Consider the following 57,671-nt stretch of genomic DNA (forward strand, 5'->3'; position numbering starts at 1 on the left):
TTTCGCGTACTTGCCTTAGCACTCCATCAAACTCACTTAAATTTCCAGCTTGTAGTTCTGCAACTAAATCCCATGCACCATTGGTGGTGTGTAATTTTATAAGCTCGGGTATTCCGCGCATTGTTTTAATTACTTGTGAGGTAGATTTACCAACGACTTCTATCATCATAATTGCGCGCACAGCTTCTGTTTCTATGTGTTCGTGAACGCGTACAGTAAACCCTAATATTGCGCCTGAGCTAACTAATCTGTCTAACCTATTTTGAACTGTCCCGCGTGATACATTTAAAGAACCGGCTAAAGCTGAAACCGAAGCGCGGCCGTCTTTTCGTAATTCAGCTATTAAAGCGTTATCAAGGGAATCGTAAATATAAGGAGTCATAAATCAAACCTTTTAGAGCATGGCCTACTAAAATACACAATTTGTATATACCTGCATAGCAAAGTGATAAAAATTAATAAAATTTGTATAACTAATTGCCATATTAAATAGCATGCGGCCTCGCTAAACTTGTTTTAAATTAACTAATACATTTATTTAAGAGGTTTCAACATGAGTCATTTTATAGCACAGCCAAAACAAGGCGTTCCGTTTGTTAGCGTTCAGGCAATGGCTAAGCTTATAAATAGCTTAGGTATCGAAAACGTTTTGTTAGAGCTAACACATAAATTAGAAACCGACTTTGCCCGTTGGAAAGAGTTTGATAAATCACCTCGCTATGCAGCACACTCACCAGAGGGTGTAATAGAGCTAATGCCTGTGAGTGATGGCCAGATGTTCAGCTGTAAATATGTAAACGGTCACCCAAAAAACACCTTTCGAGAACTTCAAACAGTCGCTGCATTTGGTATTTTAGCCGATGTAGATAGTGGTTATCCGGTAATGATCAGCGAAATGTGCCTACTAACAGCGCTACGTACAGCGGCTACATCGGCGCTGGTGGCTAAGTATTTAGCACCAAAAAACTCAACAACACTTACATTAATTGGTAATGGGGCACAGTCTGAGTTTCAGGCACTGGCATTTAAAGCTGTATTGGGCATAACACATATTCGTTTATACGATATAGATGCAAACGCGTCTAAAAAAGCATTTACTAATTTAAATGCTTACGGGTTAAACGTAACTATTTGTAATAGCGCACAGGAAGCTGTGCAAGGTGCGCACGTTATTACAACCTGCACTGCCGATAAAACCAATGCTACAATTTTAACAAACGACATGATCCCACAAGGTGTGCACATTAATGCCATAGGTGGCGATTGCCCAGGTAAAACAGAGTTAGATGCTAAATTACTCGAGCGCGCTAATGTATTTGTAGAGTACGAGCCACAAACTCGAATAGAGGGCGAAATACAACAAATGAGTGAAAGCTTTGTTGTAACTGAGTTTCATAAAGTCGTTAATAAGCAATCGCTTGGCCGTACTAGCCAAGACGAATTAACTATTTTTGATGGTGTAGGCTTTGCGAGCGAAGACTTTACAGCGCTTGTATTTATACGCGATCAACTTATTAAAAGCGGTGAATTTACATTGCTCGATTTAATTACACAGCAAGCCGATCCGCGGAACTTGTTTTCGGTACTTAATACAGAGCAAACATCAGCACAAGAGCACGTAGCATGAGCCACGTAAATCAAGCTCCGAGTGCGGTTGTTATGGTACGTCCGCATCACTTTACGTCTAACCCACAAACAATGCTCGACAATGCATTTCAAAGTGAATGCTTAGCACCAAATCAAAGTGAACAAGCATATAGCGAAGTCACAAATGTAGTAAAATTATTAAAAAATGAAGGGGTAAAAGTTCACCTTTTTGAAGATGAGCAAACACAGACTCCCGACTCTGTGTTTCCAAATAATTGGTTTTCTACTCATCAAAGTGGGGAATTAATAATCTACCCAATGTTTGTAGAAAACAGAAGGTTAGAATATCGAAAAGATATTATTGATTTTTTAACGGATCACTATAAAGTGACGGTTGTGACTGATTATGCGTATTTAGCGAAAGAAAATTCATTCCTAGAAGGCACGGGCTCACTGGTTCTCGATCATCAATATAAACTGGCTTATGCAGCAAAATCTAAAAGAACAACTCAATCGGTTGTTAATACAGTTTGTAATTTGCTCGCATTAAAACCCGTTATATTTAATGCATATGATGAAAAAGGTACAGCGGTATATCACACTAATGTATTAATGTGCGTTGCAACTGAGTTTGTAATGGTTGGCTTAAACATGGTGCCAAGTGAGGAGCGTAAAGCGCTAGTTACTCATTTTTTACAAAGCCACCACGAAGTAATTGATTTATCACTCGATCAAATTAATAACTTTTGTGGCAATGCTATTGAGCTACAAGGTAAAAATGGTCGTATTTTAGCCTTATCGCAAACTGCGTTTAATGCACTTACACCGGCACAAATAACAGTTATACAAAAAACGGCTAAGCTTGTGCCATTACCAATACCTACTATTGAGTCGGCTGGTGGCTCAGTTAGGTGCATGATTGCAGGAGTTCATTTGCAAAATAAATAATGTATAGTTTTAAGGCAGCTTAGCTGCCTTATTTGCATTAAATTTTTAGTCGATGTCGTAAGCAAATGCCGTTATACCCAAAAAAGGGTATTAATATAAAAAATATAAGAAGGAATTAGCAATGTTCGATACCGTCGTCAAAAGCGTAAACAACCTTTTGTGGGGAGAAGGCCAGGTACTTATTTATATACTCTTGTTTACGGGGGTATGGTTTTCAGTACGACTAAAAGCAATTCAAATACTTAAATTTAAACATATGTTTAGCCTTTTAAAAGGCAGTAGCAAATGTAAAAAAGACGACATTTCATCATTTCAAGCGTTGTGTACAGGACTTTGTGCACGGGTAGGTACCGGTAATTTAGCCGGTGTGGCGGTTGCAATTTCACTTGGCGGCAGCGGCGCTATATTTTGGATGTGGGTAATAGCCATATTGGGTATGGCTACAGGCTTTGCCGAAAGTGTACTTGGGCAAGTATATAAAGTGCGCGATAGTGGCGGCGAGTTTAGAGGGGGCCCTGCGTATTATATTCAACAAGGTTTGGGTAGCCGGGCGTTTGCAATTGTGTTTGCTGCGTGTTTGTTTTTAGGTTACGGCTTTACGTTTAGCGCAATGCAAACGAACACAATTACCGACGCACTTAATTACGCGTTTGAAGTTCCTACATTTTATTCAGGCCTGGTTATTACCGTGCTAGCCGGCTCAATTATACTCGGTGGCTTTAAAGCAATTGCCCGGTTTGCAGAGCGTGTTGTGCCAATAATGGGCATTGTGTTTGTACTTGCTGCGGTAATTATTACGATTATAAATTTCACGCAAGTACCCGCCATGCTTAAAGATATATTTTTATCAGCGTTTGGTTTACAAGAAGCAGGCGCCGGTGCAATGGGCGCTGCCATTAAAAACGGTATTCAACGTGGTTTATATTCTAATGAGGCCGGTGCAGGTAGTGTGCCGCATGCTTCAGCAAGTGCCAGCCCAATACCTAATCACCCTGTAACGCAAGGTTACATACAAATGCTAGGCGTATTTTTCGATACAATAGTACTGTGTAGCTGTACCGCGGTGATCATTTTATTAGCCGATATAGACATAAGCGGTGAAATGGAAGGCATTCGTTTAACACAAAGCGCGATGACCGCTCATTTAGCACAAGGTGGTGTTTACTTTGTAGCAGCCGCTATAACCTTATTTGCTTTTACATCGGTAGTGGCAAACTACGCCTATGCAGAGAGCAACTTGCACTTATTTAAGCTCGACAACAAAGTAGGGCGCGGCATTTACACTTTGCTTTATTTATCAATGATGTTGTGGGGCGCATCGGCCACATTAAAAGAAGTCTGGGATTTAGCCGATATTGCCTTAGGGTTAATGACAGTGGTTAACGTTATCGCTATTATACTGTTAACGCCGACTATTTTGTCTGTTACGAGCGATTACCACGCACAAAGAGACAAAGGTTTAGAGCCCGAATTTAAAGTAAAAGATGTAAAAGTACAGGGTAAATGCGAAGACGGCATTTGGGACTAATTCAGCACACTTAACTATAAAAAGCGGTTTTATGGCAACATAAAGTCGCTTTTTGATTTGCATAAATATTCACTTTCAGTATTGTAAGAAAACTATAGCAACCAAAATAAAGGCACAATTTTTTAGATGATCGAGATTCACGCAGGGAAAACAGCGGCTAAAATTATTAACGAACAGGGCTTTAAACCTGAACTTTTTACCTCTTTTTTAGGTGCAAGTGGCGGTCCTAAATGGTTTACATTATTTGGCTTAGATAAATATATTTTTGGTGAATTTTTTAAAAGCCGTACCCAACCACTTAATTTAATTGGCTCATCTGCTGGCGCTTTTCGCTCTGCGTGTTTTGCACAAAACGATCCTGTTGCTGCGATTGAGCGCTTAGCAAAATCGTATTCGCAAACGCGATATTCAAGTAATAAACCTACACCAAGTGAAATCACAATAAAAGCGCGCGCATTACTTGAAGATGTTTTTGGCGATAACGGCGTAACCGAAATTATAAATAACCCAATATTTAAAGCGCACTTTATAGTAGCAAAATCGAATGGCTTTATTGCCAGCGAAAATAAACTTATACAACTTATGGGCTTGTCAAAAAGTTATATGTTAAACCGCGTTAACCGAAAATTATTAGGCTCACAGTATGAGCGCTTTATATTTTGCCCAGCAACAAGTGACTTATCAATTACCGACACCTACAATTTTAAAACGCAAAGCATAGCGCTTACTCAAAATAATTTAAAAGACGCGTTACTTGCATCGGGTTCAATACCACTTGTTATGCAAGGCATAAAAAATATTGAAGGCTCGCCGCAAGGAATATATCGCGATGGCGGAATAATTGATTACCACTTTGATTTAAAAATTAATAACCCAGGCTTAATTTTATATCCGCATTTTAATAGTGAGCCAAAAGCAGGGTGGTTCGATAAAAATTTAAAACGTAAAGTATCACCACTTAATTACGATAACGTGGTGATGATCACCCCATCAAAAGAATTTGTAGCAAGCTTACCGTACGGAAAAATCCCAGACAGAAACGACTTTACCGATCTTGATGCAGATACACGTATTAAATATTGGAATACTGTTTTTAGTGAGACGGAAAAGTTAGCCGAAGCGTTTGAAGAGATATTAATTCAAGCGAAGAAAATGACAATAATGGTATAAGAATAATATTATAGGGAAGTTAAAATATGAATTTATATTCGAAACGACAAAAGCAATTTAGAGAAGAAATAAACGACGTTTATAGTTACGAAAATATACCAAATAAATTGTTAGTTCAAATTATTCATATTTGGAATCGAGTCTTAGGTAATCAAAATAATTATGAACAATATGGATCCCAAGTTCCTGGATGCTATAAATATATTTATGATATCTTATGTGAAGAATATGGAGTATTTGATTTATTTCCTAATATACAGCGAAGCAGTGGAATTCATTATTATCATGAATTATGTAAATATTTACTGGCATTAGATGATGAAGAAAAAATAATAGATATCATTGAATTAACTTTTACACTTATAGACACGATAACAAGAGAAAATACTTACTTAGGAAAAACTGATCCAAGTAAAGAAGCTGATGAAGCTATAGTACTTTTAAATTCAAGATTTAAGGAAAATGGAATTGGCTTCCAGTTTATTGATGGGCATATAATAAAAGTAGATTCTGAATTTTTACATACAAATACAATAAAGCCAGTTTTAAAGTTATTGAATGATAAAAACTACGGCGGTGCTCAAGATGAATTTTTAAAAGCATATGAACACTATAGACATAATGAAAATAAAGAAGCTCTAAACAACTGTTTAAAATCTTTAGAGAGTACAATGAAAACAATATGTGATAAACATAGTTGGGACTATGGGAAATCGCCGAATGCTAGTCACTTGATTAATATATGCTTCAAAAATAATTTAATACCTGAGTTTTGGCAGCAACAATTTACCTCATTAAGAAGTACACTAGAAAGTGGTGTACCAACAGGTAGGAACAAATTAAGTGGGCATGGTCAAGGAGAAGAAATAATAAAAGTTCCAGAATATATAGTTTCGTACATGCTAAATCTGACTGGAGCTGCCATTATACTCTTAATAAACTCAGAAAAAGAACTAGCTAATAGATAAATATGGTTTCATCAAACAAAATGAGTGACAACCCATAAATTACGTTATGTTAAATTACATGGGTTTTAATAAAGCGAGCGTGATTATACAAACCAGCCCGCTTTTAGGAGAGTAATTTGGTGGTTAATTAAGCTCTGAATCAACCCAAAACTTAGTACCTTTTAATACAGCTTGTAGTGCAAGGCCATTTTCGGTTACAGAATATACAGTCACTTGATCTGCAATCGCTTCGGCAACCAGTGCACCGCCTTTATCTTCGTATTTAGCTGCTGCATCAGCGTTTCCGCCAAAAGCCCAACCATGTTCAATAAATCTATTTAATGCAGCTTGGTTATGAAAAACCATTACAACGTTAAAATCTTTTACACCTAAACCAAGCCCTAAACCGGCTTCACCCATATTCATGTAAGTCGATTTACCTGTAAGGTTATTTTTAACTACGCCGTAACCGCCACCAAAACTGGCTAAAACAACATTTACGTTCGCGTTATCAAAAACAGCGTAACCAGCCGAATTAGCAATTTGTTTTTTAACATCAGGTTTTTCAGCGTATAATTTATCTAATGTATTTGTTTTCATACTTTGTACAAGTGAACGTTTTTCGCTTGGTGATGCGCTACCTGTAGTAGCACACCCAGTTAACGCAACAGTTAAAGCAAGTATGCTTAGTATAATTAGTTTTTTCATAATGTTTTCCTTAATAAGATATAGCAACCAACAACCATAGAATAATCACGGTATTAAAATAATTAGAGCTTTACTATATCCAATACTAGACAGTATCGGACTTTAACGTTATTCTGTAAGTCTATTATTTAATTGAATATTTATACATTATGCTTGTTGCTTTGGTTGATACGTTAAAACAATTAAGATATCAAATTGCCCATCTAGATGACGGTACTCTCAATTCAGAATACCCAGAACTTGCATCCTTTATACAGGAAATTGGCTTGACTGTAACTGAATCAAAAGCTGATCTGACATTCTTGTATCAGTTTTTATATGTTTATGGCCGAAAGTCAGAAGCCACTTATAGTCGTTTTCGAAATGAGCTTGAACGCTTTTATTTATGGTCGTGGTTAATAGCAGAAAAATCAGTATTTGATTTAAAACGTGAAGATATTGAAGCTTACGTTGATTTTATGGTTGAACCCGATAAAGCATGGGCTGCAACTTCAGTGCAATGGCGTTATAAAGATGAACAAGGAATTCGTCGATTAAACCAAAATTGGCGCCCTTTTATGCTTAAAGAATCCATTGCTAGTCAGCAAACTTTATCGTCTATGTTTACTGCTCTAAATGTATTTTATAAGTTTGCCTTACTAGAAGAAAAAACATTCGCAAACTTTGTCCCTGTTGTTAAAAAAAATAGTCCGTACTTAGTTGTTCAATCACAAATTCAAATTCCAGACACATTAAGCGATATTCAATGGGAATACGTTTTTGGTGTAACGCGTGATTTATGCGAACATAACCCTGATTTAGAGCGAAACTTATTTACGCTTGCCTGCTTAAAAGGTCTTTATTTACGAATTTCAGAATTATCTGAGCGCCCACAATGGTCGCCGGTGATGTCTCATTTTTGGCAAGATAATGATGGCTTTTGGTTTTTACGTATAATGGGTAAAGGTAATAAATTACGAGATGTAACCTTAAGCGATGATTTTGTTGAATATTTAAAACGTTATAGACTATACAGAGGTTTACCTGCCCTTCCCCGTGTTGATGAATCAGATCCTTTGGTTCATAAAATTCGCGGGCAAGGTGGTATGACCGTAAGGCAAATTAGGCGTTTAGTTCAACAAAGTTTTGATTATGCACAGCAATCATTACTCGATGATGGTTTTAAAGATGATGCTGAACAACTTGGCGCTGCAACTGCGCATTGGCTTCGCCATACTGGTGCAACTCATGATGCGCAAACCAGACCGCTCAAACATTTATCAGAAGATTTAGGTCATTCTAAAATTGCGACTACCGATCAAATTTATATTCAAACAAATATTAAAGAGCGAGCAAAGTCAGGACTTAAAAGGAAAATTTAATGGAGTATTTAGTAATAGCATTCATAGGCGGATTATTTTTAATTTATTCTTTAACACTTCGCCAGTTAGAAAAAACAGAAGTAACAGGCCCAATGTTTTTTGTTGTTGGCGGAATATGTTTAGCTTCAATGCTACCCAACGAAGGGGATAAAATAAAAGAAGGCGTTGATCTTTTATTACCATTTATAGAGCTTACGCTAAGTATTTTTTTATTTTCTGATGCAGCTAAATCAAAGTTGAGTGTATTAAGGCATAGTTTTCAGTATCCTAGTTTACTGTTGTTTGTTGCCCTACCCTTAACTTTGTTACTTGGTATTGCTGTTGCTTTATTTTTCTTTGCTGAGCTTTCACTTATTCAAGCAGCGTTGCTCGCTATTATTTTAACACCTACCGATGCAGCTTTAAGTAAAGGGTTACTAGCAAGTACACAAGTGCCTGAAAAAATACGCGAAGGAATAAATACTGAAAGTGGTTTGAACGATGGACTATGCGTACCTATATTTTTAATATTTATATTACTCGCTAAAAATCCTGATTCAGCTATTACTGCAACACAAACATTAAGTGTGTTTGGCCGAGAGCTTGGCTTGGCTTTATTAATAGCCATTACGAGCATTGTTGTTTTTATACCGAGTTTAAACTTTGCAATGAAACGTCATTACTTTGCACAAAATACCAGTCCATTTTTATTACTCGGTTTTGCCATGGCTGTGTTTTCTGTCACTCAGTATTTTCATGGCAGTGGATTTATTGCGGTGTTTATTGCAGGTTTATTATTTGATAAATTTTCGACTGAAGAAGTAAGAACAGAATTAATTGAAGACTCAGAACACATCGCAGATTTCACATCGCTAATGATTTGGTGCTTGTTTGGGTTTGTTTGTGCTTACTTAGTTATTCCGAAATTAAATACCGAAATTATAATTTACGCTTTGTTAAGTACAACATTAATTAGAATAATTCCAGTTATGTTGTCTCTGCAGTTTACGGCATTGAATATTAAAGAGCGTTTTACATTTGCGTGGTTTGGACCAAGAGGTTTAGCATCGATTGTTTTTACATTGATGGTGATTGATACGCAAATAGAAAACAAATATCAAATAGCGACAATAGCAATGACGACTATTCTGTTTAGTGTATTTATACATGGTATTAGCACTAAACCTATTGCTGATAGTTTTGCTAAAAAGTAGTTTTTAAAACAGTTATTTAAATTAGATAATTAAAATAATAGATTTAAAAAAGGCATAACGATTACTTTCATTATTGATGAAGTTAATTGTTACGCCTTTTTTGCTTAAGAACTAATTTAATAAATCTATTTAAGTACTCTTATTTTATAAAGTTATTTAAGAACCTGTGCTAGTAATTCAATTGGGTGTTTTGGTTTAAATTGTTCAAAACGTTTAACTTGGCTACGACAAGAAAATCCCGTAGATAAAAGTTGCTCAGGTTTATTTTTATCTACAATTGGTTTCCAGCTCATTTCGTAAAGCGCACGTGAGTTATCTTGATTTTGTGCTTCATGGCCATAAGTTCCCGCCATTCCACAACAACCTGTATTTGTTGTTTTTAATGTTAAACCAATATCACTGAAAATTGTTTGCCAAACATTTGCCGCTTTTGGCAGTGCAGTTGTTTCAGTACAGTGACTCAGTAATGTAAATTCGGTATCTGTATTTTGCTTTGCGCGTAGTGATTTAAACGATTGTGTTTCTAACCACTCATATGCAAGTTGCACATTAAATTCACCACGGTTATTTTCTAAAATTGTATTATATTCATCGCGGTAACACATAACGAGTGACGCATCTAAACCGACTAACGGTGCATTAATATCATTTAATTTATTTAAAAACTCAGCTGCATTTTTAGCTGTAACTTTAAATTCATGCAAAAAGCCTTTTACGTGTTGCGGTTTACCATTTGGTTTAAAAGGTAATAGCATTGGTTTTTTGCCAAGTTGGGTTATTAAAGTAATAAAACTTTCTACTAGTTCGGCTTCGTAAAAGCTCGTAAATGGGTCTTGTACTATTAATACATATTCACTTTGTTGCTCTGCATTTAATTTATTTAATAAATCAAAATCAAATTTTTGTGTTTTAGTAATACGCTTTGAAAGTGCAGGAATACTTAACTGTGGTGTATCAACATAGCCAACTGTTTTTTTAATAACATTGCTTACTAATGATGTCTTAACAATTGGGTTTATAACTTTTGCAAACTTTGCCATTAATGGCGCGCTGCTTTCTATGTTACCAACAAGGTAATCTTTTAGCGGACGCGCATAATAACTATGATAATAATTTAAAAAGCGCGAACGAAAAGTAGGAACATCTACTTTAATAGGGCAAGCAGTTGTACATGCTTTACATGCTAAACATTCATCCATTGACGCTTTTACTTCGTGAGAAAAGTCGTAAATACCTTTTCGTTTTTCGCGGCTGTGAACGAAACGTTCCCACCAGGTGATTACTTCACCTTTGTTAAGCTGCTTTTCTACTTCGAGTAAATCTACATTTTTTGACTCTTGTAAACGAAGCCATTCGCGCATTAAACTTGCGCGTCCTTTTGGTGAATTACGACGATCGCCAGTTACTTTATACGATGGACACATAGGTGAATTTTCATCGTAATTAAAGCATATGCCATTACCATTACAGGTCATTGCATTGTTAAAACTGGTTTTAACTTCTATTGATATTTGCTTATCGAAGTGCGATCTCTTTTGTCCATCAACACTAACTAGTGAGTCTTCACTATCGATAGGGGTACATATTTTACCAGGGTTGATGCGGTTGTTAGGATCGAAAGCTGTTTTTATTTTACGAAGTTGCGTATATAAATGCTCACCAAAAAACTCAGGACTATATTCACTTCGGTAACCTTTACCGTGTTCGCCCCACATTAAACCGCCGTACTTAGCGGTTAGTTTTACTACCTGATCTGAAATAGTTCTAAGTAGTTTTTCTTGTTCTGGGTCGCACATATCAAGTGCTGGGCGTACGTGTAAAACGCCTGCATCAACATGGCCAAACATACCATATTGTAAATTATGGCTGTCGAGTAATGCTCTAAATTCGACAATATAATCTGCTAAATTTTCAGGGGGTACAGCGGTATCTTCTGCAAAGGCGAGCGGTTTTTGGCTACCTTTTACATTTCCTAATAAACCCACTGACTTTTTACGCATTGCGTAAATTTTTAGTATATCGCTTTTATCACTGGTTAACTGATAACCAATAACGCCATTAGTTTGATTTGCTACGCATTCATCTAGAAGCTTACAAAGTGTGTCTACTTTGTCTTTTATATCATCGTTTGATACTGCATTAAACTCGACCATGTTAAGGCCTTGCATATCTTTATTTGGTACGTCGGTTATTAAGTCCGATACTAAATTCCAAATGATGTCTTCACGCGCTAAGTTTAAAACTTTGCTATCTACGGTTTCTACCGATGTTGCGCGTGCATCAACTAAAAACGGTGAATGACGAAGTGCTGAGTCAAAACTATCATACTTAATATTAATAAGCGTTTTGAATTCGGCAATAGGCGTTAGGTTTAATTTAGCTTCAGTTACTATACCCAATGAGCCTTCTGAACCTGTTATTAGTCGGCTCATGTCAAAAGTAAGTAAGTCATCACTTAGCACATGCTCTAGGTCGTAGCCGGTTAAAAACCTATTTAACCGTGGAAACTTAGCTAAAATAGCTGCGCGTTCATTAACTGAAATATCTAAAACTGTTTTATATAAACTACCAATTAGAGAGTCTTGCTCGGCTATAATTTTTGCTTTGTCGATGTCTATTGGTGAAGTACACATAGGTGTACCATCGACTAAATAAGTTGTAAGCCCTAAAACATGATCGCTTGTTTTTCCGTAAACTAACGAACCTTGCCCAGAGGCGTCAGTACTTATCATGCCACCAATAGTTGCCCTGTTACTGGTAGATAAATCGGGCGAGAAGAAAAAACCATAAGGTTTTAAAAAGTCATTAAGTTGATCTTTTATTACGCCGGTTTGAACGCGTACCCAGCCTTCTTCTACATTTATTTCGAGGATTTCGCGCATATAGCGAGACAAATCTACAACAATACCTGGTGTTAACGATTGACCATTAGTACCTGTTCCGCCACCACGAGGGCCAAAAGTTAATGATAAAAATGGGTCGCGAGATGCAGTTTGCAGTGCGAGTTGAATATCTTTTTCATTTTTTGGAAAAATAACACCTTGGGGTATTTCCTGATATACACTGTTATCGGTTGAAGCAGTAATACGCGTTGCATAACTTGCATCGGTATCTCCACTAAAACCTTGGCTTGCAATGGTATTTAGGTAATTTGCGACAAGTTCTGTCGCGGCATCTTGCTGTGTAATTGTTGCTATCATGACGGCGATATTTTAGGGCATTTGACTAATTATATCATGGTGATGGCGAATAGAAATTGAAGATTTTACAGTTTGTAACACTCTTTTAGTCGATTTTAATGCAGCTTAAATTATACTCAAGTTAACGAGTAATGAGGTGTGTTATATGAAAAAATTACTATTACAGATCAGTGGCGTGCTATTTATTTTGCTAGGGCTATTTTTTGCGGTTGTACCAGGACCTTCACTTATATTTTTTATGGCGGGTTTATTGTGTTTTTCGTTTTACTACCCTAAAGCGCGACATTACTTATCACTTTGTCAAAAGGCGTTAACTAAATCATGCGCTTATTTAGATAAAAAATTAGCCCGTTAACTTACTTTTAATTGGATATAAAAAAATACCAGCAATACATTGCTGGCATTTTTTATAGCTTACCTATTTATTACTTTGCTAATTTTTTAGCTAGGTATAACCATGTTTCTATTACTGTGTCTGGATTGAGTGAAACAGAGTCAATGCCCTGCTCTACTAACCATGCTGCAAAGTCTTCGTGATCTGAAGGACCTTGACCACAAATACCTACGTACTTGCCTTTTTCTTTAGCTGTTTTAATTGCCATAGAAAGTAGTTTTTTAATTGCTGGGTTACGCTCATCAAATAAATGTGCGATTAAACCTGAATCACGATCAAGACCAAGCGTTAACTGTGTTAAATCGTTAGAGCCGATAGAAAAACCATCAAACATTTCTAAAAATTCATCAGCAAGTAATGCATTTGAAGGCAGCTCACACATCATGATTACTTTAAGACCATTTTCACCCCGTTTAAGGCCATGCTCTTCTAGTAATTCAATTACGCGTTTACCTTCTTCAAGGGTACGTACGAATGGGATCATGATTTCAATGTTTGCCATATCCATGTCGTTTCTTACGCGTTTTATAGCTTCACATTCTAATGCAAAACAATCGCGGAAGTCTTCAGAGATATAACGTGCGGCGCCACGAAAACCAATCATTGGGTTTTCTTCTTCTGGCTCGTATTGCTGGCCGCCAACTAGGTTTGCGTATTCGTTTGATTTAAAATCAGACATACGCACAATTACACGCTCCGGTGCAAAAGCACAACCAAGCGTTGAAATACCTTCAACCAGTTTTGTTATGTAAAACTCTACCGGTGATTCGTAACCGGCAATCATGTCAGTAATTTCTGCTTTTAATGCATCGGTTTGCGCATCAAAATTTAATAACGCTTTAGGGTGAACGCCAATCATACGGTTGATAATAAATTCAACTCGCGCAAGGCCAACACCTGCATGCGGTAAGCGTGCAAAGTCAAAGGCGCGATCGGGGTTACCCACGTTCATCATTACCTTCATTGGTAGTTCTGGCATTTTATCAACGCGTGACGTTAGTATTTCAAAATCTAAAATACCTTCGTAAATAAAGCCGGTATCGCCTTCGGCGCACGATACTGTTACTTCTTGTCCCGCTTTAATTAAATCAGTTGCATTACCACAACCAACAACTGCTGGAATACCAAGTTCGCGTGCAATTATTGCCGCGTGACACGTACGGCCACCACGATTTGTAACAATCGCTGCTGCACGTTTCATGATTGGTTCCCAATCAGGGTCGGTCATATCGGTTACTAAAATGTCGCCTACTTGTACCTGGTCCATTTCTTTAATTGAATCAAGAACACGTACAACACCGCTACCAATTTTGTGACCAATTGCACGGCCTTCAACAAGTACATTACTTGTGCCATTTAATTGAAAACGTTCCATTACGTTTGAGTCTTCGTTTGAGCGGACAGTTTCTGGACGTGCTTGAACTATATATAGTTTGCCGTCGTTTCCGTCTTTTGCCCATTCGATGTCCATGGGACGACCGTAATGTTTTTCAATGATTACAGCTTGTTTGGCAAGATCTTGCACTTCTTCATCTGTAATCGAAAATTTATTAGAAAGCTCAGGGTCAACATCAACGATGTCTACTTGCTTACCATGTGCTTTATCTTCTGAGTAAATCATTTGTATGGCTTTAGAACCAATATTACGACGTACTACTGAAGGTTTGTTTTTAAGGAGTGTTGGTTTATGAACATAAAATTCATCAGGGTTAACCGCGCCCTGTACAACCATTTCACCTAAGCCGTAGCTTGATGTAATAAATACAACGTCTTCAAAACCAGACTCTGTATCAATACTAAACATTACGCCAGATGCTGATTTATCTGAACGTACCATGCGCTGTATACCTGCTGATAACGCTACACCACGGTGATCGTAACCTTGGTGAACACGATATGAGATTGCGCGGTCATTAAATAATGAAGCAAATACGTGTTTAATAGCGACCATGACTGAATCGATACCGACAACGTTAAGGAAAGTTTCTTGTTGGCCTGCGAATGATGCATCTGGCATATCTTCAGCGGTAGCTGATGAACGTACTGCAAATGAAACATCTGCTGCAGTATCGCCATGGAGTTGGCTATATGCGTCGCGAATGGCTTGATCTAGGTTTGGTTGGAATGGTGTGTCGATTATCCATTGGCGGATATCGGCACCGACTTTAGCGAGTGTATTTACATCATCAACATCAAGTGTATCTAGGATGTCATGAATTTTGGCGGTGAGTCCTGATTGATCTAGAAACTCATTAAAAGCATCTGCGGTAGTTGCAAAACCACCCGGTACTTGTACACCAGCGTTTGCGAGGTTTGAAATCATTTCGCCAAGTGACGCGTTTTTACCGCCAACTCGAGGAACATCTTGCATACCAAGCTCTTGATACCAGAGAACGTATTCTTGCACGGATCTTTCTCCAAAAAAAACAAATTGTAGGTCTAACTGTGAGAGTTAAGAAAGAAAACCTTTTATAAAGGTCGTCATCATTCTACACTGGCAACAGTCCTCACGTAAACCGTGGGAAACCCATTTTAGGGATTTAAACGCAATAAAAAGGTTAATTATGAGAACTGCTTTTTATATATCAGATGGAACAGCAATTACTTCAGAGGTATTTGGGCATGCGACTTTGTCGTTGTTTCCTATCGATTTTAATCATAAAACAATTCCATTTGTAGAAACTGAAGAAAAAGCGCACGAAATTAAAGCTTTAATTAATGCAACCGCTGCAAAAACAGGTGAAAAGCCTTTCGTGTTTTTTACTTTTGTAAATCACAATTTAAGTGAAATTATAAAATCGGCTGATGCAGTTACGTATGATTTTTTAACTACGTATAGCGAAAAAATAGAAAAAGAGCTCAATGTAGCCCCTGTTCCAAAAATGCATCGTACGCATTCTATCCACGAAAAAAGTTATGATTTTAGAATTGATGCGGTTAACTATGCTCTTATGAATGATGATGGTGGAAATATTAAAAACTTTTCCGAAGCAGACATCATTTTAATTGGCGTTAGCAGAAGTGGTAAAACACCGACAAGCTTATACTTAGCACTGCAGTACGGCATTAAAGCGGCTAACTACCCTATTACAGAAGAAGATTTAGATAATGAAGGTTTGCCTAAATGTTTAGTCCCTTATAAACATAAGTTATTTGGACTGACGATTGACCCTGAGAGGCTTGCGGCTATAAGGCATCGACGTATGGCTAACTCTAAGTATGCTTCAATTAAACAGTGCCGTATTGAGGTGCGCGAAGTAGAAATGTTGTATAAGCGTCACAAAATAGCTTACTTTAATTCTACGCATCATTCTGTTGAAGAGATTTCTGCAAAAATACTGATAGAAACAGACTTGGAGCGACGTAAGTACTGACTTACTCATCAAATTTGAAATAAAAAAACCGCAACTAAGCGGTTTTTTTTGTATCAATAAATATTATTTACGTGCGTCTTTTAGTAAATCAGCTACTAAAAAGCCTAACTCTAATACTTGGTCGGCGTTAAGGCGTGGATCACACTGTGTTTTGTAACGCTGTGCTAAGTCATCGTCAGATAAACCGTAAGCACCGCCTGTACATTCTGTTACGTGCTGACCTGTCATTTCTAGGTGAACACCACCTGCGTATGAACCTTCAGCTTTGTGTACAGCGAAGAATTGACTGATCTCGCGCATGATATTATCGAAGTTACGCGTTTTGTAACCTGAAGTCGCTTTTTCAGTATTACCGTGCATTGGATCAGAACTCCAAATTACTTTACGGCCTTCTTGTTGAACTCTTCGTACTAGTGCTGGGAGTTTTTCTGGCAGTACGTCTGCACCCATACGTGTAATTAGCGTTAAACGACCAGGAATGTTATCTGGGTTTAATGCGTCAATTAAACGAATTAGGTCGTCTGGGTCCATACCTGGGCCAACTTTAACACCAATTGGGTTTTTAATGCCTTTAAAGAACTCAATATGTGCGTGGTCTAGTTGGCGTGTACGTTCACCAATCCAAACAAAGTGAGCAGAACAATCGTACCAATCACCCGATAAATGGTCGCGACGTGTTAGTGCCTCTTCGTAACCAAGTAGTAAAGCTTCGTGAGAAGTGTATAAATCGGTTTCTTTTAAGCTTGGCGCAATTGTAGAGTTAATTCCGCACACTTCCATAAACTCTAGTGCGTCTTGAATTTTATCTGCAAGTTGTTGGTATTTTTCTTTAAGTGGATTTGCAGCAACAAAGCCCATGTTCCAGCGGTTAACCTGATGAAGATCGGCTAGGCCACCTTGTGCAAATGCACGTAATAAGTTTAACGTAGCAGCACTATGATGGTATGCAGTCATTAAACGTTGTGGGTCTGGAATGCGCGCTTCTTCTGTAAACTCAATATTATTAATGATGTCGCCACGGTAAGATGGTAAAGACACGCCATTAATTGTTTCTAAGTCTGCTGAACGAGGTTTAGCGTATTGACCAGCCATACGCGCTATTTTAACTACAGGGCATTTACCGCCATAAGTTAATACAACAGCCATTTGTAAAATTGTTTTGAATGTATCGCGAATATTAGCGGCATTAAAATCGCTAAACGACTCGGCACAGTCACCACCTTGAAGTAAAAATGCACGACCTTCGCACACGTCTTCAAGTTGTTTGAATAGGCTTCGTGTTTCTTCTGCAAAAACTAGAGGCGGAGCCGTTTTTAATTGGCCTTCAACTGATTTAAGTATTTCTTGATCTGGGTACTGTGGCTGCTGCAGTATTGGCAGCTCTCTCCAGCTATTTGGGTTCCACGATGACATAATTTTTCCTCATTCCTACATTACCTGATAAGAAGAAATTAACGTATGCAGACCCCTATGTTCAAGGACTAAATTCACTATTTTCCAATTATTTAGTTATGAGTTAAGTATAAAAGTAATTTTACTTAACTCAGGTGGTTATATAACAATCACTTTAGTTTTATTTCAAATAAACTAAAGTGATTAAAAACATACAATTAGAGTTAATTAGTTTCAATTTTAACACATTGAGAATAAATAAAGCACAAGGGTATATTATATGTATTTTACTTAAGAACACATCATACTTAAATTGCATCAAATGTAATCTTAACTTTACGCGCTAAATTAATTATTAACTAACAGGGACTATGTGCAGGCCTAAATATATGATATGGGATTTTGTGTTGCTCATTTATATGTACTTTAAGCCTAGTAGAATAGCGCTGTTGATTATTCTGATGCCAGAATATACTTACAACTGACCCAAGGTAATCTGCTGATTTACCACTCACCTTCCCACCCTGCCACCCTGCCGCCAACGTTATGTAGCCAGTTGTGATAACTAAAAACTTAACTGCCAGTGATGCCTTAAATGGCTCTCATGCAACAAAAATCATGTATGACATTCTACGCTTTTGGATGATAAACCCATAGTTAAAACACGTTATAATATTAATCACTAATTAGAGAAACAACCAAAACCAACCTATTATTTAGAACTTAACCGCACCATTTTCATTTTACATCCCTCATTTATTACACTACATGGGCAATTAAGCTCTAAGCGGACTAACTCTTTAAGCAATAAACCAGTATTAAATTACAGGAATAAGTAGAACCATTCACTCCAGAAAGAACACATCATACACTATATGCTTTTAATGGTATCTGAACACCGAGTATTATTTTATTAAATATTTACTCAATGCAAAGTGCATGCAATAATATGGAGTTAGTAAGATGTGTTCTTTGAGGTGTGCCGTGGTTACTAAAGTGCAAATTAGGAGTCAGTTTGATTTAATGAACGAATTAACTTTAAGGTTAATTGAGGAATTAAACGAATGTGAGTTTTCCAGAGCAGAGTACTATCAGTTACCTGATGTAAGTAATTTAGATGAAAATAAGGTTCCTGAGTCCATACTTGTCTCTAAAATAACTGGAGCGCCGGCTCAAAAGGCAATTTTAAACTCCTTTTCTGACATTTATAAAAAATCGGGCTTAAGCAGTCGCGTGTTAAAAAGGCACCCTGGTTTACTTGTTATTAAAAATGCAGATAAACAAGCTTTAAATAATCGTATAGCACAAGTTAACAAAGCTAAAGCTAGTTTCAAAGAGTGTATATTGGCAATTGATAATAACGATGCCCGATTTGAGGCTGTTCATAATGCAATACCAAATTTAATAACACTTGCTGCTTATCGTAAGATTCACAGTGAGAGTGAATCACCATTTTCTGTTAGGTTCACTTGGATGCACAAGCACGCAACTAAAACGTTGACTAAAAAAATGGCCCTCGAAATGCTCGACAAATCGGCCAGTTATCGAAATCCAAGAATGATAGATCAGCAAAAATGGCAATCACTTGTAGCTCAAGAACAATTACGGGTTGCTAGTTTAGGTGAAAAGGAAAAATTAAGAATTCGTCGCCCTACTCGTGTAAGCCCTCAAGTTAATGTGAGATACACAGCACAAAACCGCTATCATGTGAGCGCCGCATTACCATTTATTCTGATTAATCCAGAACCAGACGTTAAACTAGGTATCTTACCTGATTATAAAAAACCCGAAGCTCATCCTCGAAAACGTGAGTATGATTTTTTAGTTGATAGGCTATATTTAGAACAAGTTGACCGATAGCTATTATGTTAAAAAGGCCACAATATGTGGCCTTTTTAGTAAATATGTACAGTATTTAAAATAACGTTTATTATTTTTCTACTATCTCTTCTATTTTATCTTCATCAATTAACACTGCATTTTCAACAATACGTTTACCGCCTTGAATCTCAATGCGCTTGTTGTGTTTGTTCAATGTAAGTATTTCATCGCAAAACTGATCAGAGGGGTGCATTTCGTATGTGTAATCAATAATGTTACCAGTTTTGTCATCTTTGACGTTTGTAATGCTGTATTCTGATATAGCACCTTTTTCAATCAAATCTTTCATTGTGGTGGTCATATCACGACGAAGCGCTTTTAATTTATTTTCCGTAATATCATCAGTTGAATAAATAGATCCATATTTTTCCATAATAGAAAGTAATCTAAAATGATACGTTTTACCTGGAGCTGCATAACGCCAAAGGTGATACAAACGAAGCATCATCCAACGCGATAATCCCCGTTTTAGTTCTTGTGCACTATTAAAGTAATACCCTTTGTATTCAAGATTATCAATCATGTTATGAACAAACGCATTTAAGCAGGCCACACACTTTACATTGCCACCTTGACCTTTTTTACCACTAAAGTGAAGTGACGATAAAAAGTTCATATTTGACTCGTAAAACGAATCATCTATATCGGAGTTTTTAGTATCGGTTGCTGAATATTTAAATGAAAGTTTAGAACCTTGCAATGCTTCAAGTGACTCTTTAATTGCAGGATATGGCATTGACTGCCCTACCGCTTTGAGCTCTTGCGCTAATTCGTTCATAGAAAAAACAACCGCGTATTGAATACCGGACTTAAAATTAATTTTAACTATTTTGCCTTTAGAAGCTAAACGAATAAGTGCTCGTTCTACTTTTTCTTCTCTGTCCGATGGCCAAACAAGATACTCGATATCTTCGCCATCTTTACGAGTACTGACAACAGCAGGGGTAATTTTTATCTCACCATCGTATAAAATACCATCTACTTTCTCTGATATTTTACGCGTAATGATTGTTTTTTTAGGCGCTTCTTCAAGTGGCAATTTTTTATAGCCAGAGCGAACAAAACGGCCCCACAAATCATAATGATTAAACGTGTTTGAATATGCACGTAAACCATGAGCTGCATTTTCAATAGAAATTCGCACGTCTTTGTTGTCTGTAAATAGTGCTAAACTTTCGTTATCAATTGCACTTTCCACCCCGTGGATTTGGCCCCTGAGTGTATCGGGCAAATTATCTACCGAGATGTTGACCTTTCGGCTCATTGTTCTTATTTCCATTTTTATTGCGACATCTAATAACAACACATTAAACAACAAAAGTTAAATGTTTAAGTTAGTATAAAAGTGATCTGACTTTAAATAAAACGTTTAGATCACTATTATACTAAGTAATGTACATAACTTACGAGTTCAGATCATATTTTTACTAACTAGGTCATCTCAAATCGGTTTTTTACTAACTCAGATGTTATTTTGTCCATCACAATGGCTTTATTTCAAAATTTAGCACGACAAATTCATACTAAAATTAATATCCCTGTGGATAAAGGCTTATCGAGTTAGCATAGATCTGATCTGTACCAAGTACAGATCAGATCTATACTAATTAAACGAACCTATTGACGCTAAGGTTAGTGCATAACTTTATAATTTACTTAGTAAAAAATTGATCTCAAGGGCTCTTTTTGTTCATAACCTTATGCGTAACCTGTGTATAACTTGATTTAAAAAATAAGGCTTAGTAAAAAGGTGATCTGCAGGTAGATAAAGATCTGATCTTAACCAAGTATAACGCTGATCTGCTTTTTTTTATATTGTTTATATTAATCATAATGTTATGTGTTAATTTAAGGTCCTTAACCTTTATTACCTTATATATTTAACCACCTTTAAACTTCTTTATTTATACTAAGCAATATTAAAAGTGTAAAAGTATTTTTAAATGTCTTCTTTTTAAAATGCATGTCGTCTTAAATAGTTGTTTACAGCAATTTGAATGGACATTATACTAACTGCCTAACTTTGAGGAAGAAAGTATGTCTATCAATAATAACGCGCTAAGTACCTATCGGCTTTTAAAAGCAACTGCAGAAGTAGCTGAAAAATCTTTAGAAGGTCGTATTCAGCACTATCGTGCTCATCTTAAATCAGAAGAAAAAGAATTAAGAACTTATACGCAAAAAGCAGCTGCCGATTTATTAGGTTGTAATAATCGTACTTTAAAAAGACGTCATGACAACGGTGACTTTGATGATTTAAACATAAAACGCGGCGCCAATGGTCATTATGCTTACACATTAGTAAACATTTTTGCTATGGCTGATATTATGGATATTAAACCAGATCATCGTACTGGTGATGACAAACTGCAAGTTATTGTCATTAATTCTCTCAAAGGTGGCTGTGGCAAAACAACTAGCATGGTTAATATTGCAGCAGCGCTGGCAACTACAAATATTAAGCGCTATCGCATTGGAATAATTGATTTAGATCCTCAAGGCTCTTCTTCAAGCTTTTTTCCTTCAAGCGAACATGACCCAATTACTGTTGGTGATTTAATGCGTGATTGTATAGATTTAGATGAGGGCGAAACATGGCCTGAATTTGTTTCAAACTCATTTTTACCAACGCATATCCCAAATATTCGTGTACTACCATCAGGTATGGACGATTTTTATTTTGAGCACGAAACTGCAACATTACTCAAAGACACCTCAAATTATGAGCAAACTCGTCATTACCATAAGTTACTTGAAAAAGTAATTAACCCTGTTAAAGACGAGTTTGATATTATATTAATAGATACAGCTCCAACTCTTAACTTTATGTTTTATAATGCATTAATGGCTTCTACTGCGATGCTTATCCCTGTTCATCCAGAAGCTGTAGACTTTGATGCTAATAATAAATATTTAAAACGACTAGGCGAGATTTACCATACCGTTGCGGCACTTGGCCATGAGGGATGGGATTTTATGCAGTTTTTAGTGACCAACTATGTAAAAGGTAATCACTCACAGCGCGATATTGTTAAAGATGTTCGTAGTGCATTCGGTCGCCAAGTTATGAGTTACCCAATCAACCACAGCTCGGCGATTACTGCTAGCTCTTCGTCTTTCAATACTATTTTTGATCAAAAAGCGTCAGACAGCTTAGCAAGCCGTGAATCACTAATGCGCGCTCAAGAAAATATTAAAGATGTGGTCGATGAGCTAGAAATGCTTATTCGTTCAAATTGGCAGTCAACTCAATCAACACTCAATACCCCTAAGTAAGGATGTTAAATAAAAATGGCTAAAAAACGTAAAAATGACACCCGCTTAGATCCTTTTGCAACAGCTGTAGGAAGTAGTAGCCTTGACGCATTACTTGAACAAGCAAATGCTGGTGATGTAATTCGCATGCCAGCACCGAGCGATCCTGAGCGCCAAATTACTCTTATTTGCAAAGTGATCGCACACGCTGACATTGAATCTACAACAGGTGTGTACGGTAAAAACCGCCGTGTACAAGCACTTCTTAACGAAAAGTCAGTATCGGATATTTTACCTGCCATTGCAGAGGATGGCCGTAATCAGCACCCTGCGTTACTTTGGGATCAGGGTGATAAAAGCTTAGTCTTAGCGGGTTCTCGCCGTCGTATGGCCTGTATTTTAGGTAACGCTGATTATTTAGTACTTAGTTCAAGTGACTTTACTGAGCAAGACGCTAAAATTTTAGCTGTATCTTCAGATCAATATATCGCTCCAAGTCTATGGGAGCTAGGACAAGCTTACCAGCAAACTAAAAATGAGCTTATTGAACAAGGTAAAAAAGGATCTTACAGAGAGATTGCTGCAATTGAAGGTGTATCACACACCGCCATTGCAGATGCTGTTAAAGCGTATGAACAAATACCTGCTGAAGTTATTGCACTCTACCCTACTGCGAATCACGTGGGTCGCGAAGTGGCTAAAAAGCTCATGAGCGCAAAGGAGAGAGACCAAGAGGCGTTTAATCATCTTGTTAGTGACCTAGCTAGTGATGAAGAGCTAAACGCCATTATAAGTGACGACAAGCGTGCAATGGCAATCACTAAATGCCTAACTGCTGAGCCTCAAGCTGCTGTTAAGCGTGAAGCTGTACTTGAAAATAAGTTTGTATCGGTACAACGCAATTTAAAAAGTGGTGATGTGTCTATCAAAATCGACAATAAAGTGATGACAGACAAACGCTTAGAACAATTAACTAAGCTATTAAGTGTCTTTAATTAGTTAGTTAAATAATGATCTGTCAGACATATATACTTAGTTAAATACTGATCTGACAGATTGTTTTGTTAGTAAAAATCTGATCTTTACTAGCCTAATCCTACCTTAAATAATCATATTTCCTCTTCAAGATCACTTTTTTACTAACTAATCGCCCCTTTTTAGCTATTTGCTCTTGGTTTATTATTATTGTTAGTAAAATTGTGATCTATAACGTGTGGTTTAATCTTTATATTTGTATGTAGTGCCTAATATTTTGCGAAATTTTATACTCATTTTTACCTATAAACCGATTTTTTACTAAGCTATCAGCTCCAACCAGTTTATATCTTGTTAATAGTGCTTTAGCTCAGAGCACATAAGGCATATACTGGCAGAATTATTTTTAAAATTTAATGCTTAGAGTGACATGTCTGCTAACTTATCAAAAAATGATTTAATGGCTATTTTTGAAGAAATTAAAAATGAGCAGGCTACCCAGTTTCCTCTTTCTGAACGCTTTATTAAAAAACTTTTTCGCGAAAATGTCTTAGATAAAGGCAAAGAGTACTACAAGAAAGGTCAAATCACCTGGCTAGAGCATACCCCTAATTTTTCTGTTGTAGACTCTACCGTGCAAGTGGATAACGGATCATCATTTAACCAACGTATTGAGATCAGTAAAGTACCAACTGGTTATTCTGTTGATACACACTGTACGTGTAATGCAAAAACCAAATGCCGACATTTAGCTGCTATTTTGTTTAAGCTTAAAATAGAGCACTCTGGTGAATACGGTGAAGATTACTTCATTAATGATTGGTTTAGTGAATTAAGCGCTCTTAAAAGTGGTGATCAACATACACCGTCGCAAGTATTATTATTTGTATTAGATATTGAAAATAACAAAGTATTTTTAACACCTAAAATAGCTAATTTTGAGACTAAAAAGAATTACACGTTAGGCCGAAACCTCACAGAGCAACAGTTAAATAGTTTCGTAACGCCAAATGATTTACTCGAAAGTGATTTTAGATTATTTAGTTGGATACGTTCACAAAATGCAGTAGGAAGTATTGAGCTAAAAGGCCAATGGGGCTTTAGTGCCCTACAACAATTGATAGCTACTGAGCGCTTGTTTTTTCAGCGCTCTCGCGTGCCAATTAAAGCGCAATCTGGCCAAGCATTGAGTTTTAGATGGGAGCAAGATAAAGATCTATCACAATTAGTTATTAAGCTTGAGCAAACCCAAAACTGGGCTTTATTAAAAACAACACCGCCTACTTATCTCGATTTAGATCATTTAAAAGCGGGTCGTCTTCGTACCCCATTGAGTGCAGACGAAATAGCGCATTTACAAACTATGCCTGCTTTGCATGACGCTAATTTTGACAGAATATATAAACAGCTTGCCGATAACTTTGGTGCAGGTGTTATACCGCACCCTACTAACTTGCAGCCAACGTTACCTAAGCTATCTAGTAATGCTGTTTTAAAAGTAACAATGGGCGAGCAAGGTTTATCACTTTCGCTGTTATTTAAGTATAAAAATAAAAACTATTTAGCTGGTTCTGCCCCAGCAAGTACTATAAATAGCGCATTTGAAAACACCGTAACTAACGAGCTAATCAATCTAGGGTTTGAATTTTGTAAAGGGGGTTTACAAAGTGAGCTTGTATTTACAAAGCAATCTCCTATCCATTTGCATTGGCTAATATACGAAGTATTCCCTGGCTTTAAGCAGCGTGGTTGGCAAGTCAGTGTAAGTAAAGTAACAAGCCCTAATCCACAATGTGAAGTGAGTTTACATGTACACCGTGCAGCAGGGCATCAAATGCACTGCAAAGTATTGTTGTGTGACGCAAAAGCAGCGCTGTTGTTTACTAATGCTGATTCGCTTTATCAGTCATTGAATCGCCAAAGTGAACTGTTTTATTACTACCCGCTTGGCCGTCAATTTGGGGTTATTAATAAGTCTGCCATTAACTTATTAAACGAATTTAAAGAACGTTTTGAATTTGTAAAAACACGTGACGAATTTAATATTCCGCTTTCGTATTTACCTGAACTAGTAAAGCACACAGCTATTAACGTAGAGCTTCACGACGATTCACTTGAGCTATATTTACAAGAGTTAAATAATACCGATAAGGCAATGCCTAAGGTTTCATTACATGGCTTAAATGACTCAGTAACACTTCGAGAGTACCAACAGCAAGGCGTTGATTGGCTTAGCTTTTTAAAACGTCATCAATTAGGTGGTATTTTAGCTGACGACATGGGGTTGGGTAAAACACTCCAAGTTATTGCATTTTTAGCGAGTACATTTAATCGCCCACAAGCAGGCCCTACACTTATAGTGTGCCCAACTAGCTTGGTGAGTAATTGGAAAAACGAAATTACTAAGTTTGCTAAAAGTTTAAAAGTAACCACTATTTTTGGATCAAACCGTAACGATCCTTTACAACACTTAGCACAAGCGCAATGCATTCTTACTACATACCCGCTTTTAAAGCGTGATATTGCATATTATTCGCCATTATATTTTGAAAATATTATCCTCGATGAAGCACAATACATTAAAAACGATACCGCACAGGTCTCACGATTAGTTAAACGCTTAAATGCCGACTTTAAACTTTGTTTAAGTGGTACTCCAATCGAGAATAATTTACTTGAGCTTAAATCGTTACTCGATTTTGCTATGCCATCGTTACTTGGGTCTCAAGCCCACTTTAAGCAGCACTTTCAAACACCTATTGAGCGTGAAGCTGATATGCAGAGGGCTGAGCAGTTAAAAGCGTTAATTATGCCCTTTATAATGCGCCGCACTAAAGCACAAGTAGCGCAAGAGTTACCTGAAAAAACAGAGCTTACAAAAGAGTTTGAGTTTGAGCCTAAGCAAAAAGAAATGTACCAAGGCATTACACGTTCATTAGAAGAGAAGCTAATAGACTTATTTGCCGAACAAGGCGCACAAAAAAGTAAGCTTGCATTTTTAGAGGCGCTTTTAAAGTTAAGGCAAATTTGTTGCCACCCTAAATTAATAGATCCAGATACTCAAGCAGGCTCCGCTAAGCTTGAATGGTTAACAACACACTTACCGCTTATGCTAAGTCTGGGTCGTAAGATTATTATATTTAGTCAGTTTACATCGGCACTCGATTTAATAGCCCAACGCCTTGAAGAAATAAACATTAACTTTAGTATGCTTACAGGGCAAACGCGTCAACGAGATAAAGTAATCGACGAGTTTACCAGTGGTAAAACATCCGTGTTTTTAATTAGCTTAAAAGCCGGTGGAACAGGCCTTAACTTAACACAAGCAGATACCGTTATTCATTTTGATCCATGGTGGAATCCCGCAGTAGAAAAGCAAGCGACTGATAGAGCCTACCGCATTGGTCAAACTAATCCTGTATTTGTTTATAAGCTCATAATGAGTAACTCAATAGAGCAAAAAGTATTTAGAATGCAGCAAGACAAGCAAGCCCTTGTTGATGCATTATTTACTGATAAATCAATGAGCTTTACAAAGTTTGATGAGCAGCAAATGTTGTCATTAATTAAAAACTAAAAAAGATCTAAAAAGTTTTGATCTTTTTATGAACTTAATTAAAAAGCGGACGTCTATTATTATGCTTGTTGATTAATTGCAGTTAACACAAGCATCATGTTGATTTCCCATTTAGTTACTAATTTTAGTAATGATTGAGCCAGCCCATTTTGAGTTGGCTTTTTTTATGTCTAAAATTTAGCGTGCAGCACTTATTTTAAAAGTTTTTATTTTTTTATGAACTTAATTCAAAAAGACGCGTCTACTATTATGCTTGTTGATTAATTGCAGTTAATACAAGTTTTCATGTTGATTCCCTATTTAGTTACTAATTTTAGTAATGATTGAGCCAGCCCATTTTGAGTTGGCTTTTTTTATGTCTAAAATCTAGCGTTCAGCACTTATTTTAAAAGTTTTTTATTTTTTTTGAACTTAATTAAAAAAGACGCGTCTACTATTATGCTTGTTGATTAATTGCAGTTAATACAAGTTTTCATGTTGATTCCCCCTATTTAGTTACTAATTTTAGTAATGATTGAGCCAGTTCATTTTGAACTGGCTTTTTTTATGCCCATAATTTGATTTGTTTAAATCAACCCGAATAAAAATAATTGATCTTCCGCAAATTAATTTGACTTAATTATTTTGTTATCCGGTCTACTCTAATGCCTGTTGTTATATAGCCTCACCTAATAATATTAGTTATTTTGGTGATTATGTATTTAAGTTGCAGCTTGCTCGGGCACATATTGATTATCCCTTTGATTACTTAACTTAGTAATATTTGACCAGCTTATTTTAAGCTGGCTTTTTTATGTCTGTAATTTCTTAACTCCCCTACTTCTGTTGTTGGTTATTGGTTATGATGGCATGTCTCTAAATTTTATAAGTTTATTTTATGCTCACTCAAGTACTCACTAATATTGATTGGCTAAGCGCTGGTGCTGGTGTTGCTTTAGGCGTCCTATTTTACGGCGCTGTATCAACACGGCTTCGCAAAAAGCTACATCTACAAATAAGCGAACAGCAGCAACAGCTTTCCCTGTTACAAAACCAATTTGATAATAAAGAGCTGCAATACAGCGCCTTGCTAGAAGATCATGAACTGCTAGAACATACTCACCAAGAGCAGCGCGATGAAGCGCAGCATTTTAAAACGCGTTTTAGCGAACAAGAAAAACAAAGCATTCAATACAATCATTTTTGGCGTAAAGCCGAAGGCGAGCTGGCAGCGCTTCGTGAACAATATAATCAGCGCGATGTTGAATATAATAATATGCGCACTACCCTTGAGCAAAAACAGCAAAACTTTAGCGAGCAACTCGCGCAAATTGAGCAAAGTAAAAATACGCTCAAAAAAGAGTTTGAAAACCTAGCCAATAAAATTCTAGAAGAAAAATCACAAAGCTTTAAAACCTTAAATCAAGAAAGCATTGAGCAATTATTAAAACCAGTTCAAGGCGAGCTAAAAGGCTTTAGAGAAAAAATGGAATCAATGCACGTTGAAGACATAAAGCAACGGACTGCACTTAAAACCGAGCTACTGCATTTGCAAGCTAAAAGCCAAGCTATAACAGATCAAGCCGACAAGCTCAGTAACGCCCTACAAGGGCAAAAGAAAACCCAAGGTAATTGGGGCGAGCTTATGCTCGAAAACGTATTAGATAGTGCTGGCTTACGTGCAGGCGTTGATTATAAGCGCGAAGTGTCGTTTAACACTGAAGATGGCCGCTTACGCCCTGATGTAGTTGTGTACTTACCACAGGGTCGCCACTTAGTTATTGATGCTAAAACTTCATTAAATGCCTATACACGCTACGTGAACGCTGAAAATGATCTAGATGCTAATCAAGCAATTAAAGAGCATGTAAACGCCGTTACAGCGCGTATTAATGAACTTGCGAGTAAATCGTACGACCGCTTACCAGGTATTAACTCGCCAGAAGTGGTGGTTATGTTTGTACCAATAGAATCAGCTTTTGTAGAAGCACTCAAATATCAAAGCGATATTTACCAACAAGCAATCGAAAAAAATATACTGGTAGCTACACCCACGACTTTGCTTACTAGTTTAAATATTGTTAAACAGTTATGGCGTTTTGAAGAGCAAACTAAATACTCAAAAGAGCTGGCAAGTCGAGCGGAGCGTTTTTATAACAAGCTCAATGGTTTTTTATTGAGTATGGAAGGTGTAGGTAAGCAGCTTGATAAAGCGAAAGAAAGTTATGATAAAGCATTCTCGCAGCTATACCGTGGTAAAGGTAATTTAATTAAACAAGCATCAGAGTTTAAAGAGCTTGGTGTATCGGTACAAAAAGAGTTACCTAGTGAGAGCGTAGAACGTGCTCAATTAGAATTAGATTAACCCTGATTTATTTTTATTTAGTTTATGTAAGTTAAACCTTAAGGATATTTATGAATAATAAGATTGTAGGAATTGTTTTAATCGTTATAGGTATCGCTTTAATTATGTGGGGATACGACGTGTATGATGCGGCGGCTTCGCAGCTTAGCCGTGCATTTAGTGGCGACACACCAATAGAAGCATGGGCGGGTATTATTGGCGGTGCCATCTGTGTGTTAATTGGTATTAAAAAGCTCAAGTAACCTGAACTTGAATAATTGATCTATTTAAGCAGCTATTTTCAGCGCTAACTACGTTGAATTTAGTTGCAATTTGCTGCACTGCACAGTGTTACTTGGCAAGATAAAACTCTTACAGGGCTTGCCAGCAATTGCATTGTGAAAGAGACAAATACGTCGTGTATTGCAAGGCAAACCTTTAATAATAAACGTTTTTGTAATATTTACCCCAATTATTTCAACTACGCTCGGTTAAATTAGCTAAGTGTTGCCGCAATCGCTTTGATAGTGAGATTATTTGTGCATCTTTAATTTATTGCGGTTTTGTCTACTAATTTGTACACATCTAATAAATGTAACCATTTTATATTGTATAAATGAGTATTAAAGCGTGCACCAATTTGGAAGTATGCTTTTTTATCAAGCTATTAAAATGCACTGTTTTGTACATTTAAAAGGACTATACGAGTAAAGAAAATAATCAGTTATAAATGTTAATTCAAACGTCTATTCAGTGTTTGTTAATTTAACTATCTTATTGATAATGTTGTCATTTATTATATTCTCCTTGCTTGAGTTTGGTTGTTATTTATACTAGCTTAGAGCGTAGATATTTAACCTACTCAAGGAGAATAGTCACATGGTATCTCGCAGAAATTTTATTAAAGCAGGGGCTGCCTTAAGTTTAGGCTCTATTTTTAGTGCTTCAGCTTTGGCTGAGCAACTAAAGGTAAAAATGTCTAACGGCAGTGTTATGCAAACTAAAGGCTCAATAGATAAAAGCGCTGCTCTACCCACAAACGATGTTACTAACGCTAAGCATTACCGGCCGGAATCAAGAATGGGCTTGGGCGGCCTTGCCGCCGGGAATGGCTTTAATACTATATCAAGCGATACAGAAATTTTAACAATGCTAAATGCAGCATGGGATTCTGGTATTCGTCATTTTGATACATCACCTTTTTACGGTTTGAGTTTAAGCGAAAGGCGCTTCGGTGATTTACTTCGAAACAAAAAGCGTGAAGATTATGTTTTATCCTCAAAAGTAGGTCGCCTTCTTACCCCTTCAGCAGAGCCTTTAGAAAATAGTTGGCATTGGGCTGATCACTCACCGTTTCATTATAAGTATGATTATTCAGCCTCAGGCACGCGCCGTTCAATAGAAGATACTTTGCATCGTATTGGTGTCGCCTCACTCGATATTGTCTATATTCACGATTTATCACCACAAAACAGCGATATGGGAGATGACTGGCTTAAGTATTTTGATCAAGCGGCTAAAGGTGCTATTCCTGAGCTGACTAAAATGCGTGATGAAGGAATAATTAAAGGCTGGGGTTTTGGAGTAAATACACCTCATGCTGTTTATAAAGCGCTTGATATGTCAGACCCAGATATTTGCTTACTAGCGCTGCAGTATTCAATTTTAGATCACAAGCAGGCACTTGATAAAACCTTTCCTATGCTTGATAAACGAGGTATTTCAGCAGTCATTGGTGCGCCGCTTAATGGTGGTTTTTTAGCCGGTCGTAACCGCTTTAATTACTCGCCTAAAATTCCAGGGCCTATGCAGCAAAAGTTTAATGCAATAAGCGACATTGCATCTAAACATGGGATTGATATTAAAACAGCTGCACTGCAGTTTGCAGAGGCGCCTTCAACGGTATCCTCAATTATTCCTGGGGCACGCACGGAGGAGCAAATTAAAGCTAATGTAGCCTCAATGAAGGTTACTATTCCGGATGCGTTTTGGAGTGAGTTAAAAGCTAAAAACTTGATTGAACAAAACGCGCCAGTGTAAGTTGGCTATTTAGGTGTGCTACTTAAATGCACCAGTGTAAGCACACCTATTTATAACTAATGTTTAATTAAGCCACACTTGAGAGGGTTGATTGTTGAGTGCTTATATAAGCCCAATTAACGCACTCTTGCGCTAAAATCGCGATGGTATCTAAGCATGTATCGGGTGAATTTAATACTTGTTCATTTAAAACTAGCGGTATTTCGGTGCAACCAAATAGTACTGTATCGGCACCGTGGGCTAGCATTAGCTCATAACTTTGTTTTAAAAGATTATGTCCTGAGGTTAAATCTCCTGACTTAACCGCCGTTATACCTTGCATTATAAATGTTTGCTGCTGCTCGTTAGGCTCAATAAATTTAATATTGTGCTTACTAAATGCCGTCTGATATATCCGCATATTGAGCGTGGCTGTGGTTGCTAATATCCCTATCTTACGTTTGCCCGTTGCCTTTGCGCGCTTAATAACGCTTTGTACAATACTAATGGTATGCACATCAGCATTTTGCGTTAGTGCGTTGTACCAATAATGCGCGGTATTACACGGTATAACAATGCAACTTACACCTAAGCTAGTAAGTTGGTTAAAACCCTTTTTAAGCTCAAAAAATGGATTTTCATCTTCAATACCCATTAAAAAATTTGTTCTGTCAGGAATTTGCGGGATATTCCTTATAAACATAGGTATGTGCTCTTGATCATTCTTAGCAGGTGATAACGCAATTACTTGATTCATAAATGAGGCGGTAGCCAAAGGCCCCATTCCTCCCAATATTCCTAGTGTTCTAAGCATTGTTATATTCCGATAAGTTGTTACTGTATGGGTTAAATTTATCGTGTTTTTTTTGTTTTGAATAATGCTATTATTTTACTGGCCATGCTTAAATTGCATATCTTGAGTGAGTATTATGAATATAGAGAGTAAATGGTTAGAAGATTTTTTGGCCTTATCTAATACAAAAAGCTTTTCGCAGGCCGCAAGGCTTAGGCATATAACGCAACCTGCTTTTAGTCGACGAATTAAAGCATTAGAAGAAGCCGTAGGTGCAGAGCTAATAGATAGAGAGAACTTACCAATTACACTTACCTCAAGCGGTAAAATATTTCATATAACAGCGCGTAATCTAATAAACCAAATGAATAACTCAGTGAGTATGTTAGAAGAACTCTCCTCTGAAGAAACTCACTCAGTAAAGGTTGCTGCAGCGCACTCATTAGCTACGTTTTTAGCGCTAAAGCTGTCGAACTTTCATAGTAAAAGTGATCGCAAAGTAGTCCTCAATATAGAAGCCATTGATGTTGATAAAGCCACAGCTACGCTCGAACATGGCGCATGTGACCTACTTATTGCTTTTGATAACGAACGATTAAAGTTACCTCCGTTTAGTCATCAAAAAATAGGCAGTGCAGAGTTATTGCCGGTGAGTGCCTGCAATGCAAACGGTAAGGCAATATACAATTTAGAAAGTGATGGGTTTGTACCTCACTTAGCTTACAGTTTAGATTCTTATATGGGTAGGCAGTTAGAGCCGATAATATCGGGCTCTAAACTTAAAAAAGTATTTGTATCGTCGATGACAGAGCTTTTAAAAATACAGGCTTTAGAGGGTAATGGCATTGCTTGGTTACCAAACTATGTCATTACTAAAGAGCTAAAAGAGAAAAGTTTAGTTGTGGTTGGCCAAAAGCATCATTGCGTACCTATTACATATTATGCGTATCGGTACCATGCAGCGCTTCACCCTGGCGGCGAGAGCGTCTGGAATAAATTAAAAGAGCTAAATGTATAACGCAAAAAATTACTGTAAACCCCCATTACAGTAAAATGGCCGTTATTAATTTAACGCGCTCACAGTAATATGAATCTGTATTTTAATTATATTCCTATTTTATTATGGATTTTTACTTCCATAATAATTGGGTGTTTTGTCCCTTTTTTAATTTGCTTAGATAGTGACGAATTATCCATATCATGCAGTGCTGCGGCTTTGGCAAATGAGCCTTGTCGCACTACATCTACAAATAGCGTTAATTGATTACTTATCGATATATCACTGTCCTAAATCCCAGTAAGGTGTATCGCCATAATAGCCACTTGCAAAATCAACAAACGCACGTACTTTACTGGGTAAAAACTGTCTGTTTGCATACACCATGTAAAGCCCCATTGGCTCGGGTTCGTAGTCATTTAAAATGCGCACTACTTTACCTTGAGCCAGTGCTTCCCCTGCTATAAATGTTGGCTGCATAGCAATACCACCACCCGCAATGGCTGTATTTAGTAGCAAATCACCATTGTTAGCCACAAAGTTACTTTCAAGCTTTAGCTCGCTTTTTAACTCATTAACCCCAAATAATCGCTTTGTGGGTTCGCTGTGGGAATAGCGTAAATAATTATGTGATTGTAAATCTAGCAGTGTTTGTGGCGTGCCATGGCGTTCTAAATAGTCGGGTGATGCAAACACCGCTAGGTGTATAGGTGCAATTTTTTTAGCTATCAACGTTGAGTTTTTTAATACACCAATGCGCAGAGCAATATCAATACCCTGCTCTACTATATCTACATATTGGTCGGTGAGCCGTAAATCTAACTTTAAATTTGGATACTGATTTTGAAAATCAACCAACAAACCTGCTAAATGCTTAGTACCAAACGACATAGGTGCACTAATACTAAGCACACCCGATACACTTTCGCTTAAGTTGTTTAGTGAGTTTTCCATGTCTTCAATATCAATAATCACTTGCTGACAACGCTGATAATATTGATTTCCAGCCTCTGTAACACTTACTTTTCGCGTTGTACGGTGTAATAAACGCGTGCGTAGATTATCTTCCAGCGCAGAAATATATTTGCTGACTAACTGCGGGGAAATATCGAGCTTATCGGCCGCTTTTGAAAATGATCCTTCTTGCACAACGGCTAAAAAGGTCTTCATGGTGGTGAGCTTATCCATATTTAACAATACTTTGTTGATAATGTATAAATAAGTATCATATTTATCGTCAAATTAGAAACTTATATAGTGTTTATAACACGTCTATTTGTTTAAGGTTTTAGTATGACTCAGCCTGCTTTATTTATATCTCACGGCTCGCCAATGATGGCTGTACAGCAATCGGCTACGTCAGATTTTTTTGCATCATTAGGTCAAACGCTTAGTAAACCACGAGCTATTGTGGTGTTTTCTGCCCACTTTGATGAAGCGCACGATATAGTTATTACATCCGGAGATGCGCCGCATACTATTCACGATTTTTATAACTTCCCCAAGCCCCTGTATGAAATTCAATACCCAGCACTAGGAGACCCTAAGCTTGCTAATACTATTAGTGAGTACTTTTACAAAGCGGGTATTAAAACGGTGCAAAATGCAGATCAAGGGTGGGATCATGGTGTGTGGATCCCGCTGCGCTTAATGTACCCAGCAGCTAATATTCCCATTGTTCAGGTGTCTATTAACACGCGTTTGGGCGCTCAGGCTATGTATAAATACGGGCAGTTACTTGCACCACTGCGCTACGATAACGTATTAATTATTGGCTCCGGCGGGATTAGTCACAATCTACGTGAAATATTTAAAAACCCTGCTACACCTAATCGTGTTCAAATGGTTAATGAGTTTACCCATTGGGTTGAGCAAAAATTAATAGCGCAAAACACCCAAGCGTTACTTAACTATTTAAATGAAGCACCCCATGCTTTATTTAATCACCCTACCCAGGAGCACTTTTTACCTCTTTTTGCAGCGCTTGGAAGTAGTGACGGTAAAGCCGAAAAAATACATGAAGGTATAGAAATGGATATTTTAGCGCTTGATGCGTATAAGTTTTATTAAATTGAGCGTTCGTTCAAAGTAAGTTAAGCTGTAAGCAAGTACTCTAAAACCAACTTAATTTATTTTATTGCGGAGCAAACATGGCAACTACACTTGCATTTGACGTATACGGTACGCTAATAAACACTCACGGCGTACTGTCCTTACTCGACGACATGATTGGCGATAACGCCCAAGCATTTTCAAATACATGGCGCGAAAAGCAATTAGAGTATTCATTTAGACGTGGATTAATGCAAAATTATATTCCTTTCTCGCTATGTACAAAACACGCACTCGATTACGCCTGCTTAGCGCACAAAACCGAGCTAAGTGAAGATCAAAAGGGGCAACTGCTAGAGCTTTATAAAACGCTTCCTGCGTTCGATGATGTAAAAGCAGGCCTTGAGCAATTAAAAGCGAAGGATTACCGTTTGTTTGCATTTTCAAACGGCGCTGCCGACGCAGTTCATACCTTATTAGAAACCGCTGGCATTAGTGAGCTTTTTGAAGGGGTAGTAAGTGCCGACGACGTTAAAACCTTTAAACCAAACCCAGGGGTTTATAGCCACTTTTTACGCGAAACTAATTCAACAGGCGCAAACACGTGGCTTGTATCAAGTAATCCGTTTGATGTAACCGGTGCCATATCGCATGGTATGCGCGCGGCGTGGATTCAACGATCTAAAGAATCTATTTTCGATCCTTGGGAAATACAGCCAAATACTATCGCAACCGACTTACTTGATTTAAAAGCAAAATTAGAAAGCGTTAATTAATTTTCTATTCCCCCTTTTGCTTATGGTATTAAGTGCCGTGGGTGTAAAGGGGGTTTACGTTTTAACTATTTACTCCCGCCTTTATTAGCTCAATTACTGTATTCATACGCTTTGCCATTGGCCTATTTCGGTGATGGCACACATAAATATTTTCGCTAATCGGATTAGCTAAGTGGTGCGTTTTAATAAGCGCAGGTTTATTAAATGCGCTAACGGCATGCGCAGGTAAAACCGTAAAACCTAGCCCTAAACTTACCGGCTCCAGTATTAAACTTATCTGGTTAGAAAACCCCGTGCGTTTAATTTGATCAACATGTTCAAACTCACTGTAGTTTTCGCTTAGTAGGAGCTGTGCGTGGTGTTTTGCATCGGGGTGGCCAATAAAGCCAAGCTCACATAAGACCTCCCACGTTGGGTTTTTAATATGTGCGGGGGTGACAAGTAACAAGGCTTCTTTACCAATTTTGTGGCTGGTAACTTCGCTAAGCGTCGGAGCTTGAGTTAAAAAACCTATGTCGGCACTGTGGTTTGCCACAGCTTGCTCTACACTTGTATTGGGTGCAAAGCGATAATCAATATTAAGCTCGGTATGCTTTGCCTGCAGCGCTAATAATTGGCTATAAAATTGTAGCCCACAACTACCAGGCGATTGTATTTTTACCAAGCCGCTGTAAGGCGAATCATCTTTTAATTGTTGTTCTAAAAATTGCCATTCCTTTAATAACAAGCTGCCTTGTTGATACAAGTTTTGCCCATGTACGGTAAGGGTAAATTGTTTGCCGTGGCGCTCTAATAGCGCGCAGTTTACTTGCTGCTCAAGCTTTTTAATATGCTGGCTTACGCCAGATTGGGTCATAAAAAGGCGTTCGGCGGTTTGGGTAAAGTGATTTACCTCAACCAACGTACAAAACGTGTTTAACCATGCAGGGTTTATCATTACAAAACATACTCAAAATGATGATTAATGATAATTTTACTTAATATTGTTCAGTTCGTAAACTAACTCCATCAACTAGCCACAAGATAAGTCACAAGTTAAAGAGGAAGCATTATGAGTCATACATATCCACGTAGTTTTTCGCACATTGGTATTTCGGTTCCCGACGTTGAAAAAGCAGTCGAGTTTTACACTAAGGTTATGGGTTGGTACACAATAATGGAACCGACTTTAATTACCGAAGACAAAAGCCCAATTGGCGAAATGTGTACAGAAGTATTTGGCGAAAAGTGGGAAAAATTCAAAATAGCGCACCTATCTACAGGGGATCGTATTGGTGTCGAAATTTTCGAATTTAAAAACCAAGAAAACCCAAAAGACAATTTTGAATACTGGAAAACAGGCATCTTTCATTTTTGTGTTCAAGACCCTGATGTAGAAGGTTTAGCCGAGCGTATTGTAGAAGCTGGCGGTAAAAAACGTATGGAAGCCCCTCGTTATTACTACCCGGGTGAAAAGCCGTACCGCATGATCTACATGGAAGACCCGTTTGGTAACATCCTTGAGATTTACAGCCACAGCTACGAGCTTATATATAGCGCAGGCGCTTACTAAACGTACCTAGTTTAAAGCGCTTAGCTAAAAACAAAGGCCGCAGTATTTATTACTGCGGCCTTTTTGTTTCAGTTAAAGAGTTTTTAAATACACTTCACCGTCTTCTTATTCTCTATAACTTGTTTTTGCTTAGCTTGTGCAGCATGTTTTGCCCTGAGTTGAAAATATTATCAACCTCCAGAAAAGCACTACCAATCGAACTGTGTCCTAGTGAATTTATGAACGACATAACACATATGTCAGGAACTTTTTCTCTTATCCACAAACAGGCTATATGTCAGTACCGCTGAGATTAAAAAACAAAATATTACGCTTAATGTAAATAATATAAAGTTTTCATTTTTTGATATAGCTCCTCCTTTAAGGAGTATTTCACCGCTATTAAGTGCATCTATTCCTATATAGATCATCAACGGAATTACAAAAAATGCATTGCTGAGCTTAATAAGTAAGTCCTTTGATGAAAGACTTACTAATTGAGAAGCATCATGCTCTTCCTCTTCTCTATTTAATAGTTCGGCTTTTAATAGCTCAAAGCGTTCAGGGTACAAAGCCCTATCAATAGACGTGATAGCTTCTTGCAATTCAGTAATAGAATATTCTGAATAATTTGGTTCCATCTATAAAACCTTCTCCAGGGCCTAGCGCTTACATAAGCGGAATAATATAGTTGACTAAAATGGTTTTAGGAACAAAAAACAGCCAACTATAATTTCATTTGATATTTACGTTAGGTTTTTTCAGTTAAATGTATATAAAACAATTATATATAGATAATTGGCCAAAGTAAGAATATGGAAGCTACTAGTTTAAAGTGTCCATTTTTATATGAATGTGCATGTGCTGAAAACCAACTTAATAAAGCTCCAATTACACATAAAATCTGAAGAATGTTACCAAACCAGTGTTCATTAAGAAAACTCATAAAACTGGTGTTTTGACTTGCAAATATAAATAACAAAAGAGCTGAGGTACCAAATAAGAGACAGCTTCTTGATTCTGAAAATTTTAGTAAGAATAGGCTAAAACCATCTTCCATGTTTTCACTAAAAATTGGATGCTTCATAGAACTCCATTTAACATCGAACGATTTTATAGGCCTCGAATCGAGCATACTTCTGCCGATGTCACGCTCATTTTATACTTTACACAGTTTTAACAAATTACCTAAGATATTGCTATCAAAAGCTATTTAATATCTACAAGCAAAGTTAAGGCATATAAATGCGCATTTCGCTCATTTCCTTGATTATGTAAGTAAGCAGCAGTTTGGCTGGCTTAATAGGTATTACAAGTATATGATATTGATAATTATTTGCATTAAAAGGTTTTGAAAGGTGTGTATGAAAAAGTCTATGTTAACTCTGGCGTTAGTTACGGGTTTGAGTGGTTGTAGCACAACAACTGTGCCGCCTGATAAAAGCTCATCGCTTTATTACACTGCGCTTTATAATGCACAAGCAAAGCCTGTTAGCTCTGTATTATTAGAGCCCAAGCTATTAAATGCCGATGTGGTTTTAGTGGGTGAATGGCATACGCACCCGGGTGTGCATTTATTTCAGGCGGAGTTATTTGAGCAATTAAGCAAAAGTAATAAACGCACAGCACTGTCGCTTGAACAATTTAGCCGCGCGGATCAGCCTATTTTAAACCAGTATGTTAAGAGTGAAATTGGTGAGCAATATTTAATTGATAACACCCAAGCGTGGCCTAATTACAAAAGTGATTACCGTGCGTTGGTAGAGCTGGCTAAAGCGAACAATAGCGATGTAATCGCTGCAAATGCCCCTAAAAATATTGTTACGTGTATTGGCAGGCAAGGCATAAGTTACCTAAATAAGCTTGATGAAACACAGCAGAGCTTCATTGCAGCCGCTATTGATACATCCCCCAGTGATTATAAACAACGTTTTATGGCGTCAATGCACCACGGCTCACCGAGTCAAAACGAAAACTATTTTGCAGCACAAGTTACATGGGATGAAACTATGGGGGAGTCTATTGTTAACTATGTAACAGCGCATAAAAATACGCAGGTAATGCATATTTCGGGCGATTTTCATGTAAAAAATGGCGAAGGTATAGCGCGTGTTATTAAGCGTTTAGCGCCAGAGTTAAATGTTGTTTGGATATCGCCGGTAACAAGTGTGCAAGCTAATCAAACAGGGTATCAGTTGCAGGTTAATCCTTTGCCACCCCGTTATGTACAAAAAGAACATCAACAAGCGGCTTTTAAAGCTTTAGCCAAACGAGGCGAGCAAACGCATTGCCAATAATAAAATAGGGTGTATTACACAGTGTTAGTGCAATACACCCTTTGATATTTATTTAAGCGTAAATGTGCCTTTCATCATGGCGTAATGCCCAGGAAAAGAGCAAAAATACGTGTAGTTAGTCCCTGCTGTTAAGGCGCTAGTATTAAATGTAACTTGCGCTGATTTGCCACCGCCAATAATGTCGGTAGCGGCAAGTACGCGAGTATCGTTAGGCTTTAAGTAGTGGTTACTAAGCCCTGCTGCGTTGCCATCGGTTATTATAGCTTGCATGTTTTTCTCGCTAGCAAGCACCCAGTTATGGCCCATAACATTGGCGGGTAATTTACCTACGTGGCTAAGCTTTACAGTTACTTTTTTACAGCTTTTAGGAGCGCTTAGCGTTTTAGTTGAAAACTGCATCATGTCGTTTGCATCAAGGCTAAGTGTGCATTCGTCTGCATGTGCTGCATTGACACTAAGTAGTAGTGCAGTACTTAGTAAAGCAATTAATTTTTTCATACTGTTTCCTCTGTATTAGCTAAGTTGTTGCGTGCTTGATTGGTTAACGTAACCAGCGCTTTACGTACCTCTAACGGGCTGTTGCACTGGGTTTTAAAATTAATAAAGTAATTACGCTTTTGGCTTTGTATATAAAAACCAGTGGGTAATAGGCCGCTCATTATAGGGGTGTTATCGGCTACGCCGTAGTGCTGCATTAATATGAGCGACATAGCATCTTGGTGATCTTCATTCATATGGTTAATCATGCTTTGCTGTTGGCTTTCATCCCAGTTTTTTGCCTCGCCCTGCCACTCGATTTGTTCAAGCCAAAATATTTTGCCAAAGCCGCCAATGTAACGCACTCGCACTACGTCTAATTGCCATAATTGAAAGTCGTGCGCGTTGCGATAGCTAGCGGCTTCGGGGTATAGGGAAATATAGTTATCAAGTAAAGTGTGTGCTTGCTCACTTGGCACAATAGAGCCATCGCCTACAAGCGTTACGCGGCCGTGCTCGTTTTGATCGCCACTGTCGGTGGCATCAAACACAGTTAGGCTCATACGTGAGTCGTGCTTTAGATTTTTAGTGTGCTGGGCTATATCGCTAATAAAAAAGTAAACGCGGCCTTGTTCGTCGCACATATAGGGGGTTACTGAGCCAAACGGGTAACCGCGTAAATTATTAGAAATGGTCGACATGACACCAGCATTGGTTTTGTAAACCAATGTGCGTGCATCGTTTAACGCTTGCTCTCTCATAAAAACTCCTGACGTTGAGAAAAAACCATGGGTGCATCGTTATAAGGATGAGGGTTTACGTGCAGTTTCATGGCGTACATTTGTTGTAAGTTTTGTTCAGTTAATACGGTGTTTATAGGCCCACTTTGCAGCACTTTTTTGTTGTGCAGTAAAATAGCATCGGTTGCATAAAGGCTGGCTAAATTTAGGTCGTGTATTGCAATAATGGCGCTGTTACCCTGCCCTACAAACGCTTTAACGCAGCTGAGCAAAGCATGTTGATGGCGCATATCAAGTGCTGATGTAGGCTCGTCGAGCAGCATTAGTTTTGGCTCGGCCGATTGTGTAAAGGCGTTTAGTTGCGCCAAAGTGCGCGCCATATGCACACGTTGTTGCTCTCCGCCCGAAAGCGCACTTACGCGGCGAGTTAAATAATGGCTTAAATCCATAATAGCGGCGTATTTATTTACTTTTTCGCTTTGCATTTTTAATGACTCTACATACGGGTAGCGGCCCATTGCAATAAGCTCAAATACAGTAAAATCAAACCCTACATGGTTTGCTTGCATCATCACTGCGCGCTGTGTGGCTAGGCGTTTTTTAGCATGAGCAGCCAGCGGCTTAGCATTAAAAAGTACACTGCCTGTAAAGGAATGCATACCTGCTAAGGTATGCAGCAAGGTAGATTTACCTGCGCCATTTTCACCAAGTAGTGCTACAAGTTGCCCTTGTTTAGCGCTGCCATTAATAGCGTTTAAAATGCTGTGATTATCAAAGCCAACGCTTAGGTTGTTAAACGTGATCATGACCAACCTCGCTTATTTTTCACTATTAAATAAATAAACAATGGCGCACCCAATAATGCAGTAATAACCCCAATGGGTAGCTCTGATGGCATGATCACAATGCGTGCTAGCCAGTCAGAAAGTAGCAATACCACTACGCCAATTAGCATACAAAGCGGCAGCATATTACGTAAATGCGGCCCCACCATTAAGCGGGCAATATGCGGGACTACCAAGCCAACAAACCCTATTAAGCCGGTAAGTGCCACAACCGCCCCTACTCCTAGTGCAACAAGTATAATTACATATAGTTTGAGCTTGTTGGTGTCTACCCCTAGGTACTGAGCTTGTGACTCGCCAATAAGGAGTAAGTTCATGGGCTCTTTTAATCGCCATAGCCCAACTAGGCTAATAAGCAGTAATGGCAAAGCTTGAATAATCGTGATCCAGCTTGCTCCGCCTAATGAGCCCATGGTCCAGTAATTTATTAATCGTAATGCACTGTCATCGGCAAAAAAGCTCAGTAGCCCAATAACCGCAAAGGCTAATGCGTTAATAGCAACCCCGACTAATATAAGTGTGGTGATATTAATTTGCCCTTGCTGCTTGGCAATAAAATATACCAGCGAGGTAACACCAAGCGCCCCTAAAAAAGAGGCATAAGGTAAATATAACTGCGCGTTAAAATTAAACTGCGCGCTAAGTGCAATAAATGCTACTGCAACCATGGCCGCACCCGCACTAATGCCAATAATAGATGGGTCGGCTAATGGGTTGCGGCACAGTGCTTGCGTTGAAGCGCCTGTTTGGGCAAGCACCAACCCTACAAGCACTGCAAGCACAAAGCGTGGCAAACGTATTTGCATTACGACATTAATTTGCAGCGCATCAAACTGATTAAAGTACTCGGGCGCAAGCCAAGCAATGGCTAAACGCCAATCCCACCCTGCTGGCCCGTACCCTATGCTAAGTAGCGCCAAAGCAAAAATACACACAGAGGCTAATAGCATCCATTTATGGGTTTGGCTAAGTGTTACAGGCTTAAAACGGCTCAATGTTAGGGTGTTCATAAGCGGGTTTTATACTCGTTAAGCTCATTAATTGCTGTGGCTATACGCGGCGACATGCCAAGCGAAAGTAGGCTATCCATTACAAGTAAGCTACAGGTTTGCGCCGCTTTTAATAAGTGTAGTGTAGGTTGCTCACAAAAAGCCTGCTTACCGCCAAGGCTTTGTACAACATGGGCTGGGGCTACTAAAAAGTCGGGCTGATTTACAGCCAGTACTTCACTATTTATTGCTTTAAAGCCTGAATACGTAGCGCCTATATTAGTAATGCCTGCATAGCTAAATAATAAATTAGGGACGGTTTCTTGCCCGGCGGCAACAAGCCCGCGCTCATTAGCTGAGAGTATAAATAGCGCGCTGTGTGTTGGCGCTTTTGCTTTTTCAGGTAACGATTTTGTAATGTGCGTAATAAGTGTTTGTGCTTTTTGCTTAGCGTTTAAATCGTCACCTAAACGTTTTATTAGCTCAAGTAGCTCGTTAACTGAGGTCGGCTTTTTATAATGAATTAGCTTAACCCCTGTTGCCTCAATTTGCTTAAGTGCTTGGCTACGCCCTGCGCCTTCAAGCGCTAACAAGGTGGTTGGACGCATTGAAAGTACGCCTTCTGCCGCTAAATCGCGATAATAGCCCACTTGTGGTAATTGTGTGGCTTGGTGCGGGTACATGCTCGATTGATCAACCGCTACAAGGGTATTTTGTTTGCCTAGCGCATAAATTATTTCTGTAAGGGTGCCGCCAGCGCTAATAACGCGCTCTTGTGCAACTGCAGATTGGGCCATTAAAGCAAACAATATAAATAGGTATTTCATTACACACTCCGGTTTTATTTTTTGGCTATTATAACTAGTTAAATCTAAATGAAAATGATTATCATAATTAATTGATCTTATTTTGACTTAGTTGTAACATCTCCGCCATAAATAATAACTATTATCATTTGGAGTTAAAATGAATCCCTCTGCGTTTAGATTTACTGCTATAGCAGCCTTACTACTTGGCTCGGGCACTGCCATTGCCGAAAACATAATTGACGATCATATTGTTGTAAGTGGCTCGCGCTTTGAGCAAAAGCTTAAAGATGTAACAGGCTCAGTCACTGTTATTACCGAGCAAGACATAGAGCGTCAGCTAGCTGTAGATTTACAAACCATGTTTAAGTACGACCCAAGCATTGCAACGACAGGCAGTGGCGCAGGCGCGCAAACACTTACAGTACGTGGTGTTGGTGGTAACCGGGTTGTATTTATAAAAGATGGCCGACGCACCAACGATGGTTATGCAGGTGGAGGGGGCTATTTAGTTGGCCGTAATTATTTTGACGTAGCAGGTGTAAAACAAGTAGAAGTAGCCAAAGGTGCTGCATCGTCATTATATGGCTCTGATGCACTTGGTGGCATTGTGGTTATAACCACTAAAGATCCTAGTGATTATTTAAAAAATAACAGCAGCTTTGTAAAAATGGCGCTTGGGTATCAAGGTCAAAGTAATCAAGTTGCCGCCGATATTACTGCTGCAAAAGACTTAGGCGACTTTGCAGTAAGCGCCGTGTATAGCCACCGTGATAGCGAAGAAGTACAAAACTATGACGAAAATTTACCCGGTTATGATGCTAAGTCGGATGCTTTATTAGTTAAATTTGAGCAACAGCTTGATGAAAAACGCACACTTAAATACACCCTTGATTACTTTAATCAAACAACTGAGCAAGTAATAACCCCTGCTGTTCAAGAAACCGAAGAAGATGACACGAGTTGGTCACTGGCGCTCGATTACCATTCAGAAGTAGCAACCGCTGCGTTTGATAAATGGTACGGGCAAGTGTCTTATAGTAGTTACGGGCAACAAAGCGATCAAATTAGTGGCGCAAGCACCTACACCGATTATAACGACTATCGTTTTGAGCAAAATATTTTAGGTTTAAAAGCGGTATTTAATAAAGGGTTTAACGCAGAGAGTGCCGATCATGAAGTGGTATACGGGATTGATATAGACTTATACGACACCACCCGCCCACGTTTTAAAACCCGTATTTTAGCCGATGGCACTGTTGATTTTACAGATCAAAAACAAAAAGCATTTCCGGGGGCTGATACCTCTTTAATTGGCGCTTATGTACAAGATAGTATTTCGTTTAATAATAGCGCGTGGTCAGTTATTGCGGGTGTGCGATATGATTACTACACCCTAGAGGCTAAAAATGATGAGCTATACGCCGATGCGCAGCTTGGTGATATTACCGAATCTGCTTTTTCGCCTAAGCTAGGTGCTATATACCAAGTGGATGATAACTTGTCGTTGTACGGGCAATACGTACGAGGCTTTAAAATACCACCACACGACCAAGCCTATCAAAGCCACGGCGTTGAGCCGTTTTATCAAATATTACCAAACGCCGATTTAGACCCTGAAAGCAGTGATTCGTTTGAGCTTGGGCTAAGATACGCCAGCAGCGATATTAGTGTAAATTTAAGTGCTTTTTATGCAGCATACGATGACTTTATAGAAACCGCCGTAGTGGGTGTTGAGCCAACGTACATTCCTGGCGTAAACAAAACGCTGTATCAGTACCAAAATATTAGCGAAACACAAATAAGCGGTGTGGAAGCCGGAATTGCCATGTATGTAGCTGAAAATATACTACTAGAGGCAAACGTGGCTTACGTTGATGGTGAAAATAAAGAAACCGATCAGCCACTTACCAGCATTAGCCCGTTAAATGGCTCAGTATTGTTAAGTACAGAACAGGGTAATATTAACTGGACCGCCGCGTTGCGTTTGGCTAAATCGCAATCGGATGTAGTACTTGATACAAACGGTAATAAAACTACGCAAGGACATGGCTACGGCGTTGTTGATTTATACGCAAACTACGAATGGCAAGCGTGGCAGCTAAATGTAGGTGTACTTAACTTGCTCGATAAAGAATATGTACCTTTTGAGTTGATTGCAGGTCAATCACAAGGTGCTGATTTTAGCCAATACACCCAACCTGGGCGTAACTTTTCAGCCAAAATAAGCTATGAGTTTTAATTAGCTCCTAGAAAATTAAATAGCAACAAACGCTGCATGAAGCTGCAGCGTTTGTTGAGTTTATTTTTATGATGACACCCAACCTAATTTTTTATTTATTGATTCCTAGATTCTAATTGGAAGTGCACCACCTAATTCATTATGGCTAAAGTACAAAATTAACGGTGGGTGTCATCTCAAAATTTAATCTTAAAATTTACTAAAAACAAAGTAACACTTTATAAGCCAGCGATTTAAAGCCAAAATCACTGGTTTTATAAATTAATTAACTGCAAAGTCTTTTGTTTCTAAATAGCTTGGTACGGTTTTAAAACATGCCTCTAGTTTGCTTTTAAGCGCAGTGCTTATCGAAGCATCACACTTCAATTTCCCGTTATATTTACTCATAGTAAGCGGTACTAAGCTTAACGAGTCATAGCTTGGCTTGCTTTGTATTTTATGAATTACTAAACCTTGCTGCTCTGTTAGCTTTATTAATGTAAACACATTTTTTTGTGCTTGATTAGTCGTTATTTTTTCAACATATAGCGGGTTTTTAAAGGTTAGCTTTGTAGTAAAAAGTGCGTTGCCACCGCGTTCAAAATGGCCGTTAAATACAGTTACATTTAAGGTGGGTGTCTTTTTATTTATTAATAAATTTAGGTCAAATTTGGTTGGTAAAATAGTGATCTGTTCTTGCTCGTCTGCTGCTTTATTTAAAATATTTTTGATTGTTTTTAAGTGGGTGTCATCCGTAGTTACTTCATACACTATTTGGTAGTTGTGTGGAGGGGCGTATAAAGGCATGTGGCTGGCAAGTACTTTATCGCCGGCTAAAATAAGCGCCATACCATGGAAGCCATTATAGCTGTGGGTTATATGTGAATTGTGTTGAGGTGTATTTGCGTGCGCTGCACTCGATAATAAAATAAAAAATAGCAGTATGCGTTTCATGTTAGTGCTCAAAAAATATATATAGCGCCACTATAAGCTGATTTTTATATACAAATAATCGATAATAAGTGATTAGTTGTTTCCTTTTAGTTAATACGGTTTGGCGCTATGCATTTAGATGACATTGAAAAAGTAATTCATATGGCGGGTTCGCAAAATCTGCATACAACCGCTAAGCACTTTAATATTACCCCAGGTGCGCTGTCTAAAACGCTAAAAAAGGTTGAGGCAAATTTAGCCACGGAGCTGTTTAACCGTGTAGGTAAAACCTTAGTACTCAATGATAAAGGCAAAGAGTTTGTTAAGCACAGTAGCGATTTAGTTCATAATTACCAGCAGCTTACTAGCCGTTTTAAAAGCGATAATCATAAATTTAATGCGGTTATTGCAGGCCCTGCCATTTTACTCAAAAGTGGCGTTAAAAAGCTGCTTACACCCCTTAGTAACCTGCCTTGCTCGGTGCGTATTAATAATATATTTGAAGATGAAGCCATAAGCCAAGTTGCATCAGGTTCGGCGCATATTGCGCTAGTTACTCGCGAGGCATTAAACAACAGCTCACATACTAATTTAGTGGCGGTTGACGTATTTAATACTGAGTTTAGTGTAGCTGCGTCTCCTTCACATCAGCTAGTACAAAAAGGCTTTTTAACACTCAATAAAAACCAATTACTACAGTTGTCTTTTGCATGCCCGTTGTTTTCACCACTGTGCGGCCTTGAACAAGGTATTGGCTCCGACGGTTGGCAAGATGAAATAGCCCCGCGCAATATTGTATTTAGATGTAGCGATTACAGTGCATTAATAGAGGTGATACAAAGTGGCTTGGCGTTGGCATATTTACCAAATTTCGTGATTGATGATTTAGGGCTTAAAAAATTAACTGTAAAGGGGGTTAACAGTCGCTACAGCGAAGACATAGTAATGATTTACAAACCATCAAAAGCTGATGGCTGGCTTAATAAACTCATGCACTCTTTGTAGAGAATTTATCAATTTAAGTTCAATGTAAAGTATTACTTAGCTAAGCAGTGGTTAGCTAATATCAGCAACAATGCACTGATTACGGCCATGTTCTTTTGCATGGTAAAGTGCTTTGTCAGCACATTTGTAAACTTGGTCTATGTCGTTACTGTGCTCAGGACTAAAAAAATCAAACTAAGTGCATAAAAAAGGCCAGATGCAAACGCTACTGGCCTTTCATTAAAACCGTCATGTATTTAGAGATGACGGGATGTTATTTAAACTTATTTACTTCCGTTTTTACGGCGTCTATTAAACCATACTAATGGAGTAAGTAATAAAGCTATAAAGCCAAAACTACCACCACCGCTAGATTTTGATTCAGTTACAGGCACTGTTGCTACCGCTTCATTTTTTACCATTACAGTACTTTGTTGAGTCACAGTTGTTACACCATCACTTACGGCAACTTCAAAAACAAGCTCTTCATCTGCAGTAATAGCTGCAGGTGTGAAGCTTAAAGTTTCAGTGTCAGTACCAGTGAGCGTAGCAGCACTACCGCTAACCTGAGTCCAAGCATAAGTTAGTGTTTGACCATTGCGATCTGTAGCTGTTGCTGTAATTGTTCCTGTAGCAGATTCAGTAATTTCCGCCGATGCACTTTCGACTAAAACAAGTGGGGCTGCGTTATCACATGCTAGTGAATCACCCGCTACAAGCTCTGAAAATACAGGAGATAAAACGTTAGACATAGTTAGGTTATCAATCCACCAACCTAAATCATCAACTGCGCCATCTGATGAGATTCTAAAGCGCACTTTTACTAAGTTGCCGTTTAGAGCATCACCAAAGTTGATAGTTTCATAATTACCATACGCGCCACTATCTTGTACGTTATTACCAGTAAAAGTTTCACGTTCTTGAAGTTCTTGCGAATCGTTTTCGATTAGAACAGCGTCGTAGCCAACATCAAATGTGCCGCCAATTTCAGTAGCATCAACCCAGTCACCGCCATTAACACTAACTTCTACAACACCACCATCCCAGTTTTGCTCAATACTATAGAAATGCCAAAACGAGATTTCAAAGTCGCCTGAGTAACCAACTTCGAATGGCTTACTCTCTATTGCTACATCTGATTGGAAGCCATTATTTACAAGGCGCATTGCCTGTGTGCCTAGCTCAAACCCACCTTGTTCAAAGAAGGCAATATTACCACTATTATCCATAACCTGAGTGCCAACAGCTAAGTCACCGCCAAACATTACGTTTTCTTTTAAATCTAATAGTGATGAACTTGCTACTTCCATATCATCTGAAACTACAGCTCCAACAGGCATTTCTGACTTAAAGCCCATATTTACTTCAAACGTAAGTGTTTGATCAAGTGCTTCAACAATATCATCGTCCGTTTCAATTTCAGGGAATGTGACTTCAATTTCTAGTGTTTCAGCTGTACCCGCTTCGTTCAAAGTAACTTTAATATCGTTACTAGTTATTGCTTCGTACGGTTGAACTTCACCAAAAGTAAGTAAACCATCATTTTCAAATGTTACATCATGATCGCTTATAACAGTCAGTTGTGCTGTTGTACCACTAAGTACTTCACTACCACGGTTAGTAATTGTTACGCTAACCGTACTCGTTTCGCCTTTATCTAAAATATTGTCGTTAGTACAAAAACCAAGCTCTGTACCATTGTACATGTTGTTTAAGTCAGCACTTGCAAATGCATAGCTAGAAAGCTGTGTTTTATCTGATTCAACCACACCAGTAAGGTCATTACTGAAACGATCTGGCGATACTGCGCCAAGACCCATACCACGTTTAGCAAATGCACCTACCATTAATTTGTAATCAGCAGGGTCTACTGCATAGGCAGCAGCTAAAATAGCATCACGTGCTTCAGTGTAGGTTGGTGCAATAGGTGTTAATTTGTAACCTGCAACTAAGTAATCTGCCATTCGAGTTTGTGCTTCATTAAAGCCATGCTCGTTAATAAGCGCTACATAGTTTTCCCATAATACAGTTGCCCAAATTTCGCCGGCAGCATGAGGAGAGGCTACGCTTGTTGGTGATATACCAATATCAGCACCAGCATTTTCAGTAATATGGCGGAACGACAATGCATTTACATCTGTATCAGTTGAATAAGGAAGACGACGAATACCGAAGTAGAAGTCTTCTACAAATGTGCCGCTACCATATGCTTTTTGGAACTTATCGTTACCTGTAATATTTATATCGCTTTCTTTAGCGATAAACATTAATGAGTGGAAATCGCCCCAGCCTTCGCCCATTGCGCGGCCTTGGAAGTTAATAAGGCCTGATGAATTACCGACTAAGCGGTTACTAATGTAGTGACCCCATTCATGAGCAATAATACCATTATCAAACGTACCATCTTTTAATGTTGCTTTGGTAAACATGTCTACAGTAACAACGTCACCAGCATCAATTAGGTCATACATTGCATGACCATCAGCGTAATTTAAACCCATATTTGGAATGGTTACAGTATCGTCTTCACCGCCCATTGGTGCCGGTTCTGCCGTATCTGGGTCATTATTAACAACGATAGTTGCTATTGCACCTGCATCTTGTGCATTTTTTACTTTAATCGTAAAAGCACATGAGCCACGATCTACAATTGCAATTTTCCCTGCTAGTTCAGCAGCATTTATAGCAGGCTCACAACCATCATTAATACTTGTTGAATCTACTGTATTTCCATCATCTAAACGAACAACTTCTGCAGCCACATCACTGAATTGGTATTTACCAAAGCCAGATTCTTTTGTTGAAGCTAAAAGGCCTAAAGAGTCATGTGAAGTTACTGTAATACCAAAATCTACACCAACAGTGGCATCTTTACTGTTGTACAAGTACATTTGCATACGTGGGCTAGCACCATCAGCTGGTGTAGACATATTTGCATTATTACGACCTGAGTTATCTTGAGCCTGTGCTTCAATCGGGTCACCTTCTACGCCGCCACGACCAAAGTTAGATACCTGCGCTACATTTGATGTTTCATCAAAACCATGATCATAGAAAAAATCATGTAAAAAGTTATTCATATAAAACAAGTTAACAATAGCTGCTTTACGGTTTGCGTAGCTATTTGCAACTTCATCTACTTGGTAAGGGTAGTCAAATGTGAAGTCTGCAGTTGTTTCAGCGGTAAAGTCACCTTCACTAAAGTCTTGAGGTGCAATCACATCGGCGTAAGCAAATACGTTATTACCTGATGTTGTCGTTGCATCATCAGCTAACCATGGGTCCATTGTGCTTAGTTTGCTGTAGTAGGATAGAGATACCATTGGCGCGTCTAAAATCTCAGTCTCGTCTACTTGTCCTGGGCCATCTGCAGGAATTACGTCACCGTGCGGGCTTTCCATTGGGTAGCCATCTTGGTTAGCGTAAACACGGTAATTAAAGTCAGCTGCATGAGATTTCAAATCTTTCGCAAAATATACTTTGCTGTTATTCGAATCTACTACGTAACTAAAGTAGTCACTTTCTAAAGAGCCAACTTCTGCTACTTCTACTTCAATGTAATAAGCAGATTTCAGCTCGCCTGCAACTTCAAAAAACACTTCTTTTGCACGTGGCGTACCTAAAACAATCTTAGAGTCATCTAATGATTTAGCCTCATATTTTGCATAGCCACCTTCATTACCAATTTTACGAAGTGAGACATCAATATTAGCTAATTCACTAAATGCTTTTTTTATACTTTGCTCAGAGTTTACAAAACCCGTTAATGCAGCAAGTTTATTTTTAGATGACGACGTATCAGCAAAATACCCCGAGCTTGCTACTAGGTTGTACTCTTTATCCATTAACAAGTTGTATTCGCGGTTAAAAACTTCAACACCGTTTACTTGTTGCTTGTATTTTGCACTAATAGAGCCACGTTTTTGCTCTGATAAATCAACCATAACAGCAGAAGATGCTGTTGCTTTACGATTACTAATACCTGTTAAAGTTTCAATATAAAAGTCAGCAGCATATTGGTTACGGTTATCAGCAGCGATTAAAGCCATGTCAGGCTTACGCTGACCTATTGCTTGCCATAAAAACGTTGCTTTACCCATTTGTGCATCGTAAATTGATTTTTGACCCGAGACAGTGGCGCGTTCGGCTAAGGTTTTCTGCTGAACAGCAGCTAAAGAAGTACCCTGAGTAACTGCATTTGTTGCACTTACATCATAAAATCGAGTTTGTTCAGCGGCCGTTAGCTCACCTGCTGCTAATGTAGATGCTACAACCATGGCAATAGTTGTTAATTTAAATTGAGACATGTATCCACCTGTTTGTATTTATTATGTTTAAACACTTAATGTTTTTAAATTGATTATTTTATGTAAACGCCTGGTTAAGTTGTTAATATACAGACTTGAATAAGGCTGAATAGCTTTAAATTTAAAGAAAAGTAAACAAAGGTAAACGAATGCAAAAAATAATTTTTACAAGTGCAGTGCCAATAATCGCAGCTTTATTACTATCTGCATGTTATAACAGTGAAAAAACAGAGGTTAACAACTCTCAGGCACAACCTAAAACAGCAGAAATCATTATAAAAGAACCATCTAAGAACCAGAAAAGTGACACTATTTTCCCTAAAAAAGAAAGTAGTCAAGGTGTTATTAAAAATGCATCTAAAAGCATAAATTCATCGGGTGATAAACTTATCTTTAACTCTGAGCAGTTATTTAAAGGCGACGTTATTTATAATCAGAACTTAAAACAAAAAGGTGTAGTAACAGGTACTCTTACCATTACATTAAATACCGATTCTGTGCCTGATGAGTTAAAAAATAATTATGAATTAATCAAGTCAACAGCTCACAATTACACATTACTTGTTGAAAAAGGTGTTGATATTGCAGGATTGTCTAGTGCTTTAAACAGCTATAAATCAGTGACCAATGTAGAAATTGCAATTAACTATTCACCTATCGAAACACACTTTTAATCAGCAACAATGCACTGATTACGGCCATGTTCTTTTGCATGGTAAAGTGCTTTGTCAGCACATTTGTAAACTTGGTCTATGTCGTTACTGTGCTCAGGCCAAGTTGCAATCCCAATTGAAATTGTTATAAAGCCGATAGTTTCCATATTTGTAGACTCAACAGTTTTACGTAGTCGCTCTGCTATTTTGAGCGCACTTTGGCTGTTTTCATTAGGCAAGACAAGTACAAATTCTTCACCACCTATACGTGCTACGATATCGTCTTTTCGAGATAATTTTTTGATAATATCAGTAAGCGATTTAAGAGCTTCATCTCCTTTATCATGGCCAAAGGTATCGTTAACTCGCTTAAAGAAATCGATGTCTATCTCTAAAATAGCAAATGGAGTTTGCTTAAACATCAACTGGTTTAATAAACCGTTTAAACTCCTACGGTTATGAGTATCAGTTAGGGGATCTGTTTGCGCATCATGACGAAGCTGACCTATCTGCATTTGCAAAGTATTAACTCCATTGAGCATTGCAATTTTTAGTCTTTGGCTTTCAAAGTACCAAGATTTAACACTTTTTAGCTCTTCAATATTTGTTGGATCGTCAAGTGTATTTGCTTTGTCTGCTAGTTGTTTTAAAGGTCTAGAAATTAAGTGAGCAAAAAAACCGATTAAAAGAAACGTAATAACAGCCATCGGTAATGTACGTTTTATTACTTCAGTTATGAGTAAATCAAGTGACGAAAGCGTTGCTCTTACAGGGCGCTGAGCGACAATTACCCATTTTGCTTTAGGCACGGAGGAAAAGCCTGCTAGCATTTCTATCTCTTGGCTATTTTTAACAATAGAAGTACCGCTTTGGCCTGTAATCATATTATTAGTGATGGAATTATTTGTGACGACTGTCCCTATTAGTGCCTGATCTGGGTGATAGAGAATTCGCCTACTGGCGTCGACCACATAAATATTTGTTCCACCCTCATAATAATGCTGCTCTAATAAGCTATTTAAAATATTACGCTCCTTTAGATAAAGAGAGCCACCAATATAACCAAGGTAATCTCCACTTTGATCAAACAAAGGATGAGAAATAAAAACAATAAAGTTCCCAGCAGCCGACATATAAGGCGCGCTGATTAATGGTCTTTTTTCTTGTAGCGCTTGTACAGCGCCAGGTGAGTGGATTGATTCACCAATAAGTTGCGGAAATTTAGGAGAGGTTGCGACAACAACACTATGCTTATTAATTACAACCGAGTTAAAGCTATTCGTTTGTAAGTGTAAGCGGGTCGCTTCTTGGTTTAATAAATCTTCATCATCAACTCTTTGCTCTATTTTTTTAGCTGAATAGGCCAGTTGTTGCATTGCGGATTCTAAAAAATTATCTGTTGCGGATGCCAGTTTATTGGCATAAGCATAGTTACTTTTTAGCGTGTAAGCTGTTAACTGCTCTTTTTGTACTTGGTAGGTAGAATAAAAGCTACTTACTAAAGTACTAATAGAAGCCGTAATCGCTAAAAGCAAAATAAGAAATCGAAGATTTAAGGCCGTTAATAACTTTTTTCGCAAACGTATGCCATCCTAAGTACAGGTATCCAGTACCCGAACCTATAATTGTATATAAAGCCCGCAATTATACCCTCTTGAAAATTTATTATCTAATATTAACAAAGCCACAAAAAATATAACTAAATATAACTTTTCGCTAGTTGCAAGATTATGAATTTTCTTTAACTTTTACAATACGTTATTGGTTCCTCTGCAAAAAATCCTTCTTTTGCAGTTACCTCAAAAAGTAGTTAAGCTGCTTACACTTATCTACTTTTTAGCTTTGGAGTGTGTTTTGCTAAATAAGTGTATTGTATCGTCTATCGTTTTTTTATCTGGGTGCTTAATGCCATTACAATCCTCGCTTGCTAAACCCGTGCTTTCTCTTGAACAAAAACTTGGGCAAAAGCTAATACTCGACTTTCGTTACTTCTGCCAGCAAGGAGTAAGTAATAAATGCCGAACTCCAATGACCGAGTTACCTAATGAGCTCGCTACCGCTATTGCAAAATACGATATTGGTGGGGTAATTTTATTTTCTGAAAACACTCAATCGATAGAGCAAACAATTACGCTTAATAGCCAATTGCAAACAGCTGCAAGTAAATCCAGTAGTAAGCTGCCGCTATTTATATCAATAGATCAAGAAGGCGGACGTGTAGCGCGTTTACCACGCGATGTTGCCACCTCATTTACCGGTAATATGTCGATTGGCGCAACCTACAAAAAACACGGTACAAGCTTTGCGACAAAAACAGCAACAGTTATAGCTAAAGAGCTAAATTCGCTGGGTATAAATGTAAACTACGCGCCCACGGTTGATGTAAACATGAACCCCGATAACCCTGTTATTAACGTTCGTTCGTTTGGTGAAAACCCAGCATTAGTGAGTAAATTGGGCGCCGCACAGGTTGCAGGATTTGAAAGCAATGGCGTGATTACCTCGTTAAAGCACTTTCCGGGTCACGGCGATACAAACGTAGATAGCCATACAGGCTTGCCTAAAGTAAACCATGCAAAAGAAGTTATTTACGAGCAAGACCTAGCACCGTTTAAACACATTATCGCCAAGCAAAACCCAGGTATGATAATGACGGCGCATATTCAATACCCAGCGCTTGATAGCACAACGTTTATAAGTGTTAATGGCAAAACTATGGTAAAACCAGCAACAATGTCGCGCGCAATCATTACTGATATTTTACGTGGCGAGCTTAATTACCAAGGAGTTGTAGTAACTGATGCGCTTGATATGGCTGGTATTAGTAACTTCTTCACACCAACTCAAGCGGTAATAAATACATTTGCCGCTGGAGCTGACATTGCCCTAATGCCTATTGAAATTAGAACACCAGATGATTTAAATAAACTCGATGATCTTATTAAAGATCTTGTTGCAGCGGTTAAATCAAACCAACTTGATGAGCAAGAAATAGCACAATCGGCACAGCGTATAATTACACTTAAAAATAAATTTAGATTAAGCACTAATTTTGACCCTATTACCGTGCTCATAAATGCAAAGCAAACAATTGGCAGTGCAACACATCGTGAAATAGAAGCGCAGCTTGCTGTAGAGGCAATAACGCAGGTTAAAAATAATAACAGTACTTTGCCACTTAATTTAAAAGCAGGAAGTAATGTTCATATTATTATGCCCGACACGCGTAAATGTATGGCAATGCAGCAAGCGATTGAAGCTATCAGCCAGCAAAAATTCACTTATAGCTGTAGTAGCTTACAAGGGTTCGACCCTGCACTCGCAAAAGCACAAATACACGCTGCTGATGTAGTTATAGCCGGCAATGCAACACCTAATCAAAGTGCGGTAGAAATTGGCGGTATGGATGATTTAAAAGACGACCCTAATTTTGCACTTAATAATGCAGAGCAACCAAAAGCACTTGAGTCATTATTAAATATGGCAAAAGAGAAAAACAAAAGCACTGTTTTTATAAGCCTAAGAGCCCCTTACGACATTGCTAAATTTGGCAATTATGCAAATGCTGTACTTGCATCCTACGCATATAATATTGATGTAGATAAAAACGATATTGTATCTGGTCCTGCTTTTACCGCACTTGCAAAAGTGTTACTAGGCGAAGCAACTGCTAACGGCGTATTACCTGTCACAATAAAACCGCAAAAGGCGCACTAATATGAAGCTCAATTGTGATTTAGGTGAAAGCTTTGGCGCATGGAAAATGGGACTAGACGATGACGTTATGCCACATATTGATATGGCTAATATTGCGTGTGGGTTCCATGCAGGTGATGCCGACGTAATGGCAAACACTCTTATACTTGCCAAGCAAAATAACGTACTAATTGGTGCTCACCCAAGCTACCCAGATAAGCAAGGCTTTGGTAGGCGCTCAATAGTACTTAGTGAAAAAGAGCTTACAAATTGCCTGCATTATCAAATAGCCGCTATTGAGGGCATGGCAAAAGTGCAAGGTTTAACACTTAGCTATGTAAAACCCCACGGCGCACTTTATAACGACATGATGGCTGATGATAAAATATTACAAACCGTTATAAATGCAATTGCCAGCTACCCAACAGATTTAAAACTAATGGTTTTAGCGACTAAAAATGCCAATAAGCACATTCAAATAGCTAAAAGTTTAGGAGTTGAGTTAATACTAGAGGCCTTTGCAGATAGGCAGTACACCGACGATGGGCATTTAGTGTCGCGAACACTTGAGGGCAGCGTTCACAACAAAGCCGCATTACTAGAGCAAGTAACTCAGCTTTTATCCGATGGTAGTGTAACAACACGAACAGGAAAAAAACTAACGCTCAACGCCCATAGCTTATGTGTACATGGCGACAACGCTGATGGCATATCACTTATAAAAGATATAAAAGCCCTGTGT

The 57,671-nt window shown here is 38.1% G+C and carries 46 protein-coding genes (2 of these 46 running past the window's edge); 26 read left to right on the plus strand and 20 right to left on the minus strand.

Translation table 11 applies throughout. The features are described from left to right. Nucleotides 1-382 carry the 5' portion of an Lrp/AsnC family transcriptional regulator gene (locus H5117_RS05450; RefSeq protein WP_182694871.1) on the minus strand. The gene continues 50 nt to the left of window position 1, outside the view, so only the first 382 of its 432 coding nucleotides appear in the window; the start codon lies at nucleotides 380-382; its stop codon lies off the left edge, out of view. A gap of 171 nt (nucleotides 383-553) precedes the next feature. Here H5117_RS05450 and H5117_RS05455 point away from each other — a divergent pair, with 171 nt between their 5' ends. From H5117_RS05455 to H5117_RS05475, 5 genes are all read left to right on the plus strand, one after another. Then, nucleotides 554-1,627, plus strand: a complete 1,074-nt coding sequence (locus H5117_RS05455) for an ornithine cyclodeaminase (RefSeq protein ID WP_182736491.1) — start codon at nucleotides 554-556, stop codon at nucleotides 1,625-1,627. Beyond that, nucleotides 1,624-2,535: a citrulline utilization hydrolase CtlX gene (gene ctlX / locus H5117_RS05460; RefSeq protein WP_182736493.1), complete on the plus strand. Its 912-nt coding sequence runs from the start codon at nucleotides 1,624-1,626 to the stop codon at nucleotides 2,533-2,535. The genes H5117_RS05455 and ctlX overlap by 4 nt, the downstream gene beginning before the upstream one ends. A 121-nt stretch (nucleotides 2,536-2,656) precedes the next feature. Next, nucleotides 2,657-4,063 carry a sodium:alanine symporter family protein gene (locus H5117_RS05465; RefSeq protein WP_007377576.1) on the plus strand — a complete coding sequence of 469 codons (1,407 nt, stop codon included), beginning with the start codon at nucleotides 2,657-2,659 and terminating at the stop codon, nucleotides 4,061-4,063. Nucleotides 4,064-4,189: 126 nt separating this feature from the next. Continuing rightward, a complete protein-coding gene (locus H5117_RS05470) occupies nucleotides 4,190-5,233 on the plus strand; it encodes a patatin-like phospholipase family protein (protein ID WP_182736497.1) in 1,044 nt (347 codons plus the stop codon). A gap of 26 nt (nucleotides 5,234-5,259) precedes the next feature. Further along, complete coding sequence (locus H5117_RS05475) at nucleotides 5,260-6,201, plus strand: STM4504/CBY_0614 family protein (RefSeq protein ID WP_182736501.1); 942 nt, start codon at nucleotides 5,260-5,262, stop codon at nucleotides 6,199-6,201. Nucleotides 6,202-6,324: 123 nt separating this feature from the next. Here the strand turns inward: H5117_RS05475 and H5117_RS05480 are convergent, their stop codons facing one another. After that, on the minus strand, nucleotides 6,325-6,888 hold the full coding sequence (locus H5117_RS05480; protein WP_024596516.1) for a YSC84-related protein: 564 nt from the start codon (nucleotides 6,886-6,888) through the stop codon (nucleotides 6,325-6,327). 149 nt (nucleotides 6,889-7,037) lie between these two features. Here H5117_RS05480 and H5117_RS05485 point away from each other — a divergent pair, with 149 nt between their 5' ends. Beyond that, nucleotides 7,038-8,249: a tyrosine-type recombinase/integrase gene (locus H5117_RS05485; protein WP_007583195.1), complete on the plus strand. Its 1,212-nt coding sequence runs from the start codon at nucleotides 7,038-7,040 to the stop codon at nucleotides 8,247-8,249. Next, nucleotides 8,249-9,442 carry a sodium:proton antiporter gene (locus H5117_RS05490; RefSeq protein WP_182736512.1) on the plus strand — a complete coding sequence of 398 codons (1,194 nt, stop codon included), beginning with the start codon at nucleotides 8,249-8,251 and terminating at the stop codon, nucleotides 9,440-9,442. Before H5117_RS05485 ends, H5117_RS05490 begins: the two co-directional genes overlap by 1 nt. Before the next feature lie 152 nt (nucleotides 9,443-9,594). On the opposite strand, the gene H5117_RS05495 is transcribed toward H5117_RS05490, so the two are convergent. Further along, nucleotides 9,595-12,642, minus strand: a complete 3,048-nt coding sequence (locus H5117_RS05495) for an FAD-binding and (Fe-S)-binding domain-containing protein (protein ID WP_182736525.1) — start codon at nucleotides 12,640-12,642, stop codon at nucleotides 9,595-9,597. 145 nt (nucleotides 12,643-12,787) lie between these two features. Between H5117_RS05495 and H5117_RS05500 the strand changes: the two genes are divergently transcribed. Then, nucleotides 12,788-12,997: a PGPGW domain-containing protein gene (locus tag H5117_RS05500; protein WP_024596520.1), complete on the plus strand. Its 210-nt coding sequence runs from the start codon at nucleotides 12,788-12,790 to the stop codon at nucleotides 12,995-12,997. 70 nt (nucleotides 12,998-13,067) lie between these two features. Here H5117_RS05500 and ppsA read toward each other — a convergent pair whose 3' ends face one another. After that, nucleotides 13,068-15,443, minus strand: a complete 2,376-nt coding sequence (ppsA, locus tag H5117_RS05505) for a phosphoenolpyruvate synthase (RefSeq protein ID WP_007378803.1) — start codon at nucleotides 15,441-15,443, stop codon at nucleotides 13,068-13,070. A 157-nt stretch (nucleotides 15,444-15,600) separates the two neighbouring features. Between ppsA and H5117_RS05510 the strand changes: the two genes are divergently transcribed. Beyond that, nucleotides 15,601-16,410 carry a pyruvate, water dikinase regulatory protein gene (locus H5117_RS05510; RefSeq protein ID WP_007583184.1) on the plus strand — a complete coding sequence of 270 codons (810 nt, stop codon included), beginning with the start codon at nucleotides 15,601-15,603 and terminating at the stop codon, nucleotides 16,408-16,410. Between the two features lie 63 nt (nucleotides 16,411-16,473). Here H5117_RS05510 and H5117_RS05515 read toward each other — a convergent pair whose 3' ends face one another. Next, the gene (locus tag H5117_RS05515) at nucleotides 16,474-17,823 is read right to left on the minus strand and encodes a class II 3-deoxy-7-phosphoheptulonate synthase (RefSeq protein ID WP_024596521.1); all 1,350 of its coding nucleotides are present in this window, start codon (nucleotides 17,821-17,823) and stop codon (nucleotides 16,474-16,476) included. 963 nt (nucleotides 17,824-18,786) lie between these two features. On the opposite strand from H5117_RS05515, the gene H5117_RS05520 reads away from it, so the two are divergent. Beyond that, complete coding sequence (locus H5117_RS05520) at nucleotides 18,787-19,662, plus strand: DNA replication terminus site-binding protein (RefSeq protein WP_165723776.1); 876 nt, start codon at nucleotides 18,787-18,789, stop codon at nucleotides 19,660-19,662. A gap of 70 nt (nucleotides 19,663-19,732) precedes the next feature. On the opposite strand, the gene H5117_RS05525 is transcribed toward H5117_RS05520, so the two are convergent. Next, the gene (locus H5117_RS05525) at nucleotides 19,733-20,947 is read right to left on the minus strand and encodes a hypothetical protein (RefSeq protein WP_024596523.1); all 1,215 of its coding nucleotides are present in this window, start codon (nucleotides 20,945-20,947) and stop codon (nucleotides 19,733-19,735) included. A gap of 773 nt (nucleotides 20,948-21,720) precedes the next feature. On the opposite strand from H5117_RS05525, the gene H5117_RS05530 reads away from it, so the two are divergent. From H5117_RS05530 to H5117_RS05555, 6 genes are all read left to right on the plus strand, one after another. Further along, the gene (locus H5117_RS05530) at nucleotides 21,721-22,959 is read left to right on the plus strand and encodes an AAA family ATPase (protein WP_024596524.1); all 1,239 of its coding nucleotides are present in this window, start codon (nucleotides 21,721-21,723) and stop codon (nucleotides 22,957-22,959) included. Between the two features lie 15 nt (nucleotides 22,960-22,974). Then, nucleotides 22,975-23,937: a transcriptional regulator gene (locus H5117_RS05535; protein WP_182736527.1), complete on the plus strand. Its 963-nt coding sequence runs from the start codon at nucleotides 22,975-22,977 to the stop codon at nucleotides 23,935-23,937. A 406-nt stretch (nucleotides 23,938-24,343) separates the two neighbouring features. Further along, nucleotides 24,344-27,490 (plus strand): DEAD/DEAH box helicase, encoded by a 3,147-nt coding sequence (locus H5117_RS05540; protein ID WP_182736536.1) that lies wholly within the window; start codon nucleotides 24,344-24,346, stop codon nucleotides 27,488-27,490. Between the two features lie 877 nt (nucleotides 27,491-28,367). Further along, nucleotides 28,368-29,834: a DNA recombination protein RmuC gene (rmuC, locus tag H5117_RS05545; RefSeq protein WP_182672989.1), complete on the plus strand. Its 1,467-nt coding sequence runs from the start codon at nucleotides 28,368-28,370 to the stop codon at nucleotides 29,832-29,834. A 50-nt stretch (nucleotides 29,835-29,884) separates the two neighbouring features. Further along, the gene (locus tag H5117_RS05550; protein ID WP_024596528.1) at nucleotides 29,885-30,076 is read left to right on the plus strand and encodes a DUF3185 family protein; all 192 of its coding nucleotides are present in this window, start codon (nucleotides 29,885-29,887) and stop codon (nucleotides 30,074-30,076) included. Between the two features lie 616 nt (nucleotides 30,077-30,692). Next, on the plus strand, nucleotides 30,693-31,853 hold the full coding sequence (locus tag H5117_RS05555; RefSeq protein ID WP_024596529.1) for an aldo/keto reductase: 1,161 nt from the start codon (nucleotides 30,693-30,695) through the stop codon (nucleotides 31,851-31,853). 67 nt (nucleotides 31,854-31,920) lie between these two features. Here H5117_RS05555 and H5117_RS05560 read toward each other — a convergent pair whose 3' ends face one another. Continuing rightward, nucleotides 31,921-32,646 (minus strand): aspartate/glutamate racemase family protein, encoded by a 726-nt coding sequence (locus H5117_RS05560; protein ID WP_182725202.1) that lies wholly within the window; start codon nucleotides 32,644-32,646, stop codon nucleotides 31,921-31,923. A 115-nt stretch (nucleotides 32,647-32,761) separates the two neighbouring features. Between H5117_RS05560 and H5117_RS05565 the strand changes: the two genes are divergently transcribed. Beyond that, nucleotides 32,762-33,643, plus strand: coding sequence for a LysR family transcriptional regulator (locus H5117_RS05565; protein ID WP_182715973.1), 882 nt, complete (start codon nucleotides 32,762-32,764; stop codon nucleotides 33,641-33,643). Between the two features lie 86 nt (nucleotides 33,644-33,729). On the opposite strand, the gene H5117_RS20645 is transcribed toward H5117_RS05565, so the two are convergent. Further along, nucleotides 33,730-33,903 carry a LysR family transcriptional regulator gene (locus H5117_RS20645; protein ID WP_310737162.1) on the minus strand — a complete coding sequence of 58 codons (174 nt, stop codon included), beginning with the start codon at nucleotides 33,901-33,903 and terminating at the stop codon, nucleotides 33,730-33,732. 1 nt (nucleotide 33,904) lies between these two features. Next, nucleotides 33,905-34,810 carry a LysR family transcriptional regulator gene (locus tag H5117_RS05575; protein WP_165723779.1) on the minus strand — a complete coding sequence of 302 codons (906 nt, stop codon included), beginning with the start codon at nucleotides 34,808-34,810 and terminating at the stop codon, nucleotides 33,905-33,907. 105 nt (nucleotides 34,811-34,915) lie between these two features. Between H5117_RS05575 and H5117_RS05580 the strand changes: the two genes are divergently transcribed. Together H5117_RS05580 and H5117_RS05585 are read left to right on the plus strand one after the other, a co-directional pair. Beyond that, nucleotides 34,916-35,692: a class III extradiol ring-cleavage dioxygenase gene (locus H5117_RS05580; protein ID WP_024596533.1), complete on the plus strand. Its 777-nt coding sequence runs from the start codon at nucleotides 34,916-34,918 to the stop codon at nucleotides 35,690-35,692. An 80-nt stretch (nucleotides 35,693-35,772) separates the two neighbouring features. Further along, nucleotides 35,773-36,450, plus strand: a complete 678-nt coding sequence (locus H5117_RS05585; protein ID WP_002959247.1) for a haloacid dehalogenase type II — start codon at nucleotides 35,773-35,775, stop codon at nucleotides 36,448-36,450. Nucleotides 36,451-36,511: 61 nt separating this feature from the next. Here H5117_RS05585 and H5117_RS05590 read toward each other — a convergent pair whose 3' ends face one another. Then, on the minus strand, nucleotides 36,512-37,387 hold the full coding sequence (locus H5117_RS05590; RefSeq protein ID WP_182711984.1) for a LysR family transcriptional regulator: 876 nt from the start codon (nucleotides 37,385-37,387) through the stop codon (nucleotides 36,512-36,514). 114 nt (nucleotides 37,388-37,501) lie between these two features. Here H5117_RS05590 and H5117_RS05595 point away from each other — a divergent pair, with 114 nt between their 5' ends. Further along, a complete protein-coding gene (locus H5117_RS05595; RefSeq protein ID WP_002959229.1) occupies nucleotides 37,502-38,002 on the plus strand; it encodes a lactoylglutathione lyase family protein in 501 nt (166 codons plus the stop codon). A gap of 239 nt (nucleotides 38,003-38,241) precedes the next feature. Here the strand turns inward: H5117_RS05595 and H5117_RS05600 are convergent, their stop codons facing one another. Both H5117_RS05600 and H5117_RS05605 read right to left on the minus strand, forming a co-directional pair. After that, entirely contained in the window at nucleotides 38,242-38,622 is a 381-nt protein-coding gene (locus H5117_RS05600; protein ID WP_182711983.1) for a hypothetical protein, read from the minus strand. A gap of 143 nt (nucleotides 38,623-38,765) precedes the next feature. Next, the gene (locus H5117_RS05605) at nucleotides 38,766-39,068 is read right to left on the minus strand and encodes a hypothetical protein (protein ID WP_182736538.1); all 303 of its coding nucleotides are present in this window, start codon (nucleotides 39,066-39,068) and stop codon (nucleotides 38,766-38,768) included. Between the two features lie 277 nt (nucleotides 39,069-39,345). Between H5117_RS05605 and H5117_RS05610 the strand changes: the two genes are divergently transcribed. Next, on the plus strand, nucleotides 39,346-40,278 hold the full coding sequence (locus tag H5117_RS05610; RefSeq protein WP_154902853.1) for a ChaN family lipoprotein: 933 nt from the start codon (nucleotides 39,346-39,348) through the stop codon (nucleotides 40,276-40,278). Nucleotides 40,279-40,326: 48 nt separating this feature from the next. On the opposite strand, the gene azu is transcribed toward H5117_RS05610, so the two are convergent. From azu to H5117_RS05635, 5 genes are read right to left on the minus strand one after another with little or no spacing between them, the layout of a single operon-like run. Then, a complete protein-coding gene (azu, locus tag H5117_RS05615) occupies nucleotides 40,327-40,776 on the minus strand; it encodes an azurin (protein ID WP_182736540.1) in 450 nt (149 codons plus the stop codon). Continuing rightward, complete coding sequence (locus H5117_RS05620) at nucleotides 40,773-41,516, minus strand: HugZ family protein (RefSeq protein WP_182736542.1); 744 nt, start codon at nucleotides 41,514-41,516, stop codon at nucleotides 40,773-40,775. The genes azu and H5117_RS05620 overlap by 4 nt, the downstream gene beginning before the upstream one ends. Then, nucleotides 41,513-42,301 (minus strand): heme ABC transporter ATP-binding protein, encoded by a 789-nt coding sequence (locus H5117_RS05625; RefSeq protein WP_182736544.1) that lies wholly within the window; start codon nucleotides 42,299-42,301, stop codon nucleotides 41,513-41,515. The genes H5117_RS05620 and H5117_RS05625 overlap by 4 nt, the downstream gene beginning before the upstream one ends. Beyond that, nucleotides 42,298-43,350, minus strand: coding sequence for an iron ABC transporter permease (locus H5117_RS05630; RefSeq protein ID WP_182736546.1), 1,053 nt, complete (start codon nucleotides 43,348-43,350; stop codon nucleotides 42,298-42,300). The genes H5117_RS05625 and H5117_RS05630 overlap by 4 nt, the downstream gene beginning before the upstream one ends. Then, nucleotides 43,347-44,156, minus strand: coding sequence for a hemin ABC transporter substrate-binding protein (locus tag H5117_RS05635; RefSeq protein ID WP_182736548.1), 810 nt, complete (start codon nucleotides 44,154-44,156; stop codon nucleotides 43,347-43,349). Before H5117_RS05635 ends, H5117_RS05630 begins: the two co-directional genes overlap by 4 nt. Before the next feature lie 139 nt (nucleotides 44,157-44,295). On the opposite strand from H5117_RS05635, the gene H5117_RS05640 reads away from it, so the two are divergent. Then, complete coding sequence (locus tag H5117_RS05640) at nucleotides 44,296-46,377, plus strand: TonB-dependent hemoglobin/transferrin/lactoferrin family receptor (RefSeq protein WP_182736550.1); 2,082 nt, start codon at nucleotides 44,296-44,298, stop codon at nucleotides 46,375-46,377. 261 nt (nucleotides 46,378-46,638) lie between these two features. On the opposite strand, the gene H5117_RS05645 is transcribed toward H5117_RS05640, so the two are convergent. After that, a complete protein-coding gene (locus H5117_RS05645) occupies nucleotides 46,639-47,310 on the minus strand; it encodes a hypothetical protein (RefSeq protein ID WP_182736552.1) in 672 nt (223 codons plus the stop codon). A 108-nt stretch (nucleotides 47,311-47,418) separates the two neighbouring features. On the opposite strand from H5117_RS05645, the gene H5117_RS05650 reads away from it, so the two are divergent. Next, a complete protein-coding gene (locus H5117_RS05650; RefSeq protein WP_182711976.1) occupies nucleotides 47,419-48,294 on the plus strand; it encodes a LysR family transcriptional regulator in 876 nt (291 codons plus the stop codon). A 263-nt stretch (nucleotides 48,295-48,557) separates the two neighbouring features. Here the strand turns inward: H5117_RS05650 and H5117_RS05660 are convergent, their stop codons facing one another. Then, on the minus strand, nucleotides 48,558-52,580 hold the full coding sequence (locus tag H5117_RS05660; protein ID WP_182736554.1) for a rhombosortase-dependent M36 family metallopeptidase: 4,023 nt from the start codon (nucleotides 52,578-52,580) through the stop codon (nucleotides 48,558-48,560). 149 nt (nucleotides 52,581-52,729) lie between these two features. Between H5117_RS05660 and H5117_RS05665 the strand changes: the two genes are divergently transcribed. After that, nucleotides 52,730-53,254 carry a hypothetical protein gene (locus H5117_RS05665; protein ID WP_182736556.1) on the plus strand — a complete coding sequence of 175 codons (525 nt, stop codon included), beginning with the start codon at nucleotides 52,730-52,732 and terminating at the stop codon, nucleotides 53,252-53,254. Here H5117_RS05665 and H5117_RS05670 read toward each other — a convergent pair. Continuing rightward, nucleotides 53,251-54,768 carry a sensor domain-containing diguanylate cyclase gene (locus H5117_RS05670; RefSeq protein WP_182736625.1) on the minus strand — a complete coding sequence of 506 codons (1,518 nt, stop codon included), beginning with the start codon at nucleotides 54,766-54,768 and terminating at the stop codon, nucleotides 53,251-53,253. The genes H5117_RS05665 and H5117_RS05670 overlap by 4 nt on opposite strands. Before the next feature lie 370 nt (nucleotides 54,769-55,138). Here H5117_RS05670 and H5117_RS05675 point away from each other — a divergent pair, with 370 nt between their 5' ends. Together H5117_RS05675 and H5117_RS05680 are read left to right on the plus strand one after the other, a co-directional pair. Beyond that, nucleotides 55,139-56,950 (plus strand): glycoside hydrolase family 3 protein, encoded by a 1,812-nt coding sequence (locus H5117_RS05675; RefSeq protein ID WP_182736559.1) that lies wholly within the window; start codon nucleotides 55,139-55,141, stop codon nucleotides 56,948-56,950. Between the two features lies 1 nt (nucleotide 56,951). After that, a protein-coding gene (locus tag H5117_RS05680; RefSeq protein ID WP_182694840.1) for a 5-oxoprolinase subunit PxpA crosses the window boundary here: on the plus strand, nucleotides 56,952-57,671 show its 5' portion. 15 nt of this gene lie beyond the right edge of the window; 720 of the gene's 735 nt are visible here — the first part of the coding sequence; its start codon is at nucleotides 56,952-56,954; its stop codon lies beyond the right edge, outside the window.

It is taken from the genome of Pseudoalteromonas sp. SG45-1 (assembly GCF_014164135.1).
GTDB classification, from domain to species: Bacteria; Pseudomonadota; Gammaproteobacteria; order Enterobacterales; family Alteromonadaceae; genus Pseudoalteromonas; species Pseudoalteromonas distincta.

Coding starts and splice junctions, on each gene's coding strand:
- H5117_RS05455 (WP_182736491.1), top strand. CDS start 554: ATGAGTCATTTTATAGCACAGCCAAAACAAGGCGTTCCGTTTGTTAGC.
- ctlX (WP_182736493.1), top strand. CDS start 1,624: ATGAGCCACGTAAATCAAGCTCCGAGTGCGGTTGTTATGGTACGTCCG.
- H5117_RS05465 (WP_007377576.1), top strand. CDS start 2,657: ATGTTCGATACCGTCGTCAAAAGCGTAAACAACCTTTTGTGGGGAGAA.
- H5117_RS05470 (WP_182736497.1), top strand. CDS start 4,190: ATGATCGAGATTCACGCAGGGAAAACAGCGGCTAAAATTATTAACGAA.
- H5117_RS05475 (WP_182736501.1), top strand. CDS start 5,260: ATGAATTTATATTCGAAACGACAAAAGCAATTTAGAGAAGAAATAAAC.
- H5117_RS05480 (WP_024596516.1), bottom strand. CDS start 6,888: ATGAAAAAACTAATTATACTAAGCATACTTGCTTTAACTGTTGCGTTA.
- H5117_RS05485 (WP_007583195.1), top strand. CDS start 7,038: ATGCTTGTTGCTTTGGTTGATACGTTAAAACAATTAAGATATCAAATT.
- H5117_RS05490 (WP_182736512.1), top strand. CDS start 8,249: ATGGAGTATTTAGTAATAGCATTCATAGGCGGATTATTTTTAATTTAT.
- H5117_RS05495 (WP_182736525.1), bottom strand. CDS start 12,642: ATGATAGCAACAATTACACAGCAAGATGCCGCGACAGAACTTGTCGCA.
- H5117_RS05500 (WP_024596520.1), top strand. CDS start 12,788: ATGAAAAAATTACTATTACAGATCAGTGGCGTGCTATTTATTTTGCTA.
- H5117_RS05510 (WP_007583184.1), top strand. CDS start 15,601: ATGAGAACTGCTTTTTATATATCAGATGGAACAGCAATTACTTCAGAG.
- H5117_RS05515 (WP_024596521.1), bottom strand. CDS start 17,823: ATGTCATCGTGGAACCCAAATAGCTGGAGAGAGCTGCCAATACTGCAG.
- H5117_RS05525 (WP_024596523.1), bottom strand. CDS start 20,947: ATGAGCCGAAAGGTCAACATCTCGGTAGATAATTTGCCCGATACACTC.
- H5117_RS05530 (WP_024596524.1), top strand. CDS start 21,721: ATGTCTATCAATAATAACGCGCTAAGTACCTATCGGCTTTTAAAAGCA.
- H5117_RS05535 (WP_182736527.1), top strand. CDS start 22,975: ATGGCTAAAAAACGTAAAAATGACACCCGCTTAGATCCTTTTGCAACA.
- H5117_RS05540 (WP_182736536.1), top strand. CDS start 24,344: ATGTCTGCTAACTTATCAAAAAATGATTTAATGGCTATTTTTGAAGAA.
- rmuC (WP_182672989.1), top strand. CDS start 28,368: ATGCTCACTCAAGTACTCACTAATATTGATTGGCTAAGCGCTGGTGCT.
- H5117_RS05550 (WP_024596528.1), top strand. CDS start 29,885: ATGAATAATAAGATTGTAGGAATTGTTTTAATCGTTATAGGTATCGCT.
- H5117_RS05555 (WP_024596529.1), top strand. CDS start 30,693: ATGGTATCTCGCAGAAATTTTATTAAAGCAGGGGCTGCCTTAAGTTTA.
- H5117_RS05560 (WP_182725202.1), bottom strand. CDS start 32,646: ATGCTTAGAACACTAGGAATATTGGGAGGAATGGGGCCTTTGGCTACC.
- H5117_RS05565 (WP_182715973.1), top strand. CDS start 32,762: ATGAATATAGAGAGTAAATGGTTAGAAGATTTTTTGGCCTTATCTAAT.
- H5117_RS05575 (WP_165723779.1), bottom strand. CDS start 34,810: ATGGATAAGCTCACCACCATGAAGACCTTTTTAGCCGTTGTGCAAGAA.
- H5117_RS05580 (WP_024596533.1), top strand. CDS start 34,916: ATGACTCAGCCTGCTTTATTTATATCTCACGGCTCGCCAATGATGGCT.
- H5117_RS05585 (WP_002959247.1), top strand. CDS start 35,773: ATGGCAACTACACTTGCATTTGACGTATACGGTACGCTAATAAACACT.
- H5117_RS05590 (WP_182711984.1), bottom strand. CDS start 37,387: ATGATAAACCCTGCATGGTTAAACACGTTTTGTACGTTGGTTGAGGTA.
- H5117_RS05595 (WP_002959229.1), top strand. CDS start 37,502: ATGAGTCATACATATCCACGTAGTTTTTCGCACATTGGTATTTCGGTT.
- H5117_RS05600 (WP_182711983.1), bottom strand. CDS start 38,622: ATGGAACCAAATTATTCAGAATATTCTATTACTGAATTGCAAGAAGCT.
- H5117_RS05605 (WP_182736538.1), bottom strand. CDS start 39,068: ATGAAGCATCCAATTTTTAGTGAAAACATGGAAGATGGTTTTAGCCTA.
- H5117_RS05610 (WP_154902853.1), top strand. CDS start 39,346: ATGAAAAAGTCTATGTTAACTCTGGCGTTAGTTACGGGTTTGAGTGGT.
- azu (WP_182736540.1), bottom strand. CDS start 40,776: ATGAAAAAATTAATTGCTTTACTAAGTACTGCACTACTACTTAGTGTC.
- H5117_RS05620 (WP_182736542.1), bottom strand. CDS start 41,516: ATGAGAGAGCAAGCGTTAAACGATGCACGCACATTGGTTTACAAAACC.
- H5117_RS05625 (WP_182736544.1), bottom strand. CDS start 42,301: ATGATCACGTTTAACAACCTAAGCGTTGGCTTTGATAATCACAGCATT.
- H5117_RS05630 (WP_182736546.1), bottom strand. CDS start 43,350: ATGAACACCCTAACATTGAGCCGTTTTAAGCCTGTAACACTTAGCCAA.
- H5117_RS05635 (WP_182736548.1), bottom strand. CDS start 44,156: ATGAAATACCTATTTATATTGTTTGCTTTAATGGCCCAATCTGCAGTT.
- H5117_RS05640 (WP_182736550.1), top strand. CDS start 44,296: ATGAATCCCTCTGCGTTTAGATTTACTGCTATAGCAGCCTTACTACTT.
- H5117_RS05645 (WP_182736552.1), bottom strand. CDS start 47,310: ATGAAACGCATACTGCTATTTTTTATTTTATTATCGAGTGCAGCGCAC.
- H5117_RS05650 (WP_182711976.1), top strand. CDS start 47,419: ATGCATTTAGATGACATTGAAAAAGTAATTCATATGGCGGGTTCGCAA.
- H5117_RS05660 (WP_182736554.1), bottom strand. CDS start 52,580: ATGTCTCAATTTAAATTAACAACTATTGCCATGGTTGTAGCATCTACA.
- H5117_RS05665 (WP_182736556.1), top strand. CDS start 52,730: ATGCAAAAAATAATTTTTACAAGTGCAGTGCCAATAATCGCAGCTTTA.
- H5117_RS05675 (WP_182736559.1), top strand. CDS start 55,139: ATGCCATTACAATCCTCGCTTGCTAAACCCGTGCTTTCTCTTGAACAA.